Genomic DNA, 51,665 nt, shown 5'->3' on the forward strand with positions numbered 1-51,665 from the left:
GCTAAGCCTTTCAGCGCCGATGGTACTGCATGGGGGACCGTGTGGGAGAGTAGGACGCCGCCGAACGATTTTTAGAGAAAGCCCTGGTGGGAACCTTGAGTTCCTGCCAGGGCTTTTTCGCGTTCCCGGCCTTTAGTAGCGTGGCGCCCATGAGCGGCCGTGCGCAGTTGATGTGGGACGAGGCAGTAACGGGCTACGACTTCGGGCCCGGTCACCCCATGGACCCCGTACGGCTCGCCCTGACCATGCGGCTGGTCGAGGCCTTCGCCCTGGACCGGGCGCTCCGCGTCACCGCCGCTCGGCCCGCCGGCGAATCCACGCTGCGGCTGGTGCACCGCGAGGACTACATCGCCGCCGTCCGTGCCGCCTCCGCCGACCCGGCCTCGGCCGACGGCTCGTACGGGATCGGGACGGCCGACGTACCGGCCTTTCCCGCGATGCACGACGCATCGGCCCTCATCGCCGGACAGTCCGTGGCCGCCGCCGAAGCCGTATGGGGCGGTGAGGTCCGGCACGCGGTGAACTTCGCCGGCGGACTGCATCACGCGATGCCCGGGGCGGCCTCCGGGTTCTGCGTCTACAACGACGCCGCCCTCGCCGTCGCCCGGCTCCTGGAGCTCGGCGCCGAGCGGGTCGTGTATATCGACGTCGACGTGCACCACGGCGACGGCGTCCAGGCGGCGTTCTGGGAGGACCCGCGCGTCCTCACGATCTCCCTGCACGAGCACCCCAGCAGTCTCTTCCCGCAGACCGGCTGGCCCGAGGAGACCGGCTCCCCGTCCGCGGAGGGCAGCGCCGTCAACGTGGCCCTGCCGGCCGGCACGGGCGACGCGGGCTGGCTGCGGGCCTTCCACGCCGTGGTGCCCGAGCTGGTGGCGGCCTTCCGGCCGCAGGTGATCGTGACCCAGCACGGCGCGGACACCCACTTCGAGGACCCGCTGGCCCACCTCGCCGTCTCGCTCGACGCCCAGCGCCTGATCGCCGACGCCTGCCATTCCCTCTCGCACGAGCACGCGGACGGACGCTGGGTCGCCCTGGGCGGCGGCGGGTACGCCGTCGTGGACGTCGTGCCGCGCTCCTGGACCCATCTGGTGGCGATCGCCGCCCACGCGCCCGTGGCCCCCGAGACGGCTGTGCCGGAGGAGTGGCGGGCGGAAGTGTACCGACGCACCCGGCAGTTGGGGCCGCAGCGGATGACGGACGGAGCCCGGCCCGAGTGGAAGGACTTCGTGGATTGCGGTTACGACCCGGAGGACCGGCTGGACCAGGCGATCCTCGCCACCCGGCGGGCGGTCTTCCCGGCCCACGGCCTGCTGCCGTAGGAAGCCATTAGGCCGACCGTGGGATCCCCGCACGAACCCGCCCCGCACCACGCCGGCTTACGTCAGCATCGGAAGCGTGCTGCCGACCCGGCCGAGTGCTCCGCGTTCCACCGCTCCCTCCGCCACTACTGCTCCCTCTGCCCTCGCCGCTCCCACTGCCACCGCCGACCCCACCACCCTCGCCGATCTCACCGGCACCCCGACCCCTTCCTCCCTCCGCTCCCACCTCCTTCGCTCCGGTCTCGCCGGTGTCGTATCCACCACCCGGGAACGGAGTCTGAGCCGGTATCGGATGTTCGTGGCCGGGGATCCCCGGGCGCTGCTCGGGCTGGAGCCCGAACGGCGCTGGCGGCTGGGGGACTTGTTGCACCTGATGGCCGGCAAGTGCGGGGTTTCGGCCGATCCCGCCCACACTTCGGGGCAGGATGTCATCGACCCCGACCGTACGATCGTGGCACTGGGTGCCTTTGCCGACCGGCTGGCAGCGGTGGCCGAAGCCCGGGCTCCGGTGCTCGTCGGGACCGGTCATCCGCACCGGCTCCTGGACTTCTACGCCTCCTTGGCCGCCGCCCTCTCGGCGGCGGGATGTCCTGTCCTCAGCCCGGCGCAGGGCCGAAGTGTCGACATAACGACCCGGTTCGGGGTACGTACCTACAACCTGGACTACGTTCGAGGCGTCGCGCTGGTGCGTGAACCCGGCGCGCGTGGGTGCGGAAGTGAGCCGGGCGTACATACGCATTCTCCGCTCCCGCTTCGGCTGGCCCTGGGGGCGGCGATGGACGGTGACGGACCGCTGCCCGCGATGGTCATCGGGGACCACGGCTGGCTCTGCGGGGCAGGTCAGCTGGGTATTGAGGCCATCGGCCCCGCTGACGCGGACGACCCCGCGCCGTTCGCCGGACAGGCGGAGGGGCGGGTGTCCGTCGTCGTTCCGCTTGATGACACTGTGCGGTCTGATTACTACCGACCGCTTACTCGCTATGTACTCAATCGAGCGTGTCTGTCACAGTAGGCGGCCGATGGCTGCTCCTCTTCCCCACTCGCATCACCCGCCCCTAACCTGGGGAGTGAGCGCGCAGCGACGAGGAGTCACCGGAGGGGAAGCCGGTGCGCGTCATGTGCGGAAGGTTCAGGTGTGTCATGGCTGCTGACCAGAGGCCTCTCAACGAGGTCGTGTTCCTGACCGTGGCGGAAGTCGCCGCGGTGATGCGAGTGTCCAAGATGACCGTGTACCGCCTGGTGCACAGCGGTCATCTGCCGGCGATCAGGGTGGGCAGGTCGTTCCGGGTCCCGGAGCAAGCGGTGCACGAGTACCTCCGAGAGTCCTACGTGGGGGTGGAAACAGCCTGACGGGGGCCCTGGATTACGCTGATCGCCCGGTGCCGGGTAGGCTGGCCCGATGTAGGTCGTGTGGGCTCGGACGCCCCGCACCGAGTGAATCGATGTAAGCGAGGGTAGTCGTGGGCTCTGTTATCAAGAAGCGGCGTAAGCGGATGGCCAAGAAGAAGCACCGCAAGCTGCTCAAGCGCACGCGCGTTCAGCGTCGCAACAAGAAGTAAGCGGCACGCCGCTGTGCTCGTCCCGCAGCCCTTCCACCGATCATGGTGGGAGGGCTGCGGTGCATTGTGGGGGTCTGTGATGCGTTGTGGGCGGTCGCGGCTGCGTTGCGGTGAGTAAAGCTTCGGCTACGGCTTGAAATGTAGCTCCATGCATCGACCGGTCATCACAGCGCAACAACGACCCGCTACGGTGGCCGCGGCAGCACCACTCATGGGTTGGGTCCTGGGCGGGATCCCGGGCGATCGTGGGCAGAGGAAGGCGCTGATCTTGGGCAAGGTCGTGCTCGTCACCGGAGTCGCACGGCAGCTGGGCGGCCGGTTCGTCCGCCGCGTCCAGCGCGAGCCCGATGTGGACCGGGTGATCGGGGTGGACGCGGTGCCACCCGGGCACCATCTCGGCGGGGCCGATTTCATACGGGCGGACATCCGCCATCCCAGGATCGCGCGGGTTCTGGCCGAACACGGTGTGGACACGGTGGTCCACATGGATGTGAACGGCACTCCGCTGGGCAAGCGCGGCAGCCGGGCCTCGGTCAAGGAGACCAACGTCATCGGCACGATGCAGCTGCTCGGCGCCTGCCAGAAGACGCCGTCGGTGAAGCGGCTGGTGGTCAAGTCCAGCACGAACGTCTACGGGTCCGCGCCACGCGATCCGGCGATCTTCACCGAGACCACCCCGCCCAAGTCGCTGCCCAGCGGAGGCTTCGCCAAGGACGTCGTCGAGGTCGAGGGCTACGTGCGCGGCTTCGCCCGCCGCCGGCCCGACGTGGCGGTGTGCGTGCTGCGCTTCGCGAACATCCTCGGGCCGTGCGCCGACTCGCCGCTCGCGGAGTACTTCGCGCTGCCCGTGCTGCCCACCGTCCTCGGCTTCGACCCGCGGCTGCAGTTCGTGCACGAGGACGACGTCATCGAGGTGCTGCGGATCGCCTCCGGGGAGCCCCGCAGGGGGACGCTCAACAGCGGCACGTTCAACGTCGCGGGCGACGGCGTGCTGCTGCTCTCCCAGGCGGCGCGCCGCCTCGGGCGCCCCACCCTCCCCTTCTTCCTGCCGACCGTCACCTGGGTCGGCTCCGCGCTGCGGTCGGTCGGCGTGACGGACTTCTCGCCCGAGCAGATCCGGCTCCTCACCCACGGGCGGGTCGTCAGGACCACCCAGATGCGCGAGACCCTCGGCTTCGACCCGCGCCACACCACGGCGGGGGCGTTCGAGGACTACGCGCGCAGCCGGGGCCCCGGGCTGCTGCCGCCCGAGACCCTTGCCCGTACCGTCGACCGGATCGCCGCGGCACTGCCTGCCGGCCGCGGCCAGAAGTGAGGAGCGCACCCACCATGGCGGACGCGAAGGTCATCCCGTTCGGCGGCGAGGAGCCGCGGTCCAAGCGCGGCAAGGGCAAGCGGCCGGGGCGGGCCCGTACGAGCCGGATGTCGTCCTCCCTCGCGCCCGTGCCGCCGCAGCGGCACCTGGACCGGGCCGAGGACGCCCGGGCCGTGTCCGAGGAGCCTGCGGCCGCGGTGGAGGGCGTGGAGCGGGCGGCGGAGGCCGCGCCGTCCGGCGGCTGGGACCGGCGGCTGGCGCACGGGCTGAGCTTCCTGCGGCGGCGGATCACCGGCGAGTACGAGGTCGACGAGTTCGGCTACGACGAGGAGCTCACGGACCAGGTCCTGATGTCCGCGCTGCGGCCCTTCTACGAGAGGTACTTCCGGGTCGAGGTGAAGGGCATCGAGAACATCCCGGACAAGGGCGCGGCCCTGGTCGTCGCCAACCACTCGGGCACGCTGCCGGTGGACGGGCTGATGCTGCAGGTCGCGGTCCACGACCACCACCCGGCGGACCGGCACATCAGGATGCTCGCCGCGGACCTGGTCTTCATGCTGCCGGGCGTCAACGAGATCTCCCGGAAGCTCGGGCACACGCTCGCCTGCGCGGAGGACGCCCAGCAGCTGCTGGAGCGGGGCGAGGTGGTCGGCGTGATGCCGGAGGGGTTCAAGGGGATCGGGAAGCCGTTCTCGGAGCGGTACAAGCTGCAGCGGTTCGGCCGGGGCGGCTTCGTGTCGACGGCACTGCGTGCCGGGGCGCCGATCGTGCCGTGCTCGATCGTGGGGGCCGAGGAGATCTATCCGATGCTCGGCAACGCGCGGACGGTGGCCCGGCTGCTGGGGATCCCGTACTTCCCGCTGACGCCGTCGTGGCCCTGGCTGGGGCCGCTGGGGCTGGTGCCGCTGCCGACGAAGTGGACGATCCAGTTCGGGGAGCCGATCCCGACGGACGGGTATCCGGCGGAGGCGGCGGACGACCCGATGCTGATGTTCAACCTGACCGACCAGGTACGAGAAACGATTCAGCACACGCTCTACAAGCTGCTCGTGCAGCGGCGTTCGGTGTTCTTCTGATCCGTTCAGAAGAACACCGAACGCCGCCCCGGCCCTACTTCGCCCCGGCCCTACTTCGGGTCCTCGCCGCCCTGGATCCCCAGCCCGGGGATGATCTGCGGCAGCACCGGCGGGATGTCGATGCTCGGCTGCTTGGCCGGCTTGCTGTCCTTGCTGCGGGGCGTGCCGCCCGGGCTGGCGCTGCCGGGGGGTGACGGGGGCTTGAGCAGCCCCGTGCCGCCGAGGAGGCCCTCGTGCTCCTCATGGGCGCCCGGGGACGCCGGCTGCTGCTTGCTGCCGCCCGCGTGCTTCCCGCCGCCTCCGGCCGAGGCGGACGGCTGCGGGGTGTGCCGCGCGGTGTGCCCCGGCGTGCCGGCCCGGTCCGTCTCGGGCTGGGCGGGGGAGCCGTGCTTGCCGTGGTGCGCGGGGGGCAGCAGGGACCGCAGCGAGCCGACCTCATCGTCTATGGCCGAGAGGACCGAGCTCACCTCGGCGCCCACGTCGGCCAGTTGGACCGGGAGCTTCTCGCGGAGCTGGCTCCAGCTCTCGCGGTGCGAGGCCGCGAAGCTGGAGAGCCGCTGGATGGGGCCGATCGAGCGGTCGTGCTTGTAGGCGGTGTGGAGCAGGCGGTGGCCCTCGGAGGCGTCCTGGCGCATGCCGGAGAGGGTCCTGCGGATCTCGCCGAGGACCTCATGGTCCAGGTGGCCGCCGAGCTTGCCGCGCTCCATCAGGCGGCGGGCCTCCTGCAGGCGGGTCGAGGCCCGGTCGAGCAGCAGGCCGCCGCGGTCGGAGTCGTCGTCGGCCATGCCGAGGCGGAGATCCTCCATGCCGCGCTTGAGCGGGTAGAGCGAGTCGCCGGGCAGGGCGTTGGAACTGGCCGCCGCCACGCCGCCGAACGCGCCCGCCGCCACGCCCACGGTCAGGCCGCCCGCCGCGAGCCCCTTGGACCAGCGGGAGCGCGGCCGGAGCCGGCTCAGGGCGCGGTGGGCACCGCGGCCCGAGCGGCGGGTCTTCTGCTCGGGGAGGGACGCGGAGTCACCCCCGGCGAACTGGGTCTCCATGGCAGCGATGAGCTGCGCCCGCTGCACGGCCCTGGTCTCGGGGTCGAGACCGGGCCGGGGCAGTTCTCCGAGCCGGCCCGTCAGGGCCAGCAGCCTGCCCTGCTCGGCGCCTTCGGCCGGCGGATCGGGCTCTGTGGCCGCCGTGCCCTGGACTTCCTGATGCTCCAGGGACTGGGCGAAGGCGTTCGCCCGCCGGTGCGCCGATACGTTCGCGATCACAGGCGGCACCTCCTCTCGTCATGACGGTCGACTCCTCTGAACACCTGGAGGGTTGCACGCCGTGATGAGCATCCACTCGATCGAGTGAGTGGCTGCGGGCATGGCGTGACCGCAGGGAGTCTGCATCCCGCACAACGACGGGCGCATCGGGCGGGTTACGCGTCCCGGGCGATGTGACCGCTGGTGAGTGAACGCTCGCAAATGGTTAACGCGCGTCGTCGGGCAGGAGGCGGGCCAGGGTGCGGACCGCCCGGTACTGGAGGGTCTTGATGGCGCCCTCGTTCTTGCCCATGACGCGGGCGGTCTCGGCGACGGAGAGCCCCTGCAGGAAGCGCAGGGTGACGCACTCCTGCTGCTGGGGATTGAGCTTGCGCACCGCCTCCAGCAGCGCGGCGTTGGACAGGGACTCCAGGACGGAGTCCTCCGGGCTGCGCTCGACCTCATTGGCGTCGAGCATCTCGCCGGTGGTCACCTCGAGCCGGAACCGCGACGACTTGAAGTGGTCGGCGACCAGATTGCGGGCGATCGTCACGAGCCAGGCGCCGAAGTCGCGCCCCTGCCAGGTGAAGGTGCCGATGCGGCGCAGGGCGCGCAGGAACGTCTCACTGGTGAGGTCCTCCGCGGTGGCCCGGCTGCCCACCCGGTAGTAGATGTAGCGGTAGACCGTATCGGCGTACTGGTCGTAGAGGCGGCCGAAGGCCTCGGCCTCCCCGGCCTGGGCGCGCTCCACGAGATCGAGCATGCGGGCGCTGTCGCTGTCCGCGCTGGGGCGGCGCGTTGACGTGGCGGAGCCGGAGGACGCGGCGGACGGCGCGGTGGCCGCACCGCCGCGGCGGGCGGCCCGTCTGCCCACCGCCGCGCTGCTTTCGGCGAGGGCGTAGCAGGGGCCGGCGTGACCGGCGCGGCCGCCTCCTGCGGCAGGGGCGAGCGTGGCGAGGGCGGGGACGGCGTACGCGGTGGGGACGAAGCCGCGCAGGCGGTCGAGGACCGTTGCGCGAAGCGTAGCCAGGCCCGAGGCGTCAACCCCGACGTGTGGGTACACGGGACTCCCAGAGGCAGAGCTTCCATCACGTGCAGTACGGAACCGTTCACTCGTCGTAGGGACAAGGGGGCACCGGTTTGCGTCTGAGGAGAATAACGCTTCGTACAGGCAGCACTACACCGAGTTGCTCAAATCATCGTTTCCGTTCGATCTCTTACCGGTTCGAGATCGATCAAATATCGAACTATGAAAGGAGGTTGAACAGATTTGGTCATGGTGTGGCCGAATGGGCGGCGTGTTGTGGCAATCCGGGCGCGGAAGGACTGGGGGGAAGGATGTGAGGGTATGAAGACAGGATTGCCTGAGAGTGACGGTCGGCTACGCGCTGTTGCCGAACCCTTGTGGCGACCGCGCGGGTGGTGGCGCGAAGTGAACGGCGTGCCGCCGTGACAGAGCCGCCCCGGAGCCGCTAGAGCGCGGCTGCCGGGGCGGAGGAGCGGAAAAACCGGAAGAACCGGAAGAGCCGGAAGAAGGGGCGTGCGTCAGCGCCTGCGCCGGTGCAGGGCGATCGCCGCGGCCGCGCCGCCCGCCAGGGCGCCCACGCCGGCCGCCGCCGGGATGCCGACCTTGGCCGCCTTGCGGCCCGTACGGTAGTCGCGCAGCCGCCAGCCGTGCTCGCGGGCGTGCTTGCGCAGCCGGCCGTCGGGGTTGACGGCGTAGGGGTGTCCCACGAGGGACAGCATCGGGATGTCGTTGGCGGAGTCGCTGTACGCCGCGCAGCGGTCCAGCTCCAGGCCCTCGGCCGCGGCCAGGGCGCGGACGGCCTCGGCCTTCGCCGGGCCGTGCAGCGGCTCGCCGACGAGCTTGCCGGTGTAGACGCCGCCGATCGACTCGGCGACGGTGCCGAGGGCGCCGGTCAGGCCGAGGCGCCGGGCGATGATCGTCGCGGCCTCGACGGGCGCGGCGGTGACGAGCCAGACCTTCTGGCCCGCGTCGAGGTGGGCCTGGGCGAGCGCGCGGGTGCCGGGCCAGATCCGCTCGGCCATGTACTCGTCGTAGATCTCCTCGCCGATGGTCATCAGCTCGGAGACGCGGTGGCCCTTGACGATGGACAGGGCGCTGTCGCGGGCGTCCTGCATGTGCTCGGCGTCCTCGCCGGCCAGCCGGAACCACACCTGCTGCCAGGCGAAGCGGGCGAGCTCGCGCTTCTGGAAGAACCGCCGCTTGTACAGGCCGCGCCCGAAGTGGAAGAGGGAGGCGCCCTGCATGACGGTGTTGTCGAGGTCGAAGAAGGCCGCCGCCTGTACGTCGCCGACGACCGGGAAGTCCGGCTCGGCCGGCTCCTGCGCGCCCTCCAGGGCGCTCTCGGCGGCGCTCTCCTGAGCGGTCTTGCGGGCTGCCTCCGCCGCGGCCTCGCCTGCCAGCACGCTGCGTGCCGTGGCAGAGCGCCTGCGCGGAGTGATCCATCCCAGTGCGGCCATGGCCCGAGCATAGCCAGTATGTTCGGGGTAACCGGAGTCGGGATGATTCCGGGGCGTGAACTTCCCTTGACGCTCCGGTTACGCCCGGCGGGGCGGCGTGCGGCGGGGCGGGCAGGAGGGTGTGGCCCGGGGCGGGTGCGGGTCAGCCCGTCAGGGCCTTGCGGAGGCGGTCGGGGTCCACGCGCCAGAAGTCGTGCTGGGCGCCGTCGACGAGGATCACGGGGATCTGCTCCCAGTACTTGCGGTGGAGCTCCTCGTCCTGGGTGATGTCCTTCTTCTCCCAGCGGGCACCCAGTTCGCCGCAGACGTCGGCGATGACGGCCTCGGCGGCGTCGCACAGATGGCAGCCGGGCTTGCCGATCAGGGTGACCGTGCTGTCGGCGGGGTTCTTGCGGGGGCGGCGGCGCAGCAGGGGGGTCATGTCCGCCATTGTGCCCGCACCCCGTGTGCCTCCGTGTGCTCCTGTGCGCGCCCGTATGCAATGACGTGCTCCCGGCTCGCTCAAACGTGCTGGATGGGTGCCTGAGTCGACTACCATCATGTGGCGATTTGATGGTGTCCGGGGTTTTTCCCGGCAGGGTGTCCGGGGCCGGCCCCCTCCGGTGAGCAGCAGTGAGTCAGCAGTGAGTCAGGAGTGAGCGCCCGTGTCCGCGTCGACGCTCCCTTGGGTCGCGTGTGACAGGAGTGGCTGCTGTGGCAGTCCGGCCGGTCGTCCCCGGAAGGGGCCGAATGGTTCCCGCTCAGGGCCGAAAGGCCGCGTGACACCGGTCACTTTGACCGGGCAAAACGGACACCATCTTTGTGCACGCGTTCACAAAGGCATAGCCTGCGTTCGACGGGGCGGTCCTGGGACGAGGCGCCGCCCGCAGCCCCGCTCTACCCGCAGGAGCACCGTGGCAACTGGCCGAACTCACCGACCGGCGACCCGAAGCCGAGGGATTCCCGAGGCCACCGTCGCCCGGCTTCCGCTGTACCTGCGCGCACTGACCGCGCTCTCCGAGCGCTCGGTGCCCACGGTCTCCTCCGAGGAGCTCGCGACCGCGGCGGGCGTCAACTCCGCCAAGCTCCGCAAGGACTTCAGCTACCTCGGCTCGTACGGCACGCGCGGGGTCGGCTACGACGTCGAGTACCTCGTCTACCAGATCTCCCGCGAGCTCGGCCTGACCCAGGACTGGCCGGTCGTCATCGTCGGCATCGGCAACCTCGGCGCGGCCCTCGCCAACTACGGCGGCTTCGCCTCCCGCGGCTTCCGCGTCGCGGCCCTGATCGACGCGGACCCCGCGATGGCCGGCAAGCCGGTCGCCGGGCTGCCCGTGCGCCACACCGACGAGCTCGAGTCGATCATCACCGACAACGACGTCTCCATCGGCGTCATCGCCACCCCGGCCGGCGCGGCCCAGCAGGTCTGCGACCGGCTCGTGGCCGCCGGCGTCACCTCGATCCTCAACTTCGCGCCGACCGTGCTCTCCGTGCCCGAAGGCGTGGACGTCCGCAAGGTCGACCTCTCGATCGAGCTGCAGATCCTCGCCTTCCACGAGCAGCGCAAGGCCGGCGAGGAGACCACCTCCGCGCAGGAGCCCGCCGCCGCCGTGCAGCCCCGCTCCGGCGCGGCCGTGCGCACGCCCGCGGCAGGCCGGGCGGCCGGAAAGGGACCGGACGGGGACGTCCCCGCCGTGATGCCGGCATGAGCCTCCTCGTCGTCGGACTGAGCCACCGCAGCGCGCCGGTGAGCGTGCTGGAGCGCGCCGCCCTCGCGCGCGAGGCGCAGGCGAAGCTGCTGCAGGACACCCTCGCGGCCGAGCCCGCCACCGAGGCGGCCGTGCTCGCCACGTGCAACCGCATCGAGCTCTACGCCGACGTGGACAAGTTCCACGCCGGTGTGGCCGAGCTGTCCACGCTCCTCGCCCAGCACACGGGCGTCGGACTGGACGAGCTCACTCCGTATCTCTATGTGCACTACGAGGACCGGGCCGTCCACCACCTCTTCTCGGTGGCGTGCGGGCTGGACTCGATGGTCGTCGGCGAGGGCCAGATCCTCGGCCAGATCAAGGACGCCCTCGCCCTCGGCCAGGAGCTGCACACCGCCGGCCGACTGCTGAACGACCTGTTCCAGCAGGCCCTGCGGGTCGGCAAGCGCGCCCACAGCGAGACCGGCATCGACCGCGCGGGCCAGTCGCTGGTCACCTTCGGCCTGGAGCGCCTCGCCGAGGGCGTGCCGCTCGGCGACTGGGCCGGCGGCAAGCGGGCCCTCGTCATCGGCGCCGGCTCGATGTCCTCCCTCGCCGCGGCGACGCTCGCGCGCGCGGGCGTGGCCCACGTGGCCGTCGCCAACCGCACGCTGGAGCGCGCCGAGCGCCTCGCGGAGATCCTCTGCGAGCCCGGTGCGGGCCGCGCCGCCGGCTTCACGGCCTCGGCCGTGGAGATGCGGGCCGTCCCGGACGAGCTCGTGCTCGCCGACGTCGTGGTCAGCTGCACCGGCGCCATGGGCGTCGTGCTCACGGCCGAGGCCATACGCGCCGCGCTGGCGTCCCGCGCGGATGAGGGCGGCGCCGCCGGTTCCGCCCGTACGGACCAGGGCCGTACGGACAGCTCCTGTCCGATCGACTCCGCCTGCGGCGACGCGGCCCGTACGGACGTCCGCCTCGCCCTCCTCGACCTCGCCATGCCGCGCGACATCGACGCCGCCGTGCACCGCCTCGACGGCGCCCGGCTCGTCGACATCGAGTCGCTCGCCGAGGCCTCCGCCGACGCGCCCATGGCCGCCGACGTCGACCAGGTGCGCACCATCGTCTCCGACGAGGTCGCCGCCTTCGGCGCCGCCCAGCGCGCCGCCCACATCACCCCCACCGTGGTCGCCCTGCGCACCATGGCCGCGGACGTCGTCGCGAGCGAGATCGCCCGGCTCGACGGCCGCCTGCCCGACCTGGACGACAAGCAGCGCGCGGAGATCACCCAGACCGTGCGCCGCGTCGTCGACAAGCTCCTCCACGCGCCGACCGTGCGCGTCAAGGAGCTGGCCTCCACCCCCGGCGGCGCCGGTTACGCCGACGCGCTGCGAGAGCTCTTCGACCTCGACCCGCAGGCGGTCGCCGCCGTCAGCCGGGCCGATTCGCAGGCCGGTACGCACAACACGGCACGGGAGCCGGCATGAACGACACCTCGACGCGGCCGCTGCGCCTCGGCACGCGCCGCAGCAAGCTCGCCATGGCCCAGTCCGGGCAGGTGGCGGAGGCCGTGCGGCAGCTGACCGGCCGCCCGGTCGAACTGGTGGAGATCACCACCTACGGCGACGTCTCGCGCGAGTCCCTCGCGCAGATCGGCGGCACCGGCGTCTTCGTCTCCGCGCTGCGCGACGCGCTGCTCGCGGGCGAGATCGACTTCGCCGTGCACTCCCTCAAGGACCTGCCGACCGCGCAGCCCGACGAGCTGGCCCTCGCGGCGATCCCGCCGCGCGAGGACCCGCGCGACGTGCTGATCGCCCGCGACGGCCTGACGTTCCAGGAGCTGGCGGCACAGCCGACGGTCGCCCGCATCGGCACCGGCTCCCCGCGCCGCATGGCCCAGCTCAACGCCTGGGCCCGCGACCTCGGCCTGGAGATCGAGACCGTGCCCATCCGCGGCAACATCGACACCCGCATCGGCTTCGTCACCAGTGGCGAGCTCGATGCCGTGGTGCTCGCCGCCGCGGGCCTCGCGCGGATCGGCCGCAGCGACGAGGTCACCCAGTTCCTGGAGACCGACGCAGTTTTGCCCGCCCCCGGCCAGGGGGCCCTGGCGATCGAGTGCGCCACGACCAACGCACCCCTCGCCGCGACGCTCGCCGAGCTCGACGACCCGTACACCCGGGCCGCCGTCACGGCCGAGCGTTCCCTGCTCGCCGCCCTGGAAGCCGGCTGCTCCGCACCCGTGGGTGCGCTGGCCGACTTGTTGGCCGACGGGCAGATTGTCACTGAAATGCGCCTGCGGGGCGTCGTCGGCACGACCGACGGCAAGACGCTGGTGCAGCTGTCCACCACCGGCCCCGTGCCGTCGTCCAGCGAGGAAGCCGTGGCCATGGGCCGCGAGCTCGCCGCTGCGATGCTCGACAAGGGTGCGGCCGGTCTTATGGGGGAGCGAGCACTTTGAACCCCACCGCCCCGAACCACCCCGTGCACGGGCACGTCACCTTCCTGGGTGCCGGCCCCGGAGACCCGGGACTGCTGACGCTCCGCGCCGTGGAGGCGCTCGCGGCAGCGGACGTCCTGATCGCCGATCCGCAGGTGCTCGACGTGGTGCGCACGCACGCGCGCGCCCATGTGGACATGCCTGCCCAGACGGTTACTGACGAGGCATCAAAAACCGCGGACGTCCCTGTCCTTAGGGACACCGCCAATCTTGTCATGACGGCCGCGCGCAGCGGCAAGCGGGTCGTCCGTGCGGTCCTCGGCGACCCCGGCCTCGACGGCGACGCCGCCGGCGAGATGCTCGCGTGCGCCGCCGAGGGCATCACCTTCGAGGTGGTCCCGGGCGTCGCCACGGCCGTCGGCGTGCCCGCCTACGCCGGTGTCCCGCTGCGCGACGGCAAGGGCGCCGACGTGCGCTTCGTCGACGCCCGCACCGCCTCGGCCACCTGCTGGTCCGAGGTCGGCGCGAGCGAGGTCACCGCGGTCGTCTCCACGACCCTCGACTCCGTCGTCTCCGCCGCCGGCGAACTGGTCTCCGCCGGCCGCGGCCCCGACACCCCGATGACCGTCACGGTCGCCGGCACCACCACCCGCCAGCGCACCTGGACCGCCACCCTCGGCAGCGTCGCCCAGGTCCTCAAGGCCGCCAAGGTGCTGCCCTCCGCCGACGGCGCCCAGCCCGTCATAGCCGTGGTCGGCGAGCGCAGCGCTGCCGAGCAGCGCGACCGGCTCTCCTGGTTCGAGTCCAAGCCGCTCTTCGGCTGGAACGTCCTCGTGCCGCGCACCAAGGAGCAGTCCGCCTCGCTCTCCGACCAGCTCCGCTCCTACGGCGCCGTGCCGAGCGAGGTCCCGACCATCGCCGTCGAGCCGCCGCGCACCCCCCAGCAGATGGAGCGCGCGGTCAAGGGCCTGGTCACCGGCCGCTACGAGTGGATCGCCTTCACGTCCGTGAACGCCGTCAAGGCCGTGCGCGAGAAGTTCGAGGAGTACGGGCTCGACGCGCGCGCCTTCGCCGGCATCAAGGTCGCGGCCGTCGGCGAGCAGACCGCCAAGTCGCTGATCGAGTTCGGCGTCAAGCCCGACCTCGTGCCGTCCGGCGAGCAGTCCGCCGCCGGCCTGCTGGAGGACTGGCCGCCCTACGACCCGGTCTTCGACCCGATCGACCGCGTCTTCCTGCCGCGCGCCGACATCGCCACCGAGACCCTGGTCGCCGGCCTGATCGACCTGGGCTGGGAGGTCGACGACGTCACCGCGTACCGCACCGTACGGGCCTCGCCGCCGCCGGCCGAGACCCGCGAGGCGATCAAGGGCGGCGGCTTCGACGCCGTGCTCTTCACCTCGTCGAGCACGGTCCGCAACCTCGTCGGCATCGCCGGCAAGCCCCACAATGTCACCGTCATCGCCTGCATCGGCCCGGCCACCGCGAAGACCGCGGAGGAGCACGGCCTGCGGGTGGACGTGCTGTCGCCCGAGCCCTCGGTGCTCAAGCTCGCCGAGGCGCTCGCGGAGTTCGGCGCGGCCCGCCGCGACGCCGCCCTGGAGGCCGGCGACCCGGTCACCCGCCCGAGCGAGCGACGTCCCGGATCGCGTAGAAGGGCACGGAGTTGAGCACCACGTACGGCACGTTCCCGGGGTCCCGGCCCCGGCGACTGCGCACCACCCCGGCCATGCGCCGCATGGTCGCCGAGACCCGGCTGCACCCGGCCGACCTGATCCTCCCCGCCTTCGTGCGGGAGGGCATCAGCACCCCGGCGCCGATCTCCGCGATGCCGGGCGTCGTCCAGCACACCCGCGACACCCTGCGGAAGGCGGCCGTCGAGGCGCTGGAGGCCGGCGTCGCCGGGATCATGCTCTTCGGCGTGCCCGAGGAGGCCAAGAAGGACGCCGCCGGCACCGCCGGCACCGACCCGGACGGCATCCTCCAGGTCGCCATCCGCGACGTGAAGGCCGAGGTCGGCGACGAGCTCGTCATCATGTCCGACCTGTGCCTGGACGAGTTCACCGACCACGGCCACTGCGGCGTCCTCGACGCCTCCGGCCGCGTCGACAACGACGCCACCCTCGAGCGCTACGCCGAGATGGCCCAGGTGCAGGCCGACGCCGGCGTCCACATCGTGGGCCCCAGCGGCATGATGGACGGCCAGGTCGGCGTCATCCGCGACGCCCTCGACCAGACCGGCCACGAGGACGTCTCCGTCCTCGCCTACACCGTCAAGTACTCGTCCGCGTTCTACGGGCCCTTCCGGGAGGCCGTCGGCTCCTCCCTGCAGGGCGACCGCAAGACGTACCAGCAGGACCCGGCCAACTCCCGCGAGTCGATGCGCGAGCTCGCCCTCGACCTCGCCGAAGGCGCCGACATGGTCATGGTCAAGCCGGCCCTGCCCTACCTGGACGTCCTCGCCAAGGTCGCCGACACCGTCGACGTGCCCGTCGCCGCGTACCAGATCAGCGGCGAGTACGCGATGGTCGAGGCCGCCGCCGCCAACGGCTGGATCGACCGCGACCGCGCGATCATGGAGACCCTCACCGGCATCAAGCGCGCCGGCGCCGACATGATCCTCACCTACTGGGCGACCGAAGTCGCACGGCAGCTCTGACGCTCTGACGCGATCGTCCGAGAACGTCAAAGGGCCGGTGCCCGGGGGAATTCCGCCGAAACAGTGGAAAGCCCCCGGACACCGGCCCTAGCTTGTGGCGCACACCGACCCCTCCGCGGAGACGCGCCCATGAGCACCGACCCAGGGCTCCCCGACAGCTGGGAATACACCCTCCAGGTCCCCTGCGACCCTCTCGCGCCCTGCATCGCCCGCCGCACCCTCCGCACGATCTTCGAGGAGCACGGCCTCGCGCGCGTCGCCGAAACCGCCGAACTGCTCACCTCGGAACTGGTCACCAACTCCTACCGGCACTCCGACGGGCCCGCCTCTGTACGCGTCAGACGCGAGGGCAAGGGCAGCGCGGTGCGCGTGACCGTCTGGGACACCAACCCCGCCCTGCCCGGCCTGCAGCTCACCGCCCTGCCCCGCGAGGACGCCGAGGAAGGACGCGGCCTCGCCCTCGTCATGCGCTGCGCCGACAGCTGGGGAGGATTCGCGCTGCGCCGGCAGCCCCAGGGGCTCACCGGCAAGCTCGTCTGGTTCGAACTGGGCGGGGACGAGGCCCGGGACGGGAAAAGGGGCGGGCCCGGCGGAACAGCCGCCTGACCCGCCCCCGCACACACCAGGTGTTACAGGCGCTCGGGCGTCCGGATGCCCAGCAGCTCCATGCCCTGCCGCAGCGTGCGCGCCGTCAGATCGCACAGGAACAGGCGGTTCTCCACCTGCGCCTCCTCCTCGGCCTTCAGGACCGGGCACTGGTCGTAGAACGTCGTGTACAGCGACGCCAGCTGGTAGAGGTAACCGGCCAGCTTGTGCGGCGCGAACTCCCCGGCGGCCTCCGCCACCGTCGCCGCGAACTGGTCCAGGTGCAGGCCCAGCGCCCGCTCGGCCGGAGCCAGCGCCAGCTCCGGGTGCGCCACCGGAGCGGCCTCCCCCGCCTTGCGCAGGATCGACTGGATGCGCGCGAACGCGTACTGGAGGTAGACCGACGTGTCGCCGTTGAGGGACACCATCTGATCCAGGTCGAACTTGTAGTCACGGGCCGCCGACGTCGACAGGTCCGCGTACTTCACGGCGCCGATGCCCACCTGGGCACCACGCTCCGCGATCTCCTCCTCCGTGAGGTCCTGCGCCTTCTCGCGGACGATCGCCGACGCGCGGTCGATGGCCTCGTCCAGCAGGTCCACCAGCCGGACCGTCTCGCCCTCACGCGTCTTGAACGGCTTGCCGTCCTTGCCCAGCACCGTGCCGAAGCCCAGCTGCACGGCCTTGACGTCGTCCGTCAGCCAGCCGGCCCGGCGGGCCGTCTCGAAGACCATCTTGAAGTGCAGGGACTGGCGGACGTCCACCACGTACAGCAGGGTGTCGGCCTTCAGGTTGAAGACGCGGTCGCGGATCGCGGACAGGTCGGTCGCCGCGTAGCCGAAGCCGCCGTCCGACTTCTGCACGATCAGCGGGACCGGATTGCCGTCCGGGCCCTTCACGTCGTCGAAGAACACGCACAGCGCGCCCTCCGAGCGCACCGCTACACCGGACTCCTCCAGCATCCGGCACGTCTCCGCCAGCATGTCGTTGTAGCCGGACTCGCCGACGATGTCCTCGTCACGGATCTCGACGTCCAGCTTGTCGAACACCGAGTAGAAGTAGATCTTCGACTCGTCGACGAACCGCTGCCAGAGCGCGAGGGTCTCCTCGTCGCCCGCCTGGAGGTCCACCACCCGGCGCCGGGCCCGCGCCTTGAACTCCTCGTCCGCGTCGAACAGCGCGCGCGACGCCTTGTACAGGCGGTTGAGGTTCGACATGGCCTCCTCGCCGGAGACCTCCCCCTCCGCCTTGTGGTCCAGCTCGTGGGGGTGCTCGATCAGGTACTGGATCAGCATGCCGAACTGGGTGCCCCAGTCGCCGATGTGGTGGCGGCTGATCACCTTCTCGCCCGTGAACTCCAGGATCCGGACGACCGCATTGCCGATCACCGAATTGCGCAGGTGGCCGACGTGCATCTCCTTGGCCACGTTCGGCTGGGCCCAGTCGATGACCGTCGTGCCGGGGTGCTCCGCGAGCGGGGCGCCGAGCCGCTCGTCCGCGGCGCGCGCGGCGAGGGTCTTCGTGATCGCCTCGTCCGCGATCGTGATGTTCAGGAAGCCGGGGCCCGAGACCTCGACCTCCTTGATCAGCTCACCGGCCGGAAGGCCCTCGACGACCTTGCCCGCCAGCTCGCGCGGGTTGCCCCCCAGCTTCTTGGCCAGCGCCAGCATCCCGTTCGCCTGGAAGTCGGCCCGGTCGCTTCGTCGCAGCAGCGGATCGGCGGCACCGGCCTCCGGCAGGGCTGCCGAGAGGGCGTCCGCGATGCGCTGGTGGAGCGAGGAAGCGAGGGAGGGAACCGAAGCCATGGGATGGGTGCCATTCCGGTAGACGGCATAGAACGAGTCCCGCCGATTATCCCATGCGCCTACCACGCCCCCCGCGGTAATTTCACCGGAGCCGGGCAACCCCGGAGCCACCCCTCCCGTCTGGGACAATGGTCATGCCAGGACCGTAAGGAAGGAAGTGCCGTGGCTCAGGCTCAGAGCACCGAGGCCGACTGGGTCTCCCGTTTCGCCGACGAGGTCATTGCCGAAGCGGAGCGCCGGGCCCCCGGCAAACCGATCGTCGTCGCCTCGGGCCTGTCGCCCTCCGGCCCGATCCACCTCGGCAATCTGCGCGAGGTCATGACGCCGCACCTCGTCGCCGACGAGATCCGCCGCCGGGGCCACGAGGTCCGGCACCTGATCTCCTGGGACGACTACGACCGCTACCGCAAGGTGCCGAACGGCGTCCCCGGCATCGACGAGTCCTGGGCCGACCACATCGGCAAGCCCCTGACCTCGGTCCCGGCCCCCGCCGGCTCGGCGTACCCGAACTGGGCCGAGCACTTCAAGGCCGCCATGGTCGCCTCGCTCGCCGAGCTCGGCATCGAGTACGACCCGATCAGCCAGACCGAGCAGTACACCTCCGGCGTCTACCGCGAGCAGATCCTGCACGCGATGAAGCACCGCGCCGACATCGACGCGATCCTCGACCAGTACCGGACGAAGGACAAGGCGACCGGCCAGCCGAAGAAGCAGGGCCAGAAGCAGCAGCAGAAGCCCGTCGACGAGGCCGAGCTGGAGGCCGCCGAGGGCTCCGGCGCCGCCGCCGAGGACGACGGCAGCGGCTCCGGCGCGGGCTACTTCCCGTACAAGCCCTACTGCGGCGCCTGCGAGCGCGACCTGACGACCGTCACCGCGTACGACGACGAGACCACCGAGCTCGCCTACACCTGCGTGTGCGGCCACTCGGAGACGGTCCTGCTCAGCGAGTTCAACCGCGGCAAGCTGGTCTGGAAGGTCGACTGGCCCATGCGCTGGGCCTACGAAGGCGTGATCTTCGAGCCCTCCGGCGTGGACCACTCCTCCCCGGGCTCCTCCTTCGTCGTCGGCGGCCAGATCGTCCGCAAGGTCTTCGGCGGCGAGCAGCCGATCGGCCCGATGTACGCCTTCGTCGGCATCAGCGGCATGGCCAAGATGTCCTCCTCCAAGGGCGGCGTGCCCACCCCCGGCGACGCCCTCAAGATCATGGAGGCGCCGCTGCTGCGCTGGCTGTACGCCCGCCGCAAGCCCAACCAGTCCTTCAAGATCGCCTTCGACCAGGAGATCCAGCGGCTCTACGACGAGTGGGACAAGCTGGAGGCCAAGGTCGCCGACGGCACCGCCCTGCCCGCCGACGCCGCCGCGCACTCCCGCGCCGCCCGCACCGCCGCCGGCGAGCTGCCGCGCACCCCGCGGCCGCTGCCGTACCGCACGCTCGCCTCCGTCGTCGACATCACCGCCGGCCACGACGAGCAGACGATCCGCATCCTCAGCGACCTCGACCCGGCCAACCCCGTCGCCGACCTCGACGAGGTCCGCCCGCGCCTGGACCGGGCCGAGCACTGGATCAACACCCAGGTCCCCGCCGAGTCCCGCACGATCGTCCGCTCCGAGCCCGACACCGAGCTCCTCGGCTCGCTCGACGAGCAGGGCCGCGAATCGCTGCGGCTCCTCCTGGAAGGCCTCGACGACCACTGGTCGCTCGACGGCCTCACCACGCTCGTCTACGGCGTGCCCAAGATCCAGGCCGGCCTCACGCCCGACGCCAAGCCCACCCCGGAGCTGAAGGTCGCCCAGCGGTCCTTCTTCGCGCTCCTCTACCACCTGCTGGTCAGCCGCGACACCGGCCCGCGCCTGCCCACGCTGCTCCTCGCCGTGGGAGCGGACCGGGTCCGCAAGCTCCTCGGCGCGTAGCTCCTGAGCGCACGAAGACGCCGGGCCCGCTCGACCGCAAGGATCGAGCGGGCCCGGCGTCTTCGCGTACGGAGAGGCGCTACTTGTTCGCCGCGGCGACCGCCGCCACCGCCTCCTTGGCCGCGTCCTGCGCGCCCTTCGCGATGTCGTCCGCGGCCGGGTTCTTCGCGCCCTGGAAGCCGGCGCCGCTGTACTTCACCGTGACGACCACATTGCCCGTACGGGCCACGACCGTCGCGTTGCGGTAGTCGTCGTCGTCCTTCTTGGTGTCCGTGGCGACCAGGTTCGCGCCGTCGCCGATGCCCTCGGCCTTGGTGGTCTTCGCGTCCTTCGCGCCGTCCGCCGTGGTCGCCTTCGTCACCTGCTGCTCGGCGAACTTCTCGGCGCGCTTCTCACCCGAACCCAGCGTCGGGTCCGAGGCCAGCCGCTTGTAGGAGACCGTCAGCGAACGGAACTGCAGGTCCTTGACGTCCTCGTCGTTCAGGCCGTTCCAGAAGCAGCTCGCCGAGTCGTTGGCGTCGCTGGTGGCGAGGGCCTCGCCCTCCTTCTTCTTCGCCTTCGGCACCAGCGAGTCGATCGTCTTCTCCGCGATCGTCTTGCAGACCTCCGGCGGCAGCTTGGCGAACGTGGCCGCCTTGACCGACGGCGAGGCGCCGGGAGCCGACGCGGAGGCGGAGGGGGAGGGCGACTTCTTCTTCGCGCCGCCCTCGTCGTCCGAGCAGCCGGTGGCGACGAGCATCACCGGTACTGCGGCGCAGGCGAGGAGTCGGGCGAGTCGCGGGGCTGTTCGGTGCATGGGTCCTTCGCTCGTTCGGTGTCGAGGGGCCGGCCTTGCCGGTCGGCCCTCTTGGCTGGCCTTGCGTTGGTCGGCCTTGCTGGTCGGCACGGTACGCGGCCGACGCGGGCCGGTGGCCGTATTGGGGCGTTACTCGCCGGGCCGGGTCGGGCTAATTGCCGAAGTGCCCCGCCTCGAGCTCGCGGGCCAGGGACTGGGCCTTGCCCTGGAGGTCCTCACTGGCGGGGATGTGCAGCTTGTCCACCGACCACTGGTCGTAGGCGATCGTGACGATCACGTTCGCCGCCCGGAAGACGATGTTGATGTCCCGGTGCACGCCGGAGCCCGAATTGATCAGCTTGTCGTCGATGAAGGCGTCGTCACCGAGATCGTCCAGGGCGCGCGGCGCGAGCGACGCGCCACCGGCCGGAGAGCCGGAAGCGCTCGGCGCGCCCGTACGGGACGCCGACGGGGACGGCGAGCCGCTCGCCGCGCCGCCCTGCGGGTGCGGACCCGCGCTCGCGCCCTTCGGCGCACCGGCGGAGGCCGCGGGAGACGAGCCCGACGCCGACGGGGAGGCCGAGGAGACCGGGATGTGCGCGGCGGTCGCCTGCCGGTCGTACAGCTGCTCCGCGCGCTGCTCGTCGCTGACGCCGGGCTGGTACGACACGACGCGCTCGAAGTCCACGGCCAGGTGCCGGGTACCCTGCGGGGTCTCCAGCTTCCAGCGGCAGCCGACGCGGCGGTCGGTGTCGTAGGTGATCGCGGCTTGGCCCTTGTAGAGCTTCGCGGTGTCGCGGCCGTCCTCGTCGTCGCCGGTGGCGGGCAGGAGGCGGCGCAGGGTGTCGCGGTTCACGTAGCCGCAGGGCTCGGGGAGGCTGTGGTACTTGCCCGGCTGCGCGGCGGGTGCGGTGGCGCCGGCCCGGCCGGGCTTGGCGTCGTCGCCGCCGTCGGCGCCGGCCCCGCCGCTGCAGGCGGTGAGCACCGCGGCGAGCGTGGCGGCGGCCAGTGCGGCGGCCGGTGCGTGAGCCCTTCGCTGCACTGTCCGTGGCTCCTTCCACCGGCTGCGGGCCGCATCCCGTGCCGGAAAACGTGTTGCCGCCGCGGAGGCGGCGGCTGGACAGTATGTCTACCGCAAGCGCCGCCGCGTCTGCCGGTTCGCTGTCGTGAATCGTGAGATATGTCCGGCTTTTGCGTTATCTTGCTTTTACGGGGTTATGAGGAAAACCATGTCCTACACCGAGGTGCCCGGCGCCCGGGTGCCGATCCGCATGTGGACCGATCCGGCCACGGTCGAGGACGTTGCCATGCAGCAGCTGCGCAACGTCTCCACCCTGCCATGGATCAAGGGACTCGCGGTCATGCCGGACGTCCACTTCGGCAAGGGCGCCACGGTCGGCTCGGTGATCGCCATGCAGGGCGCGGTGTGCCCGGCGGCGGTCGGCGTCGACATCGGCTGCGGGATGTCCGCCGTGAAGACGTCACTGACGGCCAACGACCTCCCCGGTGATCTCTCCCGGCTGCGGTCGAAGATCGAGGAGGCCATTCCGGTGGGCTTCTCGATGCACGACGACCCGGTCGACCCGCGGCGGCTGCACGGGTTGCCGACGGCGGGGTGGGATGAGTTCTGGGGGCGGTTCGACGGGGTTGCGGAGGCGGTCAAATTCCGTCAGAGCCGAGCGCTGAAGCAGATGGGTTCGCTCGGAGGCGGGAACCACTTTGTCGAGATTTGTCTTGATGAGACAAATTCTGTCTGGTTGATGCTGCACTCCGGTTCTCGCAACATCGGCAAGGAACTGGCCGAGCACCACATCGGCGAGGCCCGGAAGCTGTCGCACAACCAGGGTCTGGTCGACCGTGACCTCGCGGTCTTCATCGCGGACACCCCGCAGATGGCCGCCTACCGGCACGACCTGTTCTGGGCGCAGGAGTACGCGCGGCACAACCGCGAGATCATGATGGCGCTGCTTCAGGATGTCGTCCGCAAGGAGTTCAAGAAGGCCAAGCCGATCTTCGAACCGGTCATTTCCTGTCACCACAACTACGTGGCTGAGGAGCAGTACGAGGGCATGGACCTGCTGGTCACCCGCAAGGGCGCGATCCGCGCCGGCGGTGGCGAGTACGGCATCATCCCGGGCTCGATGGGCACCGGCTCGTACATCGTCCGCGGCCTGGGCAACGAGGCGTCGTTCAACTCCGCCTCGCATGGTGCCGGCCGCCGGATGAGCCGCAACCAGGCGAAGAAGCGATTCTCCGAGCGGGACCTGGCGGACCAGACGCGCGGCGTCGAGTGCCGCAAGGACCGCGGAGTGGTCGACGAGATCCCGGCCGCGTACAAGCCGATCGAGCAGGTCATGGAGCAGCAGCGGGATCTCGTCGAGGTCGTCGCCAAGCTGAAGCAGGTCGTCTGCGTGAAGGGCTAGCGACACCCCGGTCCCCGGCCGGGGTGTCGCCGGACCCTCTAGCCGCGCACGTCCTGCGGGTACCAGCGCAGCTCGACCGTGTTGCCGTCCGGGTCCTGGACGTAGAGCGACTCCGCGTTGCCGCGGGCGCCGAAGCGTTGGCCCGGGCCGTCGACGACGGTGAAGACGCCGGAGTCGATCACGGTCTGCCAGTCGAGGGGCTCGACCGCGAGGCAGATGTGGTCGACGTTGGAGGCGGCCGCGTCGCCGCGGTCGCGCTCCACCAGGTCGATGATCGCGGTGGGGGAGATGCGCACGGACGGGAACGGCGCCCGGCCGGCGCGCCACTCGTCGACGCGGACGGGGTCGAGGCCGAGCGGCCCGGTGTAGAAGGCGAGGGACCGCTCGACGTCGGCGACGTTGAGGACGAGGTGGTCGAAGGCTATGACGCGCATGTGCTTCCCTTTCGTGCCGGGCCGTCCCCCCGGACGGCCGCCCCATGAACGTAGCCGCTGGAGATCATCCGCGCGATCTTTCGCCCGCTTCCGGGTCCGGGCGCCGTGGTCTCAGGCCTCGCGGTGGACCTTGTAGTTGCTGGCCTGCGCGCGGGGCCGTACGACGAGCAGGTCGATGTTCACGTGCGGGGGCCGGGTGACGGCCCAGCCGATGGTGTCGGCGACGTCCTCGGCGGTGAGGGGCTCGGCGACGCCCGCGTAGACGGCGTCGGCTTTGGCCTGGTCGCCGCGGAAGCGGGTGAGGGCGAACTCGTCGGTGCGGACCATGCCGGGGGCGATCTCGATGACGCGGACGGGCTGTCCGCACAGCTCCAGGCGGAGGGTCTCGGCGACGGCGTGGGCGCCGTGCTTGGCGGCGGCGTAGCCGCTGCCGCCCTCGTAGGTGCCGAGGGCGGCGGTGGAGGAGAGGATCAGCACCGTGCCGTCGCCGCTCGCGGTGAGGGCGGGGAGCAGGGCCTGGGTCATGTGGAGCACGCCGAGGACGTTGACCTCGTACATGGTGCGCCAGTCGGCGGGGTCGGCGGTGGCGACGGGGTCGGCGCCGTGGGCGCCGCCGGCGTTGTTGATGAGGACGTCGACGCGGTCGAGGGTGGCGGCGAAGGCGTCGACGGCGGCGCGGTCGGTGACGTCGAGGGCGTGGGCGCGGGCGCCGGGGAGTTCCTTGGCGAGGGCCTCGATGCGGTCGGCGCGGCGGGCGGTGAGGACGACGCGGTAGCCCTCGGCGGCGAGCCGGCGGGCGGTGGCGGCGCCGATGCCGCTGCTCGCGCCGGTGATGACGGCGGTGCGGGTGCTCATGGTGATGCCTCCTGAGGCGCGCGGGTGTCCCCGGGCAGGATATTCAGCGGCCGCGTGGCACGTACATGATGATCGCCACGCCGATGAGGCAGACGAGCGCGCCGAGGACGTCGTAGCGGTCGGGCCGGTAGCCGTCGGCGACCATGCCCCAGGCGAGGGAGCCGGCGACGAAGATCCCGCCGTAGGCGGCGAGGATGCGGCCGAAGTGGGCGTCGGGCTGGAGGGTGGCGACGAAGCCGTAGGCCCCGAGGGCGGCGATGCCGGCGCCGATCCAGATCCAGCCGGGTGACCGGTGCTCGCGTACGCCCTGCCAGACGAGCCAGGCGCCGCCGATCTCCAGGAGCGCGGCGAGGAGGAAGAGGGCGATGGAGCGGGCGATCAGCATGCTCGCAGCGTACGGCGGTGCGGTGCGCGGGCGGCCGCGGCCGGACGGGGGCGGGGTGACGGCAGGACGGGGAGGGCTACGGCCAGACGAGGCAGTAGGGCTGGTGGCCGTTCTCGTGGAGGCGGTGGGAGAAGTCCTGCCACTCGCGCAGGAGCTGGTAGACGCCGAAGGCGTCGCGGGGGCCGCCGCGGTCGGGGACGGTGGACCAGATGAAGGCGGCGGCGCCGACGGACTCCTCGCCGATGCCGCGCAGCGGGTCGACGACGGTCATGGGCAGTTTGACGACGGCGTAGTCGGGGTGGAGGACGACCAGTTCGAGCGGGGGGACCTTGTGCAGGGGTATGCCCTCGATGCCGGTGAGCACCATGGCGGCCACGGTCTCCGGCTTGATGCGGGTGAACATGCCGCCCATGCCGAGCTCGTCGCCGCCGAGCTCCTCGGGGCGCATGGAGATGGGGACGTTCGCCGCGGCCGCGCTGTTGGGTGCCCCGAAGTACTTGTAGGTCACCCCCACGCGGCCGCTCCTGTTTCCTGTGCTGTTCGTGTTGCTCGTCTTGCCCGTGCTGCTCGTGCTGCCCGTACTGCTCGTGCTGCTCGTACTGCTCGTACTGCTCATGTTGTCCGTGCTGTCGGGGAGCTGCTCCTCGCGCCGGTCGCGCCGGCCCCTGTGGCGGCCCCTGCGGGCCTGCCGGGCGCGCTCGGGGCCCAGGTCACCGGTGCCCTCACCCAGTCCGCCACCGCGCTGCATATCTCCACCTGACCGCTTTTTCCTACGCAGCACTGCCCCCGCCGCGCAACCCGATCATCGTCTCAGAGACCTCCCCCGTGCACAGCGTGCGAAACGCCCGGAGCCTAGTCCGGGTGAGGCTCTGAGACCATGGCTAGCGTGAGCTACCCATACCCCATGCAAGCGCCAGTCTCGCAGACACTCTTCGACCGCGCCGCTGTCGTGACGCCCGGCGGCGTGAACTCCCCGGTCAGGGCTTTCCGGGCCGTGGGTGGTACGCCCCGGTTCATGGTGTCCGGCACCGGTCCGTACCTCACTGATGCCGACGGCCGGGAGTACGTCGACCTCGTGTGCTCGTGGGGGCCGATGATCCTCGGGCACGCGCACCCCGAGGTGATCGCGGCCGTCCAGGAGGCGGTGGCCCGGGGGACGTCCTTCGGTACGCCGGGTGAGGGGGAGGTCGCGCTCGCCGAGGAGATCGTCGCGCGCGTCGAGCCCGTGGAGCAGGTGCGCCTGGTGTCGTCGGGCACCGAGGCGACGATGTCGGCGATCCGGCTGGCGCGCGGGTTCACCGGCCGCGCCAAGGTGATCAAGTTCGCGGGCTGCTACCACGGTCACGTGGACGCGCTGCTGGCCGCGGCGGGCTCGGGCGTGGCGACGTTCGGGCTGCCGGACACGCCGGGCGTCACGGGCGCGCAGGCCGGGGACACCATCGTGCTGCCGTACAACGACCTGGAGGCCGTGCACGAGGCCTTCCACGCCTTCCCGGGCGAGATCGCCTGTGTGATCACGGAGGCGTCGCCGGGCAACATGGGCGTGGTGCCGCCGCTGCCGGGCTTCAACCAGGGGCTGAAGGACGCGTGCGCCAAGAACGGCGCGCTGTTCATCTCCGACGAGGTGATGACGGGTTTCCGCACGTCGAAGGCGGGCTGGTACGGCGTCGACGGCGTGAAGCCGGATCTGATGACGTTCGGCAAGGTGATGGGCGGCGGCTTCCCGGCGGCGGCGTTCGGCGGCCGGGCCGATGTGATGGCGCACCTGGCTCCGGCGGGCCCGGTCTACCAGGCGGGCACGCTGTCGGGTAACCCGGTGGCGACGGCGGCGGGCCTGGCGCAGCTGCGGCTGCTGGACGACGCGGCGTACGAGAAGGTCGACGCGGTGTCCGCGGAGATCAGCGGTCTGGTGAGCGAGGCGCTGACCAAGCAGGGCGTGGCGCACCGCCTGCAGACGGCGAGCAACATGTTCTCGGTGTTCTTCACCGGGCGCGAGGTGCGGAACTACGACGACGCGCGGGGGCAGGAGGCGTTCCGGTTCAACGCGTTCTTCCACTCGATGCTGTCGCAGGGCGTGTATCTGCCGCCGTCGGCGTTCGAGTCGTGGTTCGTCTCGACGGCGCACGACGCGGCGGCGGTGGAGCGGATCGCGGCGGCGCTGCCGGCGGCGGCGCGCGCGGCGGCCGAGGCGACCGAGGAGGGGGCGAAGTGAGCCGGGAGAAGGACGCGGAGCGGGGGCGGGACGACATCACGGTCGTGCACCTGATGCGTCATGGCGAGGTCCACAACCCGGAGGGCGTGCTTTACGGGCGGCGGGCCGGCTATCACCTGTCGGACCTGGGCCGCCGGATGGCGGACCGGGTGGCGGAGCACCTGGCGGGGCGGGACATCACCCATGTGGTGGCGTCGCCGCTGGAGCGGGCGCAGGAGACGGCCTCGCCGATCGCCAAGACGCACGGGCTGGACCTGGCGACGGACGAGCGGCTGATCGAGGCGGCGAACGTCTTCGAGGGCAAGACGTTCGGGGTCGGTGACGGTGCGCTGAAGAAGCCGGCGAACTGGAAGTACCTGACGAATCCTTTCCGCCCGTCGTGGGGCGAGCCGTACGTCGAGCAGGTCGTGCGGATGATGAGCGCGCTGGACGCGGCGAAGGACGCGGCGCGTGGTCATGAGGCGGTGTGCGTGAGCCACCAGCTGCCGATCTGGATCGTGCGGAGCTTCGTGGAGCGGCGGCGGCTGTGGCACGACCCGCGGAAGCGGGAGTGCACGCTGGCGAGCCTGACGACGTTCACCTATAGGGGGGACAAGATCGTGTCGGTGGGGTACAGCGAACCGGCCCGGGATCTGGTGCCGGCGCATCTCCTCGCGGGGGCCAAGCCGGTGAAGGGCGGGCCCAAGGCGTTCGGCGCCTGAAGCCCTTTCGGCGGAGTACGGGTTGCTCCGTAAGGCGGCTGCGGCTGCGTAAATGCGGGGCAACTCCGTAAAGACGGGGGAAACTGCGCAACCGCCGTACTCGACGCGCCCTCTCACGCAATGTCGTTTTATATGGACGACAACGGCGTGGGGCACGGCGAGTACGGACGGAGTCGACATGCGCGACATCAGCCGGCGGGGTCTCCTCGGTTGGGGCGTGGGAGCGGCCGCGGCGCTGGGCGGCGTCGCGGGCTGCTCCTCCGCCGCGGCCCCCGAAGAGCGGCGCAGCGGTCCGGCGGCGAAGGCCGTCGAGCGGGCCAAGGCGAGGCCGATCGGCGACGGTTCGACGGCGGACGCGGGGCCGCAGCCCAATCAGCCGCCGGAGCCCGAGCGGCTGGAGCCGGGGCAGAAGCCGCCGCAGTTCGTGATCTTCTCGTGGGACGGGGCGGGCGAGGTCGGCAACGGGCTCTTCCCGCGCTTCCGGAAGCTGGCGCAGGACCACAACGCGCGGATGACGTTCTTCCTGTCCGGGCTGTATCTGCTGCCCGAGTCGAAGCGGCACCGCTACAAGCCGCCGAACAACCCGGTCGGCGCCTCCGACATCGGTTACCTCACCGACGAGCACGTCCGGGCGACGCTCGCGAACGTGCGGGAGGCGTGGCTGGAGGGGCATGAGATCGGCACCCACTTCAACGGTCACTTCTGTTCGGGGGAGGGGTCGGTCGGCCGGTGGGAGGGGGAGGACTGGGAGTCGGAGATCGAGCAGGCGGTCTCGTTCGTCACGGAGTGGCGGACGAACACGGGGTTCAGTGATCTGGAGCCGCTGCCGTTCGACTACCGCAAGGAGCTGGTGGGCGCGCGGACGCCGTGTCTGCTGGGGCAGGACAACCTGCTGCCGACGGCGGCGAAGCTCGGCTGGCGCTACGACGCGAGTTCTCCGGGCGGGACGCAGGTGTGGCCGTCGAAGAAGCACGGTCTGTGGGATCTCCCGCTGCAGCAGATTCCCTTTCCCGGGCATTCGTTCGAAGTCCTGTCGATGGACTACAACATCCTCGCCAATCAGTCGAAGAACACGACGCGCGGCCCTTCGGTGCACTATCCGGAATGGCGGCAGCAGGCGACGGAGTCCTATCTCGCCGGATTCGAGCGGGCGTACGAGACGAATCGCGCGCCGTTCTTCATCGGCAACCACTTCGAGGAGTGGAACGGCGGCATTTATATGGATGCGGTGGAGGAAGCTCTGAAACGCATCGCCGACGATCAGTACAAGGACGTGCGGCTGGTCTCCTTCCGCCAGTTCGTGGACTGGCTGGACGCCCAGGATCCGGCCGTGCTGCGCGGCCTGCGCCGGCTGGAGGTCGGCGAGAAGTGGCACGCCGGGGTGGCGGCCTGACCGCCCGCACACCCGCCTCCCGGGGCCCCGCCGGGCGCCGGTTCGCGTCACAGGGGGGCGCGGAAGATCCCTAAACGGACCATGCGAAACTTTTCACATGAGTGCCTGCCGCGCCTTTCGACGCCCCGGACCACGCCGGCGTATCACCATGCCGGCCATCCTCGCCGCCGCCGCGGCCCTGTCCCTGACCGCCTGCGGCTCGGGCGACAACCCCAAGAGCGGCGGCCAGACCCAGTTCGTGCAGGGCACGGGCGGCGTGAGCGTCGTCAGCGACAAGGGCGGGCGGCAGGACGCGCCCGACCTCTCCGGCAAGACGCTGGAGGGCAAGGAACTCGACATCGCCAAGGACTACAAGGGCAAGATCGTCGTCCTTAACGTCTGGGGCTCGTGGTGCTCCCCGTGCCGCGCCGAGGCCAAGAACCTCGTCAACGTCGCCAACGACTACAAGGACAAGGGCGTCCAGTTCGTCGGGCTCAACACCCGCGACTCCGACCCCGCCCCGGCGATCAAGTTCGAGAAGGAGTTCGAGGTCCCGTACCCGAGCCTCTACGACTCGGCCGGCAAGCTCCTGCTGCGCTTCCCCGCGGGCAGCCTCAACCCCCAGTCCATCCCCTCCACCGTCTTCATCGACCGCGACGGGAAGATCGCCGCGCGGGCGATCAAGGCGCTGACCGAGGAAGAGCTCCGCAAGACGCTCGACCCGCTGGTCGCGGAGAAGTGATCCGGTGACCCCCGCCACCTCCGCCGCCGTCACGGTCGCCGTCGGCGAGATGAACCAGACGGTGCTCTCCGGGGCGCTGCTGCTGGCCCTGCCCGTCGCCCTGTTCGGCGGGCTGGTCTCGTTCTTCTCGCCGTGCGTGCTGCCGCTCGTCCCCGGCTACCTCTCCTACGTGACGGGGGTCAGCGGGGCGGATCTGGCCGAGTCCCGCAAGGGCCGGATGCTCGCCGGGTCCACCCTCTTCGTGCTCGGCTTCACCTTCGTCTTCGTCTCCATGGGCACGCTCTTCGGCTGGGTCGGCCGGGCGCTGCTGGTCCACCAGGAGACGATCACCAAGGTGATGGGGGTCCTCACCATCGCGATGGGCCTCGCCTTCATGGGTCTGCTCAACAGATTCGGGCAGCGCGAGTTCCGCTTCCACACCCGGCCCACCATGGGCCTGGTGGGGGCGCCCCTGCTGGGCGCGCTCTTCGGGCTGGGCTGGGCGCCGTGCATCGGCCCGACGCTCGCCTCCGTCCTCTCCCTCTCCTCCACCCAGGCCAGCGCCGGGCGCGGCGCGCTGCTGACCGTCGCCTACTGCCTCGGCCTGGGCCTGCCGTTCATCCTGAGCGCGGTGGCCTTCCGGCGCGCGCTCGGCGCGTTCGGCTGGGTCAAGCGGCACTATGCATGGGTCATGCGCGCCGGCGGGCTGATGCTGGTCGTCGTCGGCGTGCTCCTCGTCACGGGGGTGTGGGACAGCATGATCCGCGAACTGCAGACGTGGTCCAGCTCTTTCTCCCCCGAGGTCTGATGTAAATGGGCACGACAGAGACACCCCCCGCCGCCGACGGCGCGGCCGACGAGACGGACGCCGCGGCCGCCGGCTCGCGGCTGTCCACGGCCCCCGAGGAGGAGCGCGGCCAGGCCGTGCCCGGCTCCTTCGGCGGCGTCCGCAAGCCCGGCGCGTTCGGGTACGCGGCCTGGGCCGCGCGCGAGACGATCGGCTGGGCCCGCTGGTTCTGGCGGCAGCTGACCTCCATGCGGGTCGCCCTGATCCTGCTGTTCCTGCTCTCGCTCGCGACCGTCCCCGGCTCGCTCGTCCCGCAGACCAGCGTGGACGCGGTCAAGGCCGAGGGGTGGCGCAAGTCCCACGAGACCCTCGGCCCGCTCTACGACAAGCTCGGCCTGTTCCACGTCTACAGCTCGGTGTGGTTCTCCGCGATCTACATCCTGCTGTTCACGTCCCTCGTCGGCTGCATCGTCCCGCGCACCTGGCAGTTCGTCGGCCAGCTCCGCGGCCGCCCGCCGGCCGCCCCCCGCAACCTCAGGCGCCTGCCCGCCCACACCACGTGGCGCACGGACGCCGAGCCCGAGCAGGTCCTGGCCGCGGCCCGCACGCTCCTGAAGAAGCGCCGTTTCCGCACCGAGCCGGGCAGCGACTCCGTGGCCTCCGAGAAGGGCTACCTCCGCGAGGCCGGCAACCTCGTCTTCCACATCGCGCTCATCGTGCTGCTGATCGCCTTCGCCTCCGGGCAGCTGTGGAAGTCCGAGGGCCAGAAGCTGATCGTCGAGGGCGACGGCTTCGCGAACACGCTCGTCCAGTACGACGACTTCAAGTCCGGCTCGCTGTTCACGGCCGACGACCTCAAGCCCTTCAGCTTCTACCTCGACGACTTCGAGGCCACGTACGAGCGCACCGGCCCCCAGCGCGGCACCCCGCGCACCTACGAGGCCCACGTCACCTACCACGAGGGCGCCGACGGGCCCGGCCGCAAGGCCACGGTCAAGGTCAACGAGCCGCTGGAGACCTCCGGCTCGAAGGTCTACCTGATCGGCCACGGCTACGCGCCCGTCGTCACCGTCCGCGACGGCCAGGGCGACGTCGCCTTCCGCGGCGGCATCCCGTCCCTGCCGATCGACAACAACATCACCGAGTCGACCGTCCTCAAGGTCGGCGACTACCGCACCAAGGACGGCAAGAAGGACCAGATCGGCTTCAAGGGCAACTTCGTGCCCACCCTGGACCTGAAGACCGGCACCATGCTGTCCCAGTTCCCCGACCTGGACAATCCGCGCCTCGTCCTCACCGCCTACCACGGCTGGCTCGGCACCAACAGCGGCACGCCGCAGAACGTCTACCAGCTCGACGTGTCCAAGATGCAGCAGTTCAAGGACAAGGACGGCAACCCCTTCGCGCAGGCCCTCAAGGTCGGCGACACCATGACGCTGCCCGACGGCGGCACCCTGAAGTTCGAGGGCATCAAGCCCTGGGCCACCTTCCAGATCTCCCAGCAGCCCGGCAACAGCACCGCCCTCGCCGGCGCGGTCGCGGCCCTCGCCGGCGTCGCCGGCTCCCTGTTCATCCAGCGCCGCCGCGTCTGGGTGCGGGCCGTCCGCGGCAAGGACGGCCACACCGTCGTCGAGCTGGCCGGCCTCGGCCGCAGCGAGTCCGCGAAGCTCCCCGAGGAGCTCGCCGACCTCGCCGCCGCCCTCCAGGCCGACGCCCCGCCCGTGACCGCCACGGACGCCCCCGACCCCGCGGAGTCCGCAGAGTCCGCGGATCCCTCCGCAGCATCCGAAGGAGCGCGCGCGTGATCGCCATCGCTGCCGCAGCCAACGAGAACCTGGCCCACATCAGTAACGTACTGATCTATTCGGCCATGGCCGTCTACACCCTGGCCTTCCTCGCCCACATCGCCGAGTGGGTGTTCGGCAGCCGGAGCGCCGTCGGCCGCACCGCCGCCGCGATCACCACCGAGGCCGGGGCCGCCCGCGCCGCCGCGGGCGCGAGCGCCCAGGGCGGCGGCACCGCCGTCCTGGAGCGCCCCAAGGTCGTCACCCGCGCCGCCACCGGCAGCCGCGACGTGCCCGACGGCCCCGGCGCCGCCGGCACCAGCGAGAAGGGCGACGTCTACGGCCGCATCGCCGTCTCCCTGACCGTGCTGTCCTTCCTGCTCCACGCGGGCTCGGTGCTCACCCGGGCGCTGTCCGTGCAGCGCGCCCCCTGGGGCAACATGTACGAGTTCTCCACGACCTTCGGCATGACGGTCGTCGGCGTCTACCTCGGCCTGCTGGCCTTCAAGAAGAACGTGCGCTGGCTCGGCCTCCCGCTGACCACCACGATCCTCCTCGACCTCGGCCTCGCCGTCTCCGTGCTCTACACCGAGAGCGACCAGCTCGTCCCGGCCCTCCACTCGTACTGGCTGTGGATCCACGTCTCCACCGCGATCCTGTGCGGCGCCGCGTTCTGGGTCGGCGCCTGCTCCACCCTGCTCTACCTCTTCCGCGACGGCTACGAGGCCCGCCTCGTCGAGGGCCGCACCGGCGCCGGCCTCCGCCGCTACCTGGACGAGCTGCCCCAGGACCGCCGTTACGCCCGCTTCAAGGCCAAGCTCGCGCTGCGCACCGACAACCCCATGTCGCGCCTGCCCGCCGCCGCCACCCTCGACAAGCTGGGCTACCGCATCAACGCCACGGTCTTCCCGCTGTGGACGTTCACGATCATCGCCGGCGCCATCTGGGCCGAGGCCGCCTGGGGCCGCTACTGGGGCTGGGACCCCAAGGAGGTCTGGTCCTTCATCACCTGGGTCGCCTACGCCTGCTTCCTGCACGCCCGCGCCACCGCCGGCTGGAAGGGCCGCAAGGCCGCCTACATCGCCCTGGCCGCCTTCGGCTGCTACATCTTCAACTACTACGGCGTGAACATCTTCGTCACCGGCAAGCACTCGTACGCCGGAGTCTGACCGGCGCGCATCCCCTCGTACGGCCCGTTTCCCGCGCTTCCCGGAGCGCGGGGGACGGGCCGCGGTGGTAGAGCTGGGGGTATGGAGATCCCCTCCCTCTACGGGAAGTCCGAGCCGCGGGGTGAGGACAGCCACCTCCTGCGCTACGAGCTGTCGCTGCCCTACCCCCTGCCCGAGGTGTGGGTGGCCGTCGCCACCCCCGAGGGCCTGCCGACGTGGCTGGCCGCGGCCGAGCCCTTCGAGCAGCGCGAGGGCGGGGCCATCACGCTGCGCTGGCAGAACACCGACGCCTCCGGGCACGCCACCGTCGCCCCCGGCCGCGTCACCGCCTGGCGGCCGCAGCGGCTGGCCGAGTACACCGTCGAGATCCACGGCCGGATCCGCTTCGAGCTGGAGGAGGGCCCGGCCGGCGTCGGCGGCACGCTGCTGCACTTCACCAACGAGTTCACCGGCCCCGACACCGTCCGCCTGGACTGCCTGGCGGGCTGGCACCACCACTTCGAGTACCTGCTGGAGGCGCTGGCCGGCCGCCCGGCGGACTGGACGGGGTGGACCCTCGAACGCTGGCGGAAGCTCCGCGCCGAGTACGAGCTGCGCGGCACCGGCGACCCCGGCGAACCACCGGAGGACTGAAGGCGCGTCAGCGCCTGGGCCGCCTGCCCTTCTCCTGCTCCGGCGGCGTCTGGCGGGCGCCCGGCAGCGTGGGCTTGGGCAGGTGGGTCACGTCCCACCGGGCCTGCTCCAGCTGCTGCGCGGTGTCCGAGGGCAGCCGCGGCGGCCGCGTGGCCCGGTCCGTGAAGCCGAACGCCGAGGTCAGATCGCCGAAGGTGCGGCGCCGCCAGGCGCTGATGTTCGGCTCCCGCACCCCCGTCCACGCCTCCAGGAAGCGCAGCACCGAGGTGTGGTCGAAGGCGTCGCCCGCGGCCCAGCCGCCCACCGTCCACGGCGACACGATCAGGCACGGCACCCGGAAGCCGCCGCCGATCGGCAGCTTCCCCACGAACTCGTCCGCCGTGCCCGCCGGCGGCACCGGCGGCGGCACGTGGTCGAAGAGGCCGTCGTTCTCGTCGTAGTTCAGGATGAAGACCGTCTTCGCCCACACGTCGGGGTTGTCCGCGATGGCCTCGATCTTCCGGGCCACGTAGTCCGCGCCCGCCGCCGGCAGGTAGCGCGGGTGCTCCGACTGCGCCGCGGTCGGGATGATCCAGGAGACGGCCGGCAGCTTGCCGCCCCGCGCGTCCTCCTCGAAGGCGCCCTCGGGCAGCTTGCGCATGCCCCGCTCGTACAGCGGATCGCCCGGCTTCGCGTCCTTGAACTGCTGGAACTGCTCCAGCAGGTTGCAGCCGTAATTGTCCTCCTCCTGGTACACGCGCCAGCTGACCCCCGCCGCCTGCAGCCGCTCCGCGTACGTCGTCCAGCGGTACGGCTCGGGGGCGGTGTTGTCGATGACGGGGCCGCCGCGGGTGCCGGCCGGGTCGATGGTGCCCGTCATCCAGTACAGCCGGTTGGGCCAGGTGGGACCCATCACGGAGCAGAAGTAGTTGTCGCAGAGGGTGAACGCCTCGGCCAGGGCGAACTGGAAGGGGATGTCCTCGCGCGTGTGGTAGCCCATCACGTACGGGCCGTTCGCGCCGTCCGCCTTGCGGTGCGCCGGCATCCAGCGGTCCATCTTCCCGCCGTTCCACGCCTCGTGCTGCACGGACCAGGAGTGGCTGGTGGACGGGATGGCCTGGGCGCTCGACTTGTGCGTGTCGAGCCGGAAGGGCAGCAGGTGGCCCGCGGGGTTCTTCTCGTCGGGCTGGTGGAAGACGTCCTGGCCGCCCGGCAGCTTGATGGCGTCCGGGTCGCCGAAGCCCCGCACGCCCTTGAGGGTGCCGAAGTAGTGGTCGAACGACCGGTTCTCCTGCATGAGCAGGACCACGTGCTCGATGTCGCGCAGCGAACCGCGCCGGGCCGGGCCGGTGGCGACGGCCCGCCGCACGCTCGGCGGCAGCAGCGACAGCGTGGCGGCGCCTCCGACGGCACCCGCGGCGGAGCCGAGGAGTCTGCGTCGGGTCATCTCGGGCATGGCGTGTGCCCCTCTCCCTGGAGTCGCGTGAGGCCTCAGTGTGGCCTCTCGGACTCTCCCGGCACGGGTGCGTCAAGGGCAGGAGGGGGTGTGTGAACGGAGTGCCAAATGGCCGTGAAGAGGAACGAGTTGATCCGGAGGGCGGTGCGCAGGGGCGGGAATCCGCTTTTCTTATGACCCGATCGGGGGATGACCTGCTACGCCGTACGGCGGGTGACGTGCGGAAGGCCGGGTGACGGCCGGTCGGGCGAATGTCTGACGAGACGTCAGCAGGGGTCCGGCCCGGGCGGGCTCAGCCCGCGGGCGGCGGATCGCCCTGGTCGCGCCGGAGCGACTTCAGGAACTCGGGGTTGTCGTCGGGCGCGACCCACTGCCGCTCGCCGCCGCGTGCGGCGGCCGCGGCCCGCGGGCGCCCCGCGATCAGCCAGGCGACCGGCCCGATCAGCACCTCGCCGAAGAGCAGGATGACGATCACCCAGGCGAGCTTCGGCAGCCCGCGGACCTCGTTCTCCGGGGTGTTCAGGCAGTCGACGAAGGCGTAGATCCACAGCGCCAGGATCAGCAGGAACGGCAGATACCTGAGCATGTCGGACGGCTCCCCAAAGGCGGTGGCACGGGCCGCGCGGCGGCCCCGATACGCAGCCAGCGTAGTGCGTGCTTGATACTGGAACGCATGGCTTACGACGACCTTCGCTCGTTCCTCCGGGCGCTGGAGCGCGACGGCGACCTCAAGCGCATCAAGGCGGAAGTCGATCCGTACCTGGAAATCGGCGAGATCACGGACCGGGTGAACAAGGCGGGCGGCCCCGCCCTCCTCTTCGAGAACGTCAAGGGCGCGGCCATGCCGCTGGCCATGAACGTCTTCGGCACCGACCGCCGGCTCCTCAAGGCGCTCGGCCTCGCGTCCTACGACGAGATCAGCGAGAAGATCGGCGGCCTGCTCAAGCCCGAGCTGCCGCAGGGCTTCACCGGCATGCGCGAGGCGTTCGGCAAGCTCGGCGCGATGGCGCACGTGCCGCCGCGCAAGATCAAGGACGCTCCGGTGCAGGAGGTCGTCCTCACCGGCGACGACGTCGACCTGGACCAGCTGCCGGCGCTCTTCACCTGGCCCGAGGACGGCGGCTCCTTCTTCAACCTGGGCCTCACCCACACCAAGCACCCGGAGACGGGCGTGCGGAACCTGGGCCTCTACCGCCTGCAGCGCCACGACAAGCGCACCATCGGCATGCACTGGCAGATCCACAAGGACAGCCGCAACCACTACCAGGTGGCCGCCAAGCGCGGTGAGCGGCTGCCGGTCGCGATCGCCTTCGGCTGCCCGCCGGCCGTGACGTACGCCTCGACGGCGCCGCTGCCCGGCGACATCGACGAGTACCTGTTCGCCGGCTTCATCTCCGGCAAGCGCGTGGAGATGGTCGACTGCAAGACCGTCCCGCTGCAGGTCCCGGCCAACGCCGAGGTCGTCATCGAAGGCTGGCTGGAGCCGGGCGAGATGCTCCCCGAGGGCCCCTTCGGCGACCACACCGGCTTCTACACGCCGCAGGAGCCGTTCCCGGCGCTGACGATCGACTGCGTGACGATGCGGAAGCGGCCGCTGCTGCAGTCCATCGTCGTCGGCCGCCCGCCGACGGAGGACGGCCCGCTGGGCCGGGCCACGGAGCGGTTCTTCCTGCCCCTGCTGAAGATCATCATTCCGGACATCGTGGACTACCACCTGCCGGAGTCCGGCGGCTTCCACAACTGCGCGATCGTCTCGATCGATAAGAAGTACCCCAAGCACGCGCAGAAGGTCATGCACGCCATCTGGGGCGCGCACATGATGTCGCTGACCAAGCTGATCATCGTGGTGGACGCGGACTGCGACGTGCACGACCTGCACGAGGTGTCCTGGCGGGCGCTGGGCAACACCGACTACGCGCGCGACCTGACGGTCGTCGAGGGCCCGGTCGACCACCTCGACCACGCCTCGTACCAGCAGTTCTGGGGCGGCAAGGCGGGCATCGACGCGACGGCGAAGTGGCCCGAGGAGGGCTACACGCGCGACGGGGGCTGGCCGCAGATGGTCGAGTCCGATCCGCAGACGGCGGCGAAGGTCGACCGCCGGTGGAAGGAGTACGGGCTGTGACGTCCGCTGCCGAGGGGGTCCTCAACCCGGGCCCCGCGCCGTCGAGCGGCAAGGTCAAGGCGTTCCTCCGGCTCGTGATGATCGAGCACTCGGTCTTCGCGCTGCCCTTCGCCTACATCGCCACCCTCACCGCGATGTACGAGACGTACGGCAACGTCCACTGGACGCGGCTGCTGCTGGTCACCGTCGCGATGGTCGGCCTGCGCACGTTCGCGATGGCCTGCAACCGCATCATCGACCGCGAGATCGACGCGCGGAACCCGCGCACGGCGAACCGCGAGATCGTCACCGGCGCGGTGTCCGTGCGCTCGGCGTGGACCGGCGCCGGCATCGCCGTCTTCTTCTTCCTGGGCGCGGCGGCCCTGCTGAACCCGCTGTGCCTGGCGCTGGCCCCGATCGCGGTCGTCCCGATGGTGGTCTACCCGTACGGGAAACGATTCACCGACTTCCCGCACGCGATCCTGGGCCTGGCCCAGGCGATGGGCCCGGTGGGCGCGTGGCTCGCGGTGACGGGGGAGTGGTCGTGGGACGCGGTGATCCTGGGCCTCGCGGTGGGCGTGTGGATCGGCGGCTTCGACCTGATCTTCGCCTGCCAGGACGTGATGGCGGACCGCGCGCACGGCGTGAAGTCGACCCCGGCCCGCTTCGGCGTCCCGGCGGCGCTGCACGGCGCCCGCGTCTGCCACGTGATCACGACGGGCCTGCTGGCCTGGTACGGGGCGGCCACGGGCGCGGGGGCGTTCTTCTGGGCGGGCCTGGCCGTGGTGGCCGGTGCCTTCCTCTATGAGCACACGATCGTCAAGCCGCACGACCTGTCCCGCCTGAACAGGGCATTCTTCACCGTCAACGGTTTCATCGGCATTGCGCTTTTCGTGTGTGCACTGCTCGATCTCGTGGCGCGGGGGCTCGGCGTCTAGCCGGTACCGCCTCGCACGGCCGGTCGCGGGCCTGCGGCTAGGCTCAAGGGCGTGGAGCCGTACGAACGTGTAACGCAGCGCCCGGAGCGCCGGCCGTGGGTGGTCGGGGTGTCCGGGGCGTCCGGCACGCCGTATGCCGCCGCCGTGGTGCGGGGGCTGCTGGCGGCCGGTGAGGCCGTCGACCTGGTGGTGAGTCGCGCGTCGCGGCTGACGCTGCTGGACGAGACCGGGATCAAGTTCCGCGACGCCCACTGGCAGGAGGACCTGCGCGAGTGGCTGGCGCTGGGGGCCGACGGGAAGCCGCACTTCCCGGCCGCCGGTCTGGAGGACGTCCGCTACTGGCCCGCGGGCGACCTCGCCGCGGGGCCGTCGTCCGGCTCGTATCCGGCGAAGGGGATGCTGATCGTCCCGGCGAGCACGGCCTGCGTGGCCGGGGTGGCGCTGGGGCTGTCGAAGGACCTGCTGCAGCGGACGGCGAGCGTGACGCTCAAGGAGCGGCGGCCGCTGGTGGTCGCCGTGCGGGAGACGCCGCTGAGCGGGCAGTCGCTGAAGCAGCTGGTGGCGCTGGACGAGGCGGGCGCAGTGGTGCTGCCCGCCTCTCCGGCGTTCTACGCGGGTGCGACGCACATCCAGGATCTGGTGGACTTCGTCGCGGGGCGGGTGCTGGATGCGGCGGGCGTGCCGCACCGGCTGTACCGCCGGTGGAAGGGAGAGCTGGGTGAGGCGCGCTCCCGGGAGGGGGACTAGCGCTTCTTCGCGCGCGCGGTGCGGCTGGTCTCGCGCGCGGCCCTGGCCTCGGCGCGGCGCTCGGCGGTCTGGTGGGCACGCGAGCGGTTGGCCAGGTCCTGCATCTCACGCATGCGGGCGTAGGCCATCTCGATCGTGTACACGGTGTACGTCACTCCTGAAGGATCGTCGTTGATCTAGCGAGTTGAGCGAAGATTTGCGGGCTATGAAGCCCTGCATGCCTTAGATTCTACATGAAACGCGGCGAGTTCGCCGATTATTGAAAGGTGCCAGGTTATGGACGCGGTGGACAGGCAGCTCATCCAGGCCCTCCGGGAGAACGGCCGGGCCTCGTACGCGGAGCTGGGCCGGCTGGTCGGCCTCTCCGGGTCGAGCGTCACCGACCGGATCAACCGCCTGGAGGCGGCCGGCGTCATCACGGGCTACCGCGCGACCGTGAACGCCGCGTCGCTCGGCCTGGGCGTCACCGCCCTGATCGGCCTTCAGCTCTCGGACTCCGCCGACCACGAGGACGTCGCCCGCCGGCTGCGCGACCTGGAGGAGATCGAGGACTGCTGGTTCATCGCCGGCGACGACTCGTACATGCTCAAGGTCCGCGTCAGCGACGTGGACGGCCTGGAGCGCACCATCCGCCGGCTCTCCGGCACCAAGGGCGTGGCCCGCACCCGCACCACGATCGTGCTGTCCACGAAGTGGGAGAACCGGGTCGGCGAACTGCCCGACGAGGCGTAGGGATACGCTCGGGAGGGTTCGTAAAGCGGAAGTATCGGAGAGGCGGACGTCATGGACGCGGGGCTCAAGCGCGAGCTGGAGGAGAAGGTCCTCGCCGGGGAGCGGCTGACCCGTGAGGACGGCATCGCCCTCTACGAGTCCGACGACCTGGCCTGGCTGGGCGGGCTCGCCCATCACGTCCGCACGCAGAAGAACGGCGACGTCGTCCACTTCAACGTCAACCGTCATCTGAACATGACGAACGTGTGCACGGCGTCGTGCGCGTACTGCTCGTTCCAGCGCAAGCCGGGCGAGAAGGACGCGTACACGATGCGCATCGAGGAGGCCGTCCGCCTCGCCAAGGCGATGGAGAGCGAGAACCTCACCGAGCTGCACATCGTCAACGGCCTCCACCCGACGCTGCCCTGGCGCTACTACCCGCGCTCGCTGAAGGCCCTCAAGGAGGCGCTGCCGAACGTCTCGCTGAAGGCGTTCACCGCCACCGAGATCCAGCACTTCGAGAAGATCTCCGGCCTGCCGGCCGACGAGATCCTCGACGAGCTGATCGACGCCGGCCTGGAGTCGCTGACCGGCGGCGGCGCGGAGATCTTCGACTGGGAGGTCCGTCAGCACATCGTCGACCACGACACCCACTGGGAGGACTGGTCGCGCATCCACCGCCTGGCGCACTCCAAGGGCCTCAAGGGCCCGGCGACGATGCTCTACGGGCACATCGAGGAGCCGCGCCACCGCGTCGACCACGTCCTGCGGCTGCGCGAGCTGCAGGACGAGACCGGCGGCTTCCACGTCTTCATCCCGCTGCGCTACCAGCACGACTTCGTGGACATGAAGGACGGCAAGATCCGCAACCGGCTCCAGGCCCGGACGACGATGGCGACGGGCGCCGAGGCGCTGAAGACCTTCGCGGTCTCGCGGCTGCTGTTCGACAACGTCCCGCACGTCAAGGTCTTCTGGGTGATGCACGGCGTGCAGACCGCCCAGCTCGCGCTGCAACACGGCGCGGACGACATGGACGGCTCGGTCGTCGAGTACAAGATCACGCACGACGCGGACAACTACGGCACGCCGAACAAGCTCACCCGTGACGACCTGCTGGAGCTGATCCGCGAGGCCGGCTTCCGCCCGGTGGAGCGCAACACCCGCTACGAGATCATCCGCGAGTACCCCGGCCCCGACGCCGCGCTGCGCGAGACGCCGCAGGCGATGCGCCTCTGAGATCCACTTCGGGCCGTGCTGTACTGGAATGCACCCCCCGGTCGCCGTCGAGAAGAAGGTCCCGTCCGTGAGTAGCCAGAAGTACGCGTCGCTCCGCTACACCGCCCTGCGATTCGGCCTGCTCATCGGCTGCTTCGCCGTCGTCTACGTGCTCTGCTACGCGCACGTCATCCCGCTGGGCGTGGGCAGCTCGAACCTCATGTGGATGGTGCTGCTGTCGCTCATCCTGTCCGCGCCGCTGAGCTGGGTGCTGCTGCGCAAGCAGCGCGACGCGATGTCCGTGCAGATCGTCGAGCGCGTGGACCGCGCCAAGGCCGCGATCAACGCCAACGCCGGCCAGGAGGACGGGGTCTGACCGACAGGGTCTGACCAACGAGGTCTGACCGACGGGGTGTAAGCCTCGTCACGTTTGCCCGGTTTTTCGCCGATGCCCCGGCGTGGAGCAACCCGCTCCACGCCGGGGCATCGGCGTTTTCCCAGGGGCTGCGATGCCTGACAAACCCAAAGCAAGACTTTGGGTTTGTCAAAGTCCGGGTGTTAACGTGTTGGACATGAAGACAGCAGCAGCGCACCAGTTCCCCACGGGCCCCGTGCTCGTGGCGCGCCTGCACGTCGATCTTTGCCGCTGCGTCTCCGCGGCCTGTTGTCGCCGCTGACGCATGTCCCCCGCGGCCGGAGATCCTGCGCAAACGGATTTCCTCGGCGCTCCACGCCCTTTTTCTTCCGTCTGTAACCGGAGTTTCCGTTGTCATCGACACCCCCGTCCCCCACGGCGTCCTCCCGCGGGCGCATACCCAAGGTCCCGTTCTGGGCCCAGATCCTGCTCGGTCTGGTCGTCGGCGCCCTGCTCGGCTGGGCCGCCAAGAGCGGTGACATCTCCTGGCTGTCCACCACGCTGGGCAAGATCGGCGACATCTTCGTCCAGCTGCTGATGCTGGTCATCGCGCCGCTGGTGTTCTTCGCGATCCTCGTCTCGATCACCAACCTGCGGAACGTGTCCAACGCCGCCCGGCTGGCCACCCGCACCCTGATGTGGTTCATGATCACGTCGCTGATCGCGGTCGTGATCGGCCTGGGCATCGGCCTGCTCACCGACCCGGGCGCCGGCACCGGCCTGACCGCCGCCGACGGCGCCGAGCCCAAGAAGCACGGCTCCTGGCTGGACTTCCTCACCGGCATCATCCCGACGGACGTCGTCACGCCCTTCACCCAGCTCAAGGTCCTGCAGATCGTCTTCATGGCCGTGGTCGTGGGCATCGCGATCCTGAAGACCGGCGAGAAGGCCAAGCCGGTCCTCACCCTCAGCCACTCCGTGCTGGAGCTGCTGCAGAAGGCCCTGTGGTGGGTCATCAAGCTCGCCCCGCTGGGCACGCTGGGCCTCGTCGGCACGGCCATCTCCACGTACGGCTGGAACCTGCTCAGCAAGTACGCGACGTTCACCGCGGACATCTACGTCGGCTGCGCCCTCGTCCTCTTCGTGGTCTACCCGCTGCTGCTGGCCGGCGTCGGCAAGGTCAACCCGCTGCAGTTCTTCCGGGGCGCCTGGCCCGCCATCCAGCTGGCCTTCGTCTCCCGCTCCTCCGTGGGCACGATGCCGCTGACGCAGAAGGTCACCGAGCGCCTCGGCGTGCCCAAGGAGTACGCGTCCTTCGCCGTGCCGTTCGGCTCGACGACCAAGATGGACGGCTGCGCCTCGATCTACCCGGCCATCGCCGCGATCTTCGTCGCGCAGGTCTTCGACGTGCCGCTGGAGGTCAAGGACTACATCCTGATCGCCTTCGTCTCGGTGATCGGCTCGGCCGCGACCGCCGGCCTGACCGGCGCGACGGTGATGCTGACCCTGACGCTGTCGACGCTGGGCCTGCCGATGGCGGGTGTGGGTCTGCTCCTGGCGATAGACCCGATCGTGGACATGATGCGTACGGCGACCAATGTCGCCGGCCAGTCGGTCGTCCCGATCCTGGTGGCCTCCCGCGAGGGGATCCTCGACCGCGAGGCGTACGCGACGGCCGACGGCTCCCGCCTGGACGACGAGCCCCGCGTGGAGGCCGCGCCGCAGCCCGTGGCGGCCTGACGGACCCCGCGCGAGGACCCCTGCTGACGGGATCTTGACTGACTCGTCCGTAGGGAAGGCCCGAACGGCCCTACCCCGCATCCCTCCGCCCCGTAACATTACCTGCCGGTAACGTGACGACGGGGGCGGAGGGATGTTTGTCGTGACTGCTGCTGCACAGACCAGGCCCAAGCGCATGCCGCGGGAGGTGCGCGAGCGCCAGATGCTCGACGCCGCCGTGGCCGTCTTCGCCCGGCGCGGGTACCGGGCCGCGTCGATGGACGAGATAGCCGAGCTGGCCGGGGCCTCGAAGCCCCTGGTCTACCTGTACCTGAACTCGAAGGAAGACCTCTTCAGCGCCTGCATCCGGCGCGAGGCCGAGGCGCTCATCGCGGCCGTGCGGGCCGCCGTGGACCCGGGGACGCCGGCCGACCGGCGGCTGTGGGACGGGCTGCGCGGGTTCTTCGCCCACACGGCCGCCCACCCCGACGGCTGGGCCGTCCTGCACTGCCAGGCGCGCACCCACGGCGAACCGTTCGCCCTGGAGGTGGCCGCCCTGCGCCGGCGGCTCGTCGACGTGGTCACCCAGCTGATCACCGAGACGGCCGCGGACGGCGGCTGCACCGCGCCGCTGCCCGAGACCGAGGTCGCCGGCCTCGCCCACGCCCTGGTGGGCGCGGCCGAGTCGCTCGCCGGCTGGTCCAACGAACGCGACGGCGCGGCCGCCTCCGAGACGGCGGCCACGCTGATGAACTTCGCGTGGACCGGGCTGGAGAACCTGTCGCACGGGCGGCGGTGGGCGCCGGTCGCCGCGGGCGGCGGTGCGCGGACGTAGCGCCACCGGCAGGCGGCCATTCCGCCGGACCCTCGCCGTCGCGGTTGCGCGCCGCTGCGGCGGGGGTTCTTGCTGCCGCAGGCACCTCTCTTTCCGCCGCGGCGGCGGGATGCCGCGACGCAGCGCCCCGCGGTGCCACCGGCACCGCGGCCCGGCTGATTCCGGCCGGTCAGGCCCTCCCGCGGTCTTCAAAAGCGTGGCTCCCCGGGCGTAGATTGCCGCCACTTACCGACTGGTAGCCCCCGTAGGGAGCCGCACGTGTCCATTCCGCACACCGCTGCCCCACCCCGCGTCACCTTCGTCGACGGCGTCGTCCGCGAAGCGTCCCTCCCCCCGCTCGTCCCGCCCGTGGCGCGGGGCTCGCTCGGCGACCTGCCCTTCGACAACGCCGCCGATGCCCCCACCGCCCCCGTCCTCAGCCGCAAGCAGCCCGACGGCACCTGGCGCGACGTCACCGCCGCCGCCTTCGCGGCCGAGGTGCTCGCCACCGCCAAGGGCCTGATCGCCTACGGGCTGCGGCCCGGCGACCGGCTCGCCATCATGGCCCGCACCCGCTACGAGTGGACGCTGCTGGACTTCGCCGCCTGGGCCGCCGGGCTGGTCACCGTCCCCGTCTACCCCACCTCCTCCGCCTCCCAGGTCCGCTGGATCCTGCAGGACTCCGGCGCCGCCGCCTGCGCCGTGGAGACCCCGGACCAGACGCGCCTGGTGGAGGGGGAGCGCGCCGCGCTCCCGGGCCTCGCCCACCTGTGGGAGTTCGACGCCGGCGCCGTCCCCGGCCTGGTGGCGGCCGGCCGCGGCCTGCCCGACGACGCCGTCGCCGAAGCCCGCGCCGCCCGCGGCCCCGGCGACGTCGCCACCCTCATCTACACCTCGGGCACCACCGGCCGCCCCAAGGGCTGCGTCCTCACCCACGCCAACTTCTTCGCCGAGGCCGACAACTCCACCGAGCTGCTGCACCCCGTCTTCAAGGCGGTCACCAAGGAGCCCGCCGCCACCCTCCTCTTCCTGCCGCTCTCGCACGTCTTCGGCCGGACCGTCGCCGTCGGCTGCATGCGCGCCCGCGTCCGCATGGGCCACGCCCCGTCCCTGCGCACCGAGGACCTGCTGGCGGACCTCGCCGGCTTCCGGCCCACGTTCCTGCTGGTCATCCCGTACGTGCTGGAGAAGGTCTACAACACCGCCCGCGCGACCGCCGAGAAGACGGGCCGCGCCGCCTCCTTCGATCGCGCCGCCGGCATCGCCCGGCGCTACGGCGAGGCGGAGCTGGCCCGCCGCCACGGCAGCGGCCCCGGGCCCGGCGCCGGTCTGCGGATCGCACGGGCGCTGTACGACCCGCTGGTCTACCGCCGGATCCGGGCCGCCCTCGGCGGCGGGGTCCGCTACGTGATCAGCGGCGGCTCCCCGCTCGGCGAGCGCCTCGCGGCCTTCTGCGTGGGCGCGGGCATCGACGTCTTCGAGGGCTACGGCCTCACCGAGACCACGGCCGCCGCGACCCTCACCCCGCCGCACCGCCCCCGCCTGGGCACCGTCGGCTGGCCGCTGCCGGGCGGCGCCGTGCGGATCGCGGAGGACGGTGAGGTGCTGCTGCGCGGCGGGCACGTCTTCGCGGGCTACTGGGACGGCGAGCGCGGGGAGGCGGTGCCCGCGGCGCCGGGGGAGTGGTTCCCCACCGGGGACCTGGGCGCGCTCGACGCGGACGGCTACCTCACCATCACCGGCCGCAAGAAGGAGCTGCTCGTCACCTCCGCCGGCAAGAACGTCGCCCCCGCGCCGCTGGAGGACCGGCTGCGCGCGCACCCGCTCGTCGGCCAGTGCATGGTGGTCGGCGACGACCGCCCGTACATCACGGCCCTGCTGACGCTGGAGCCCGACGGGATCGCCCACTGGGTGCGCATGCACCGCAAGGAGGGGCTGGCGCCGGAGGAGCTGGTGCGGGACGGGGAGCTGCTCGCGGAGCTGCAGACGGCGGTGGACGACGCGAACGCGACGGTCTCGCGGGCGGAGTCGATACGCCGCTTCGCCGTCCTGACCGCCGACTTCACGGAGGACGCCGGCCACCTCACGCCGTCCCTGAAGCTCAAACGCGCGGTGATCGCCCGGGACTTCGCGGACGAGGTGGAGCGGCTGTACGAGCGCTGAGCGGGGGCGGCCCGGCGCTCGCACCGGGAGCCGTCAGCAGTTGCCCGCAGCCGGTCGGCCGGCGAACCGGTCCGCGAGCCAGTTCGCCGCCGGCACCGATTCGGCGGCCAGGCTGGAGCCGTGCCCGCCCTGCGGGAGGGCCTTCCAGTCCACCACGGCGCCCTTCGCGCACCAGCCGGCGCGCAGCAGCGCGGCGGCGTCGTAGGGCACGATCTCGTCCTGCGTCCCGTGGTAGAGGCGCACGGGCCGGTCGGGGGCGTGCGTGCCGAGGTCGGAGGAGTGCAGGACGCGCTGCCAGTCCGGCTGCTGCAGCGGGTTGCGGACGGTCACGTCGGAGATCCGGCTGAACAGGTTCGCGGCGGTGCCGGCCGCCACGCAGTGCTGCTTGAGGAAGGCGGTCCTGGCCCGTCCCCTGTCGTTGAGGTAGGAGGCGAGGTCCAGCTCGGGGAAGGCGGCGTCCTGACCGATCGCGGCCATGAGGACCAGGCCCGCGCCGATGCGGCCGTCGTTGTACTCGGCGGCCTTGACGAGGTCGGCGGGGACGCCGCCGGCCGCCGTCCCCCTGACGTCGAGCTCGGGCGCGTACGTGTCGTGCAGCTCGGCGGCCCAGCCGGCGGCCTGGCCGCCCTGCGAGTAGCCCATGATGCCGACGGGGCCGCCCGGGGCCAGCCCCGTGCCGGGCAGCCGCTGCGCCGCGCGGGCGGCGTCGAGGACGGCGTGGCCCTCGGACCGGCCGACGGTGTACGTGTGCGTGCCGGGCGTTCCGAGGCCCTCGTAGTCGGTGACGGCCACGGCCCAGCCGCGCAGGGTGAGCAGCTCGATGAGGTTGCCCTCGGCGGCGGTGCCGCGCGGGAAGCCGGCCGAGGGGGCGCACTGGTCGGCGAGGCCCACGGTGCCGACGGCGTAGGTGACGAGGGGGCGCGGCCCGGTTCTGCCGTCCTGGGGGACGATCACGGTGCCGGAGACGACGTCCGGGGCGCCCTGGGCGGTGGTGGAGCCGTAGGTGATGTGCCACGCCCTGGTGCGGGTGGGCTGGCCCGGCAGGGGGTGGAAGGAGGTGGGGGCGGAGGTGACGATCTCGCCCGGGGCGGGGGCGGGCCCGGTGGCGCCCGCGGTGCCCGCGAAGCCGAGGGAGAGGGCGAGCGCGCCGGCGGCGGCCCACGTCGTTGCACGGAGCTGCTTCGTACGGACGTGCCAACGCAGGTGCCTGCGCAAGTGCATGCGGCTCTCCTGACTGTTCAGTTGTGTCCGGTCACTCATGTCTCGTCCCGAAACCCCCGGACGAAACTCCGAAACGCCCGTGCCTCGGTGGCCACCCGCACGTTGATCGAAATCCTTACCGCGAACGAAAGGAAGCGAAAGAAACTGATCGATAAGAAGCCGCTAAGAGTTCATGAACGATCGGAAAAAGGCAGGAGCCCAGCTCCTCCGCCGAAGCGGAAGGCTGGGCTCCTTGGGTACAGCGCGTCGACCGCGATCGGTCGAGGCGTCACACCGGAGGGATCCGAAGATCAGACCGGGGTGACGTTCTCCGCCTGCGGGCCCTTCGGGCCCTGCGTGACGTCGAAGTTGACCTGCTGGTTCTCCTCGAGGGAGCGGAAGCCAGAGGCGTTGATCGCGGAGTAGTGAACGAAGACGTCGGGGCCCCCGCCGTCCTGGGCGATGAAGCCAAAGCCCTTTTCAGCGTTGAACCACTTCACGGTTCCGGTAGCCATAAAGCCCTCCTTGGGCCCAAAGGGTTGCCCTGCTCCAGAACCTGCGAGAAGTCTGAAAACTACAAAAGCCTGCGGGTCACATGCTCCGCAGGCTCTGTACTGCAAGGGAAACCAAACTGCAACTTGCGGCGAGCCTAGCACGCGAGGTTCTCCCGCGGAAGGAGTTGAAGATCACGCTGTCGGATGGTTTTCCCGGTGTTCCTGACGGAAAAGATCCCCGGTCGGGCACCCGGGCGGAGCACCCCGCCCCCACGGCCCCGGCGGCCCGGGACTAGCCTCCCGATGTGGACATTTCAGCCTCGGCCGTAACGACCGATCCCGAAGCCGGCTCTTCCGCAGGTGCCCGTCAGCGCAGCCGTCCGCGCGTGGGTCACATCCAGTTCCTGAACTGCCTGCCGCTCTACTGGGGCCTCGCCCGCACGGGCAGCCTGCTGGACCTGGACCTGACCAAGGACAGCCCGGAGAAGCTCAGCCGGCAGCTGATCGAGGGCGAGCTGGACATCGCCCCGGTCACCCTCGTCGAGTTCCTGCGCAACGCCGACGACCTGGTCGCCCTCAAGGACATCGCCGTGGGCTGCGACGGCCCGGTCATGTCCTGCGTGATCGTCTCGCAGGTGCCGCTGGAGCAGCTGGACGGCGCCCGCGTCGCGCTGGGATCCACCTCCCGTACGTCCGTGCGCCTGGCGCAGCTCCTGCTGGCGGACCAGTACGGCGTACGCCCGGACTACTACACCTGCCCGCCGGACCTGGGCCTGATGATGCGCGAGGCGGACGCCGCCGTGCTGATCGGCGACGCCGCGCTGCGGGCCTCCCTGCACGACGCCCCGCGGCTGGGCCTTGCGGTCCACGACCTCGGGCGGATGTGGAAGGACTGGACGGGCCTGCCGTTCGTCTTCGCGGTGTGGGCCGTGCGCAAGGACTACCTGGCGCGCGAGCCGCAGATCGTCGCCGAGGTCCACGAGGCCTTCCTCGCCTCCCGGGACGTGTCCCTGGAGGAGGTCACGAAGGTGGCCGAGCAGGCGGCGCGCTGGGAGTCCTTCGACGCCGCGCTGCTGGAGCGCTACTTCACGACGCTGGACTTCCGCTTCGGGCCGGAGCAGCTCGCGGGCGTCACCGAGTTCGCCCGCCGCACGGGCCCCACGACCGGCTTCCCGGCCGACGTGCGGGTGGAACTGCTGGAGCCCTGACCCCCGGGCGGGGGTCAGGGCTCCGGTCAGGAACGAAACCGCGGGCGCGCTACGGGGCGACGGGGCCCACCATCTGCTCGCTGATCCACTGCATGCTGCCCATGTCCATGCCCTGGATGTAGGTCACGGCGTTGTGCTTGCCGCCCTCGATCTTCTGCAGGCGGGTGTGGACGGGGCCCTTGTTGCCGTACGTGGCGATGAACTTGTCCACGTGCGGGATGACGCTGGACTCCTTCGTCCCGTACTGGAACGCGAGGTAGACGTCGGTCCCGGGCTTGTTCTCGGCGATCAGCCGCTTGGCGAGCACCTCGGGGTTGTTCTCGGCCTTCTCCTTCTCGTGGCCGTTCCACAGCCGCGAGTCCGGGACGATGTCCGGGCCGGAGGCGATCACGGCCTTGAACTTGTCCGGGTGCTTCAGGACGGCCTTCAGGCCCGCGAAGGCGCCGGAGGAGGAGCCCATGAACGCCCAGCCGTCGCGCGACTTGATCGTGCGGAAGTTGGCCTTGATCAGGTCCGGGACGTCCTCGGTCAGCCAGGTGCCCATCTTCGGCTGGCCCGGGATGTCACTGCCGTCCCAGTAGAGGCCGCCGGTGTCCGGCTGCGGGTTGAGGACCGGCATCGCCAGGATGAACGGCTTGCCCTTGCCCTCGTTGTACCACTTGGTGACCGACGACTCGAGGTGCAGGCCCCCGTCGTCCATCCAGTAGTTGTTCGGGAAGCCGGGGCCGCCCGGGAGCGCGATCAGGACCGGGAAGCCGTTGTCCTTGAACTTCGGGTCCTTGTACGCCTTGGGCGCCCAGACCCACACCTTGCCCTTGAAACCGGACTTCTTGCCGTCCAGGGTGGTCACGGCCACCTGGGTGCCGTCGGAGAGGGTGCTGGTGTTCTTGAACTCGGCCGCCGGGCCCGTCGGCATCAGCACCGGGGAGTCGGGCTTCGTGGCGTTCGAGCCGCCGGCCTGGCCGCCGCCGTTGCCCGGCTGCTCCTGGCCGAAGCTGACCGGCTTGCCCTTGTCCGAGAACGGGCCGATCTTGAAGTAGTTCAGGATGCCGGCGGCTATGAGGCCCACCACGGCTATGGACGCCACGATGATCGTCCATTTCTTGCCACGGGATCCGCGGCCGTGGCCGCAGGGGTGGCCGCAGGACCGGCAGATCCCTTGTTGCTGGTGCGTCATCGCGTCGCTCCGGACGTTGCTGCTGCCCCGAAGGACATGGCGGTTTGTTCCGTCCGTGTGGATGGGGAAACCGCCCTGGGGGGTTCCTGAGGCACCCCGTGAATTGAGTCATAGGCCGACAGCCGGGGCCCGCGGGCCCCGGCCGGGGGAGGCGAAGGCCCGATGGAACCCTTGCGAGCGGAAGATCCGCAGGTCATCGGCGTGTACCGGCTGCTGGGGCGGCTGGGCGCGGGCGGTATGGGAAGGGTGTACCTGGGTCGCAGCGCCGGCGGCCGCACCGTGGCCGTCAAGGTGGTTCATCCCCATTTTGCCCTGGATGACCAGTTTCGCGCGCGTTTCCGGCGGGAGGTGGCCGCCGCCCGCCGCGTGGGCGGGGCGTGGACCGCGCCCGTCCTGGACGCCGACCCGGACGCCCCCGTCCCCTGGGTCGCCACGGGCTACGTGGCCGGCCCGTCCCTCACCGAGGCCGTCCTCGCCGCCGGCCCCCAGCCGGAGCGGACCGTACGGGCCCTCGGCGCGGGGCTCGCGCAGGCCCTCGCGGCCGTCCACGCGCTCGGCCTCGTCCACCGCGACGTCAAGCCGTCCAACGTGCTGCTCGCCGTCGACGGGCCCCGGCTGATCGACTTCGGCATCGCCCGGGCCACGGACGGAACGGCGTCACTGACCGCGACCGGCGTCTCGGTCGGCTCCCCCGGCTACATGGCCCCGGAACAGATCCTCGGGCACGCGGTGACCGGAGCCGCGGACGTCTTCTCCCTCGGGGCGGTGCTCGCCTACGCGGCGACGGGCGAGCCGCCGTTCTCCGGCGACAGCGCGGCGGTCCTGCTCTACAAGGTCGTCCACGAGGCGCCCGCCCTCGGGCCGGGCCTCGCGGGGGACCTGCGCTCCCTGGTGGAGTCCTGCCTGGCCAAGGACCCGGCGGCGCGGCCCGCCCCGCGGGAGATCGCCGCCGCCCTGGCCCCGGACGGCGCGGGTGCCCCGGCGGGCGCGGGCTGGCTGCCGGGAAGCCTCGTCGAGGAGGCGGCCCACCGGGCGGTGGAACTGCTGGCCCTGGAAGCGACCGCGCCGGGGGCGCCGCC

Annotated in this window: 50 protein-coding genes and 1 rRNA gene; 34 read left to right on the top strand and 17 right to left on the bottom strand. The window is 71.2% G+C overall.

Annotated features, from left to right (window positions below):
* From rrf to B7P34_RS16885, 7 genes are all read left to right on the top strand, one after another.
* Positions 1 to 66 (top strand): 5S ribosomal RNA (gene rrf, locus B7P34_RS39915); the annotation flags it as partial.
* A gap of 83 nt (positions 67 to 149) precedes the next feature.
* Positions 150 to 1,322 carry an acetoin utilization protein AcuC gene (locus B7P34_RS16860; protein ID WP_106677380.1) on the top strand — a complete coding sequence of 391 codons (1,173 nt, stop codon included), beginning with the start codon at positions 150 to 152 and terminating at the stop codon, positions 1,320 to 1,322.
* Positions 1,323 to 1,398: 76 nt separating this feature from the next.
* Complete coding sequence (locus B7P34_RS16865) at positions 1,399 to 2,334, top strand: phosphatase (protein ID WP_223267924.1); 936 nt, start codon at positions 1,399 to 1,401, stop codon at positions 2,332 to 2,334.
* A 128-nt stretch (positions 2,335 to 2,462) separates the two neighbouring features.
* Positions 2,463 to 2,672, top strand: a complete 210-nt coding sequence (locus tag B7P34_RS16870; RefSeq protein WP_123975194.1) for a helix-turn-helix domain-containing protein — start codon at positions 2,463 to 2,465, stop codon at positions 2,670 to 2,672.
* 110 nt (positions 2,673 to 2,782) lie between these two features.
* Positions 2,783 to 2,881 carry a 30S ribosomal protein bS22 gene (locus B7P34_RS16875; protein ID WP_003948845.1) on the top strand — a complete coding sequence of 33 codons (99 nt, stop codon included), beginning with the start codon at positions 2,783 to 2,785 and terminating at the stop codon, positions 2,879 to 2,881.
* Between the two features lie 268 nt (positions 2,882 to 3,149).
* Positions 3,150 to 4,196: an NAD-dependent epimerase/dehydratase family protein gene (locus B7P34_RS16880; protein WP_106677382.1), complete on the top strand. Its 1,047-nt coding sequence runs from the start codon at positions 3,150 to 3,152 to the stop codon at positions 4,194 to 4,196.
* A gap of 14 nt (positions 4,197 to 4,210) precedes the next feature.
* The gene (locus tag B7P34_RS16885; protein ID WP_106677384.1) at positions 4,211 to 5,272 is read left to right on the top strand and encodes a lysophospholipid acyltransferase family protein; all 1,062 of its coding nucleotides are present in this window, start codon (positions 4,211 to 4,213) and stop codon (positions 5,270 to 5,272) included.
* A 50-nt stretch (positions 5,273 to 5,322) separates the two neighbouring features.
* On the opposite strand, the gene B7P34_RS16890 is transcribed toward B7P34_RS16885, so the two are convergent.
* The 4 genes from B7P34_RS16890 to B7P34_RS16905 all read right to left on the bottom strand — a co-directional run bounded on the left by B7P34_RS16890 (position 5,323) and on the right by B7P34_RS16905 (position 9,415).
* Complete coding sequence (locus tag B7P34_RS16890) at positions 5,323 to 6,531, bottom strand: DUF5667 domain-containing protein (protein WP_106677386.1); 1,209 nt, start codon at positions 6,529 to 6,531, stop codon at positions 5,323 to 5,325.
* Positions 6,532 to 6,736: 205 nt separating this feature from the next.
* The gene (locus B7P34_RS16895) at positions 6,737 to 7,573 is read right to left on the bottom strand and encodes an ECF subfamily RNA polymerase sigma factor, BldN family (protein ID WP_106677387.1); all 837 of its coding nucleotides are present in this window, start codon (positions 7,571 to 7,573) and stop codon (positions 6,737 to 6,739) included.
* A gap of 482 nt (positions 7,574 to 8,055) precedes the next feature.
* Positions 8,056 to 8,994: an HAD family hydrolase gene (locus B7P34_RS16900; RefSeq protein ID WP_106677389.1), complete on the bottom strand. Its 939-nt coding sequence runs from the start codon at positions 8,992 to 8,994 to the stop codon at positions 8,056 to 8,058.
* 142 nt (positions 8,995 to 9,136) lie between these two features.
* A complete protein-coding gene (locus B7P34_RS16905) occupies positions 9,137 to 9,415 on the bottom strand; it encodes a glutaredoxin family protein (protein ID WP_106677456.1) in 279 nt (92 codons plus the stop codon).
* Between the two features lie 472 nt (positions 9,416 to 9,887).
* Here B7P34_RS16905 and B7P34_RS16910 point away from each other — a divergent pair, with 472 nt between their 5' ends.
* The 6 genes from B7P34_RS16910 (at position 9,888) to B7P34_RS16935 (ending at position 16,360) form a co-directional block, all read left to right on the top strand.
* Complete coding sequence (locus B7P34_RS16910) at positions 9,888 to 10,682, top strand: redox-sensing transcriptional repressor Rex (RefSeq protein ID WP_106677391.1); 795 nt, start codon at positions 9,888 to 9,890, stop codon at positions 10,680 to 10,682.
* Positions 10,679 to 12,145, top strand: a complete 1,467-nt coding sequence (locus tag B7P34_RS16915) for a glutamyl-tRNA reductase (RefSeq protein WP_106677393.1) — start codon at positions 10,679 to 10,681, stop codon at positions 12,143 to 12,145. Before B7P34_RS16910 ends, B7P34_RS16915 begins: the two co-directional genes overlap by 4 nt.
* On the top strand, positions 12,142 to 13,119 hold the full coding sequence (hemC, locus tag B7P34_RS16920; RefSeq protein WP_106677395.1) for a hydroxymethylbilane synthase: 978 nt from the start codon (positions 12,142 to 12,144) through the stop codon (positions 13,117 to 13,119). Before B7P34_RS16915 ends, hemC begins: the two co-directional genes overlap by 4 nt.
* Complete coding sequence (locus tag B7P34_RS16925; protein ID WP_106677397.1) at positions 13,116 to 14,765, top strand: uroporphyrinogen-III synthase; 1,650 nt, start codon at positions 13,116 to 13,118, stop codon at positions 14,763 to 14,765. The genes hemC and B7P34_RS16925 overlap by 4 nt, the downstream gene beginning before the upstream one ends.
* On the top strand, positions 14,762 to 15,754 hold the full coding sequence (gene hemB / locus B7P34_RS16930) for a porphobilinogen synthase (protein ID WP_106677399.1): 993 nt from the start codon (positions 14,762 to 14,764) through the stop codon (positions 15,752 to 15,754). Before B7P34_RS16925 ends, hemB begins: the two co-directional genes overlap by 4 nt.
* A 129-nt stretch (positions 15,755 to 15,883) precedes the next feature.
* Positions 15,884 to 16,360 (top strand): ATP-binding protein, encoded by a 477-nt coding sequence (locus B7P34_RS16935; RefSeq protein WP_106677401.1) that lies wholly within the window; start codon positions 15,884 to 15,886, stop codon positions 16,358 to 16,360.
* 23 nt (positions 16,361 to 16,383) lie between these two features.
* On the opposite strand, the gene argS is transcribed toward B7P34_RS16935, so the two are convergent.
* Positions 16,384 to 18,144 (bottom strand): arginine--tRNA ligase, encoded by a 1,761-nt coding sequence (argS, locus tag B7P34_RS16940; protein ID WP_106677403.1) that lies wholly within the window; start codon positions 18,142 to 18,144, stop codon positions 16,384 to 16,386.
* Positions 18,145 to 18,306: 162 nt separating this feature from the next.
* Here argS and lysS point away from each other — a divergent pair, with 162 nt between their 5' ends.
* Entirely contained in the window at positions 18,307 to 20,055 is a 1,749-nt protein-coding gene (gene lysS, locus B7P34_RS16945) for a lysine--tRNA ligase (RefSeq protein WP_106677405.1), read from the top strand.
* A gap of 79 nt (positions 20,056 to 20,134) precedes the next feature.
* On the opposite strand, the gene B7P34_RS16950 is transcribed toward lysS, so the two are convergent.
* Together B7P34_RS16950 and B7P34_RS16955 are read right to left on the bottom strand one after the other, a co-directional pair.
* The gene (locus B7P34_RS16950) at positions 20,135 to 20,851 is read right to left on the bottom strand and encodes a DUF3558 domain-containing protein (RefSeq protein WP_106677407.1); all 717 of its coding nucleotides are present in this window, start codon (positions 20,849 to 20,851) and stop codon (positions 20,135 to 20,137) included.
* Positions 20,852 to 21,002: 151 nt separating this feature from the next.
* Complete coding sequence (locus B7P34_RS16955) at positions 21,003 to 21,872, bottom strand: hypothetical protein (RefSeq protein ID WP_106677409.1); 870 nt, start codon at positions 21,870 to 21,872, stop codon at positions 21,003 to 21,005.
* A gap of 187 nt (positions 21,873 to 22,059) precedes the next feature.
* Between B7P34_RS16955 and B7P34_RS16960 the strand changes: the two genes are divergently transcribed.
* Positions 22,060 to 23,253, top strand: a complete 1,194-nt coding sequence (locus B7P34_RS16960) for an RtcB family protein (protein WP_106677411.1) — start codon at positions 22,060 to 22,062, stop codon at positions 23,251 to 23,253.
* Positions 23,254 to 23,291: 38 nt separating this feature from the next.
* On the opposite strand, the gene B7P34_RS16965 is transcribed toward B7P34_RS16960, so the two are convergent.
* From B7P34_RS16965 to B7P34_RS16980, 4 genes are all read right to left on the bottom strand, one after another.
* Complete coding sequence (locus tag B7P34_RS16965; RefSeq protein ID WP_106677413.1) at positions 23,292 to 23,687, bottom strand: VOC family protein; 396 nt, start codon at positions 23,685 to 23,687, stop codon at positions 23,292 to 23,294.
* Positions 23,688 to 23,798: 111 nt separating this feature from the next.
* Positions 23,799 to 24,542 (bottom strand): SDR family NAD(P)-dependent oxidoreductase, encoded by a 744-nt coding sequence (locus tag B7P34_RS16970; protein WP_106677415.1) that lies wholly within the window; start codon positions 24,540 to 24,542, stop codon positions 23,799 to 23,801.
* A gap of 43 nt (positions 24,543 to 24,585) precedes the next feature.
* Positions 24,586 to 24,927: a YnfA family protein gene (locus B7P34_RS16975; RefSeq protein WP_106677417.1), complete on the bottom strand. Its 342-nt coding sequence runs from the start codon at positions 24,925 to 24,927 to the stop codon at positions 24,586 to 24,588.
* 76 nt (positions 24,928 to 25,003) lie between these two features.
* Positions 25,004 to 25,675: a hypothetical protein gene (locus B7P34_RS16980; RefSeq protein WP_106677419.1), complete on the bottom strand. Its 672-nt coding sequence runs from the start codon at positions 25,673 to 25,675 to the stop codon at positions 25,004 to 25,006.
* A 156-nt stretch (positions 25,676 to 25,831) separates the two neighbouring features.
* On the opposite strand from B7P34_RS16980, the gene hemL reads away from it, so the two are divergent.
* From hemL to B7P34_RS17020, 8 genes are all read left to right on the top strand, one after another.
* Complete coding sequence (gene hemL, locus B7P34_RS16985) at positions 25,832 to 27,139, top strand: glutamate-1-semialdehyde 2,1-aminomutase (RefSeq protein WP_223267925.1); 1,308 nt, start codon at positions 25,832 to 25,834, stop codon at positions 27,137 to 27,139.
* 53 nt (positions 27,140 to 27,192) lie between these two features.
* Positions 27,193 to 27,840, top strand: coding sequence for a histidine phosphatase family protein (locus B7P34_RS16990; protein ID WP_106677458.1), 648 nt, complete (start codon positions 27,193 to 27,195; stop codon positions 27,838 to 27,840).
* A 178-nt stretch (positions 27,841 to 28,018) separates the two neighbouring features.
* On the top strand, positions 28,019 to 29,233 hold the full coding sequence (locus tag B7P34_RS16995; protein WP_106677423.1) for a hypothetical protein: 1,215 nt from the start codon (positions 28,019 to 28,021) through the stop codon (positions 29,231 to 29,233).
* Between the two features lie 148 nt (positions 29,234 to 29,381).
* Positions 29,382 to 29,954, top strand: coding sequence for a TlpA family protein disulfide reductase (locus tag B7P34_RS17000; protein ID WP_223267926.1), 573 nt, complete (start codon positions 29,382 to 29,384; stop codon positions 29,952 to 29,954).
* Positions 29,955 to 30,003: 49 nt separating this feature from the next.
* Positions 30,004 to 30,741 (top strand): cytochrome c biogenesis CcdA family protein, encoded by a 738-nt coding sequence (locus B7P34_RS17005; protein ID WP_106677460.1) that lies wholly within the window; start codon positions 30,004 to 30,006, stop codon positions 30,739 to 30,741.
* A gap of 5 nt (positions 30,742 to 30,746) precedes the next feature.
* On the top strand, positions 30,747 to 32,525 hold the full coding sequence (resB, locus tag B7P34_RS17010) for a cytochrome c biogenesis protein ResB (RefSeq protein ID WP_106677427.1): 1,779 nt from the start codon (positions 30,747 to 30,749) through the stop codon (positions 32,523 to 32,525).
* On the top strand, positions 32,522 to 33,673 hold the full coding sequence (gene ccsB, locus B7P34_RS17015) for a c-type cytochrome biogenesis protein CcsB (protein ID WP_223267927.1): 1,152 nt from the start codon (positions 32,522 to 32,524) through the stop codon (positions 33,671 to 33,673). Before resB ends, ccsB begins: the two co-directional genes overlap by 4 nt.
* 81 nt (positions 33,674 to 33,754) lie before the next feature.
* Entirely contained in the window at positions 33,755 to 34,306 is a 552-nt protein-coding gene (locus B7P34_RS17020) for an SRPBCC domain-containing protein (RefSeq protein WP_106677429.1), read from the top strand.
* 7 nt (positions 34,307 to 34,313) lie between these two features.
* Here B7P34_RS17020 and B7P34_RS17025 read toward each other — a convergent pair whose 3' ends face one another.
* Positions 34,314 to 35,732: a phosphocholine-specific phospholipase C gene (locus B7P34_RS17025; RefSeq protein WP_223267928.1), complete on the bottom strand. Its 1,419-nt coding sequence runs from the start codon at positions 35,730 to 35,732 to the stop codon at positions 34,314 to 34,316.
* Between the two features lie 301 nt (positions 35,733 to 36,033).
* Positions 36,034 to 36,327 (bottom strand): PLD nuclease N-terminal domain-containing protein, encoded by a 294-nt coding sequence (locus B7P34_RS17030; RefSeq protein WP_106677432.1) that lies wholly within the window; start codon positions 36,325 to 36,327, stop codon positions 36,034 to 36,036.
* An 87-nt stretch (positions 36,328 to 36,414) separates the two neighbouring features.
* Here B7P34_RS17030 and B7P34_RS17035 point away from each other — a divergent pair, with 87 nt between their 5' ends.
* The 3 genes from B7P34_RS17035 (at position 36,415) to B7P34_RS17045 (ending at position 39,530) form a co-directional block, all read left to right on the top strand.
* On the top strand, positions 36,415 to 37,866 hold the full coding sequence (locus tag B7P34_RS17035; RefSeq protein ID WP_106677434.1) for a menaquinone biosynthesis decarboxylase: 1,452 nt from the start codon (positions 36,415 to 36,417) through the stop codon (positions 37,864 to 37,866).
* Entirely contained in the window at positions 37,863 to 38,783 is a 921-nt protein-coding gene (mqnP, locus tag B7P34_RS17040) for a menaquinone biosynthesis prenyltransferase MqnP (RefSeq protein WP_106677436.1), read from the top strand. The genes B7P34_RS17035 and mqnP overlap by 4 nt, the downstream gene beginning before the upstream one ends.
* A gap of 108 nt (positions 38,784 to 38,891) precedes the next feature.
* Positions 38,892 to 39,530: a UbiX family flavin prenyltransferase gene (locus tag B7P34_RS17045; RefSeq protein WP_223267929.1), complete on the top strand. Its 639-nt coding sequence runs from the start codon at positions 38,892 to 38,894 to the stop codon at positions 39,528 to 39,530.
* On the opposite strand, the gene B7P34_RS37515 is transcribed toward B7P34_RS17045, so the two are convergent.
* Positions 39,527 to 39,685: a hypothetical protein gene (locus B7P34_RS37515; protein ID WP_189382838.1), complete on the bottom strand. Its 159-nt coding sequence runs from the start codon at positions 39,683 to 39,685 to the stop codon at positions 39,527 to 39,529. The genes B7P34_RS17045 and B7P34_RS37515 overlap by 4 nt on opposite strands.
* Positions 39,686 to 39,806: 121 nt before the next feature.
* On the opposite strand from B7P34_RS37515, the gene B7P34_RS17050 reads away from it, so the two are divergent.
* The 6 genes from B7P34_RS17050 (at position 39,807) to B7P34_RS17075 (ending at position 46,507) form a co-directional block, all read left to right on the top strand.
* A complete protein-coding gene (locus B7P34_RS17050) occupies positions 39,807 to 40,262 on the top strand; it encodes an Lrp/AsnC family transcriptional regulator (RefSeq protein WP_106677440.1) in 456 nt (151 codons plus the stop codon).
* 51 nt (positions 40,263 to 40,313) lie between these two features.
* On the top strand, positions 40,314 to 41,477 hold the full coding sequence (gene mqnE, locus B7P34_RS17055; RefSeq protein WP_106677442.1) for an aminofutalosine synthase MqnE: 1,164 nt from the start codon (positions 40,314 to 40,316) through the stop codon (positions 41,475 to 41,477).
* 67 nt (positions 41,478 to 41,544) lie between these two features.
* On the top strand, positions 41,545 to 41,832 hold the full coding sequence (locus B7P34_RS17060; protein WP_106677464.1) for a DUF4229 domain-containing protein: 288 nt from the start codon (positions 41,545 to 41,547) through the stop codon (positions 41,830 to 41,832).
* 390 nt (positions 41,833 to 42,222) lie between these two features.
* Positions 42,223 to 43,551 (top strand): dicarboxylate/amino acid:cation symporter, encoded by a 1,329-nt coding sequence (locus tag B7P34_RS17065; protein ID WP_106677444.1) that lies wholly within the window; start codon positions 42,223 to 42,225, stop codon positions 43,549 to 43,551.
* A 142-nt stretch (positions 43,552 to 43,693) separates the two neighbouring features.
* Positions 43,694 to 44,365: a TetR/AcrR family transcriptional regulator gene (locus B7P34_RS17070; RefSeq protein WP_223267930.1), complete on the top strand. Its 672-nt coding sequence runs from the start codon at positions 43,694 to 43,696 to the stop codon at positions 44,363 to 44,365.
* Between the two features lie 258 nt (positions 44,366 to 44,623).
* Positions 44,624 to 46,507 carry an AMP-dependent synthetase/ligase gene (locus B7P34_RS17075; protein ID WP_106677448.1) on the top strand — a complete coding sequence of 628 codons (1,884 nt, stop codon included), beginning with the start codon at positions 44,624 to 44,626 and terminating at the stop codon, positions 46,505 to 46,507.
* A 33-nt stretch (positions 46,508 to 46,540) separates the two neighbouring features.
* On the opposite strand, the gene B7P34_RS17080 is transcribed toward B7P34_RS17075, so the two are convergent.
* Together B7P34_RS17080 and B7P34_RS17085 are read right to left on the bottom strand one after the other, a co-directional pair.
* A complete protein-coding gene (locus B7P34_RS17080) occupies positions 46,541 to 47,728 on the bottom strand; it encodes a lipase family protein (protein ID WP_106677450.1) in 1,188 nt (395 codons plus the stop codon).
* Between the two features lie 290 nt (positions 47,729 to 48,018).
* Entirely contained in the window at positions 48,019 to 48,222 is a 204-nt protein-coding gene (locus B7P34_RS17085) for a cold-shock protein (RefSeq protein WP_003984261.1), read from the bottom strand.
* Between the two features lie 365 nt (positions 48,223 to 48,587).
* Between B7P34_RS17085 and B7P34_RS17090 the strand changes: the two genes are divergently transcribed.
* Positions 48,588 to 49,409: a menaquinone biosynthetic enzyme MqnA/MqnD family protein gene (locus tag B7P34_RS17090; RefSeq protein WP_223267931.1), complete on the top strand. Its 822-nt coding sequence runs from the start codon at positions 48,588 to 48,590 to the stop codon at positions 49,407 to 49,409.
* Between the two features lie 49 nt (positions 49,410 to 49,458).
* On the opposite strand, the gene B7P34_RS17095 is transcribed toward B7P34_RS17090, so the two are convergent.
* Positions 49,459 to 50,496 (bottom strand): alpha/beta hydrolase, encoded by a 1,038-nt coding sequence (locus tag B7P34_RS17095; protein ID WP_223267932.1) that lies wholly within the window; start codon positions 50,494 to 50,496, stop codon positions 49,459 to 49,461.
* A gap of 252 nt (positions 50,497 to 50,748) precedes the next feature.
* Between B7P34_RS17095 and B7P34_RS17100 the strand changes: the two genes are divergently transcribed.
* On the top strand, positions 50,749 to 51,665 hold a 917-nt coding region (locus tag B7P34_RS17100; RefSeq protein ID WP_146166838.1), incomplete at its 3' end, for a serine/threonine-protein kinase.

The sequence above is a fragment of the Streptosporangium nondiastaticum genome, assembly GCF_003011965.1.
Taxonomy (GTDB): domain Bacteria; phylum Actinomycetota; class Actinomycetes; order Streptomycetales; family Streptomycetaceae; genus Streptomyces; species Streptomyces nondiastaticus.

Coding starts and splice junctions, on each gene's coding strand:
- B7P34_RS16860 (WP_106677380.1), top strand. CDS start 150: ATGAGCGGCCGTGCGCAGTTGATGTGGGACGAGGCAGTAACGGGCTAC.
- B7P34_RS16870 (WP_123975194.1), top strand. CDS start 2,463: ATGGCTGCTGACCAGAGGCCTCTCAACGAGGTCGTGTTCCTGACCGTG.
- B7P34_RS16885 (WP_106677384.1), top strand. CDS start 4,211: ATGGCGGACGCGAAGGTCATCCCGTTCGGCGGCGAGGAGCCGCGGTCC.
- B7P34_RS16900 (WP_106677389.1), bottom strand. CDS start 8,994: ATGGCCGCACTGGGATGGATCACTCCGCGCAGGCGCTCTGCCACGGCA.
- B7P34_RS16905 (WP_106677456.1), bottom strand. CDS start 9,415: ATGACCCCCCTGCTGCGCCGCCGCCCCCGCAAGAACCCCGCCGACAGC.
- B7P34_RS16915 (WP_106677393.1), top strand. CDS start 10,679: ATGAGCCTCCTCGTCGTCGGACTGAGCCACCGCAGCGCGCCGGTGAGC.
- hemC (WP_106677395.1), top strand. CDS start 12,142: ATGAACGACACCTCGACGCGGCCGCTGCGCCTCGGCACGCGCCGCAGC.
- B7P34_RS16935 (WP_106677401.1), top strand. CDS start 15,884: ATGAGCACCGACCCAGGGCTCCCCGACAGCTGGGAATACACCCTCCAG.
- argS (WP_106677403.1), bottom strand. CDS start 18,144: ATGGCTTCGGTTCCCTCCCTCGCTTCCTCGCTCCACCAGCGCATCGCG.
- B7P34_RS16950 (WP_106677407.1), bottom strand. CDS start 20,851: ATGCACCGAACAGCCCCGCGACTCGCCCGACTCCTCGCCTGCGCCGCA.
- B7P34_RS16960 (WP_106677411.1), top strand. CDS start 22,060: ATGTCCTACACCGAGGTGCCCGGCGCCCGGGTGCCGATCCGCATGTGG.
- B7P34_RS16965 (WP_106677413.1), bottom strand. CDS start 23,687: ATGCGCGTCATAGCCTTCGACCACCTCGTCCTCAACGTCGCCGACGTC.
- B7P34_RS16970 (WP_106677415.1), bottom strand. CDS start 24,542: ATGAGCACCCGCACCGCCGTCATCACCGGCGCGAGCAGCGGCATCGGC.
- B7P34_RS16975 (WP_106677417.1), bottom strand. CDS start 24,927: ATGCTGATCGCCCGCTCCATCGCCCTCTTCCTCCTCGCCGCGCTCCTG.
- B7P34_RS16980 (WP_106677419.1), bottom strand. CDS start 25,675: ATGCAGCGCGGTGGCGGACTGGGTGAGGGCACCGGTGACCTGGGCCCC.
- hemL (WP_223267925.1), top strand. CDS start 25,832: ATGCAAGCGCCAGTCTCGCAGACACTCTTCGACCGCGCCGCTGTCGTG.
- B7P34_RS16990 (WP_106677458.1), top strand. CDS start 27,193: ATGCGTCATGGCGAGGTCCACAACCCGGAGGGCGTGCTTTACGGGCGG.
- B7P34_RS16995 (WP_106677423.1), top strand. CDS start 28,019: ATGCGCGACATCAGCCGGCGGGGTCTCCTCGGTTGGGGCGTGGGAGCG.
- B7P34_RS17000 (WP_223267926.1), top strand. CDS start 29,382: ATGCCGGCCATCCTCGCCGCCGCCGCGGCCCTGTCCCTGACCGCCTGC.
- B7P34_RS17005 (WP_106677460.1), top strand. CDS start 30,004: ATGAACCAGACGGTGCTCTCCGGGGCGCTGCTGCTGGCCCTGCCCGTC.
- resB (WP_106677427.1), top strand. CDS start 30,747: ATGGGCACGACAGAGACACCCCCCGCCGCCGACGGCGCGGCCGACGAG.
- B7P34_RS17020 (WP_106677429.1), top strand. CDS start 33,755: ATGGAGATCCCCTCCCTCTACGGGAAGTCCGAGCCGCGGGGTGAGGAC.
- B7P34_RS17025 (WP_223267928.1), bottom strand. CDS start 35,732: ATGACCCGACGCAGACTCCTCGGCTCCGCCGCGGGTGCCGTCGGAGGC.
- B7P34_RS17030 (WP_106677432.1), bottom strand. CDS start 36,327: ATGCTCAGGTATCTGCCGTTCCTGCTGATCCTGGCGCTGTGGATCTAC.
- B7P34_RS17035 (WP_106677434.1), top strand. CDS start 36,415: ATGGCTTACGACGACCTTCGCTCGTTCCTCCGGGCGCTGGAGCGCGAC.
- B7P34_RS17050 (WP_106677440.1), top strand. CDS start 39,807: ATGGACGCGGTGGACAGGCAGCTCATCCAGGCCCTCCGGGAGAACGGC.
- mqnE (WP_106677442.1), top strand. CDS start 40,314: ATGGACGCGGGGCTCAAGCGCGAGCTGGAGGAGAAGGTCCTCGCCGGG.
- B7P34_RS17080 (WP_106677450.1), bottom strand. CDS start 47,728: ATGCACTTGCGCAGGCACCTGCGTTGGCACGTCCGTACGAAGCAGCTC.
- B7P34_RS17085 (WP_003984261.1), bottom strand. CDS start 48,222: ATGGCTACCGGAACCGTGAAGTGGTTCAACGCTGAAAAGGGCTTTGGC.